The following is a 46,609-nucleotide window of genomic DNA, read 5'->3' as shown; positions in this document are numbered from 1 at the left end:
TAATCGGGTGCACACATCACTTAGAGCGGGCACGTCATGTCGGAATAAGACCGACGCGCCACAACGTCCTCGCTGTGTTTGTTGCCTGCAAGCACTCCACAAGGAAGCCCTACAGGTCTTTTTCAAAGGAACCTCATCCACCGAAGTGGACGGGGTATCAACTTCTGGCGTTGATTTTTGGCACGCTGTTGAGTTCTCAAGGAACGGACGCTTCCTTTGTACTCACCCTCGCGGGTTTTCCTCCGGGCTTTCGTTCTGTTCTTGCGTTTCCGACTCTATCAGAGCCAGTCCCGCTTCGCTTTCCAGGTTCTCGCTTTCGCGTTTCCCTTTCCGGCGATTCCGACTCTATCAGATCCTTTCGGGCCTGACCCCCGGTCAGCGGGGTTTGCCGTCCGGGCTGTTGGGCCCTTTCGACGAGTGAGACAGTAGCGGATTCCTTGCCCCCGAACCTAATCGGCAACTGCGTCCTGGAACGCGGATTCCTCATTCGCAAATACGCATGAAAACAAGACGACGGAGTGCGTCGTTCGTTCGAATGTGTAGTGCGGGATGGCTGTCCGGGGACCGACCGGGGTCGGCGCTCACTTCGGACAACTCGAAGAACCTTACGGATCGGGCACACCTGTGTCAACCCCTGCTGGGCCGCCGCGCGGAGTCCGCGAAACCCACCGCGTCCTCGTCCCCCTCCGTCTACGCTGGACCCATGACTACGCATGCGCTCACGCTCAGCCTTCGCTGGTGGGCCGCCTGACGGCGGCCGACCCTCACGCGAGCACGCGTGCGCTCACGGCCGCCGCTACGGCGGCCGTTTTTGTTTCTCCCCTCCCGGGAGTGACTCGGTCGCCCGACGCGGTGGCACCGACACCACTCACACACAGGGAGAGCGGGACATGAAGAGGATCTTCAGCGGGATCAAGCCCACCGGGCACCTGACGCTGGGCAACTACCTGGGGGCCGTACGGCACTGGGTCGCAGCCGACCAGGAGCCCGAGTCCGCGCTGTTCTGCGTCGTCGACCTGCACGCGCTGACCGTCGAGCACGAGCCGGCGCGCGTACGAAGGCTGAGTCGGCAGGCGGCCACGCTGTTGCTGGCCGCCGGGCTGGATCCCGAGCGCTGCACCCTCTTCGTACAGAGCCACGTCGACGAGCACACGCGGCTGGCGTACCTGCTGGAGTGCACCGCCACCGACGGGGAGCTGCGGCGGATGATCCAGTACAAGGAGAAGGCGGCGAGGGCGCAGGCCTCCGGGGAGGGCGTGCGGCTGTCGCTCCTCACCTATCCCGTGCTGATGGCCGCCGACATCCTGGCGTACGACGCGGAGGAGGTGCCCGTCGGGGAGGACCAGCGGCAGCACGTCGAGCTGACCCGTGACCTGGCGGTGCGGTTCAACCAGCGGTACGGGCACACGTTCACCGTGCCGAGGGCGACGCATCCGGCGGTGGCCGCGCGGGTCATGGACCTGCAGGAGCCGACGTCGAAGATGGGGAAGTCGCACGAGAACACGGCGGGGATCGTCTATCTGCTCGACGAGCCCGGGGTCGTGCGCAAGAAGGTGATGCGGGCGGTCACCGACAGCGGGGACGGCGCGTTGGTCTACGACCGGGAGGCGCGGCCGGGCGTCGCGAACCTGCTGGACATCCTGGCGGCGTGTGCCGGGGGTGATCCGGCCGTGCTCGCCGAGGGGTACAGCGGCTACGGGGCGCTGAAGCGGGACGTCGCCGACGCCGTGGTCGAGGTGCTGCGGCCGGTGCAGGAGCGGCATGCGGAGCTGGCGGGCGATCCGGCGGCGGTGGAGAAGGTGCTGCGGGAGGGCGCGGGGCGGGCCAGGGCCCTGGCGCGGCCGGTGGTGGACCGGGCGTACCGGGCCATCGGCTTGCTGGAGCCGTGACGGGTGGGGGTCCCGCAGGCCGCGGGACCCCCACCGACGGGTCAGGGTGTCTCAGCTGTTCCCGGAGGCGAGCTCGCGGCTGCGGTCGCGGGCCGCTTCGAGGGCTGCGATGAGGGCGGCGCGTACGCCGTGCTTCTCCAGCTCGACGATGGCGTTGATCGTCGTACCGGCCGGGGAGGTGACGGCCTCGCGGAGCTTGACCGGGTGTTCGCCGCTGTCGCGGAGCATTACGGCGGCGCCGATGGCGGCCTGGACGATCAGGTCGTGGGCCTGGGCGCGGGGCAGGCCGAGGAGGATGCCGGCGTCGGTCATCGCCTCGACGAGGAAGTAGAAGTAGGCGGGTCCGGAGCCGGAAAGGGCGGTGGCCGCGTCCTGCTGGGACTCGGGGACGCGCAGGGTCTTGCCGACGCCGCCGAAGATCTCCTCGGTGTGGGCGAGGTGTTCGGCGGTGGCGTGGCTGCCGGCGGAGATGACGGACATGGCCTCGTCGACGAGGGCGGGGGTGTTCGTCATGACGCGGACGACGGGGGTGCCGGGGCTGAGCCGTTCCTCGAAGAAGGCGGTGGGGACGCCGGCGGCGCCGCTGATGACCAGGCGGTCGGCCGGGACGTGCGGGGCGAGTTCGTCGAGGAGCTTCGCCATGTCCTGGGGCTTGACGGTGAGGATGAGGGTGTCGGCGCGCTTGGCGGCCTCGGCGTTGGAGACGGCCTCGACCCCGTAGCGGGCGCGGAGTTCCTCGGCCCGTTCGGCGCGGCGGGCGGTGACGAGGAGCTTCGAGGCGGGCCAGCCGCCGCGGATCATTCCGCTGAGCAGGGCCTCGCCGATCTTGCCGGTACCGAGGACTGCGACTGTCTGGGTCATGCCCGATTCACCTCGCCGAACTGTTCTTGCACGTGAGCTACGTCTACGTCCTCATCCTTGCACCCGGGCGGGGAACGGGGAGGCGCTGTCCGGAGTGCGGTCAGGGGGTGCGGCGGCGGAGGGTGACCGCGCCGAGGGCGAGTACGAGCAGGGCGCAGGCGGCGACGATGCCGGCGTCGCGGACGAAGTCGGCGGTCATGTCGGTGTGGGTGAGGACCTGGGTCATGCCGTCGACGGCGTAGGACATGGGCAGGACGTCGGACAGGCCTTCGAGGACCGGGTGCATGGTGGCGCGGGCGGCGAAGAGTCCGCAGAGGAGGAGCTGGGGGAAGATCACGGCCGGCATGAACTGGACGGCCTGGAACTCGGAGGCCGCGAAGGCCGAGACGAACAGGCCGAGTGCGGTGCCGAGGAGTGCGTCGAGGAGGGCCACGAGGAGGAGCAGCCAGGGGGATCCGACGACGTCGAGGCCGAGGACCCACAGGGCGAGACCGGTGGCGAGGACGGACTGGAGGACGGCGACGGCGCCGAAGGCGAGGGCGTAGCCGGCGATGAGGTCGCCCTTGCCGAGCGGCATGGCGAGGAGGCGCTCCAGGGTTCCGGAGGTGCGTTCGCGCAGGGTGGCGATGGAGGTCACCAGGAACATGGTGATGAGGGGGAAGATCCCGAGGAGTGACGCGCCGATGCTGTCGAAGGTCCTGGGGCTGCCGTCGAAGACGAAGCGCAGCAGGGTGAGCATCAGGACGGGGACCAGGAGCATCAGCGCGATGGAGCGCGGGTCGTGGCGGAGCTGGCGCAGGACGCGGGCGGCGGTGGCGGCGGTGCGGGCGCCGCTCATGGCGGTCGTGGCGGTCATCGGCTCTGCTCCCGGGTGACGGTGGCGGTGGGCGCGGTGCTGGCGTCGGCGGTGTTGGCGTCGTCGGCGGCGGCGTTGGCCTCGTCGACGAGGCGCAGGAAGCCCTCCTCGACGGTGGCGGAGTGGGTACGGGTGCGCAGTGCGTCGGGGGTGTCCCGGGCGAGGATGCGGCCCTCGCGCATGAGGAGCAGGTCGTGGCAGCGCTCGGCCTCGTCCATGACGTGGGAGGAGACGAGGATCGTCGCGCCGCGGGTGGTGGTGATGTCGTGGAAGAGGTTCCACAGGTCGCGGCGCAGGACGGGGTCGAGGCCGACGGTGGGTTCGTCGAGGACCAGGAGCTCGGGGGTGCCGAGCAGGGCGACGGCGAGGGAGACGCGGCTGCGCTGGCCGCCGGAGAGGTTGCCGGCGAGGGCGCCGGCACGACCGGTGAGGTCGACGTCGGTGATGGCGCGGGTGACGGCGGCTGCGCGGCGGTCGGCGGCTGCGCGGCCGGGGTCGAGGATGGCGGCGAAGTAGTCGAGGTTCTGCCGGACGGTGAGGTCGTCGTAGACGCTGGGCGCCTGGGTGACGTAGCCGATGCGGGAGCGGAGCCGGGGGTCGCCGGCGGGGTGGCCGAGGACGTCCAGGGTGCCGGTGACGTGGGCCTGGGTGCCGACGATGGCGCGCATGAGGGTGGACTTTCCGCAGCCGGAGGGGCCGAGGAGGCCGGTGATGCGGCCGCGGGGCACGTCGAAGGCGAGGGAGTCCAGGACGGTGCGGGGGGTGCGGCCGGTGCCGCGGCGGACGGTCAGGTCATGGGCGTGTACAGCGGCGGGGGCTCCCTCGGCCCGATTATTCATCATGTGATGAATAATGCTCCTGGAGGTGCCGGGCGTCAATCACCGGGGTGGAAGCGGGCTACTTCTTGCGCTTGGGGCGGCGGCCGGCCGGGTTCCCCGTACGGGTGCTGCGGCGGCGGGCGTATTCGGCCCGGGCCTGCTCGTACTCGGATCGGCGGAGCTTCTCGCCCGGCGCTTCCCCGAGGCAGCGCAGGAAGTACGCGATGAGGGAGCCGATGAAACCGATCGTCTTCAGGCCCTTGAGGGCGGCCTCGTCGGAGGACGGGGCGGGGCGGCTGCTGTAGGAGCCCCAGGTCTTGACGAAGGCGATGGAGCTGGCGATCGCGAAGAGGACGACGACGGAGATGCTGAGGAAGGGGCCGACGTTGCCGATCTCCAGACCCTCGTAGGAGAGGCGGAGCAGCACGGCGGCGGCGACGGCGGTGGTCAGCGAGCCGACGGCGAGGGCGACGCGGCGCAGGGCGTAGCCGCCGTCGTGGTTCACCCAGGTGGTGCCGAAGAACCGGATCGGCTCGGGCTGCGGGCCGGCGGGCACCGGGGCCTGCGCGGCCGGCTCGGCGGGGGTCTGGTCTCGCTGGTCGTCGCTCACGTCAGCGATTATCCCTCGCCGGGCCGGCCGGACCGGGTGTGTCTCACGTGTCAGACGGGTCCGCGGTCAGCCGCACTGGGTGACGACGTAGCCGTCACTGCCGGTCTTCACGTACGCGTCGGAGACGAACCGGCCGTTGCCGATGCAGTCCCAGATGTCGGTCGTGCCGTACGGGCCGGACACGGTCGTGCCGTCGCACTGGCAGCGGAGCGTGACGGTCGCACCGTAGGGCAGGACGTCGATCACCGAGTAGTTGGTGCCGGGGCCGCTGCGGACGTTCAGCCGGTGGCCGGGAGCGACCGGGTAGGACGGGTAACCGGAGCCGGACGCCAGGCTCTGGACTTGGCTCGAATCGCTCTCCACCGACATGCGAAATCTCCCCCCATGGGCGTTGCCGTGCGCAACTCGCGCAGGGTAGCAGGACCTTGGAGAATCGCACGGGTCATCGACTAGGCTCCGGCGGGGGTGGTCAGCGGTGCAGTCGCTGCGCGGGGATCGGGCGGGCTTTCCGGAGTACGCCGGGCAGTACCGGCTCGAATCGGTGCTCGGCTCCGGGGGGATGGGCGTCGTCCATCTGGCCACGTCCGGCTCGGGGCTGAAACTCGCCGTCAAGATCGTGCACCCCGAGCACGCGGTGGATCCGGAGTTCCGGGCCCGGTTCCGGCAGGAGGTCGCCGCGGCCCGCCGGGTGAGCGGGGCGTTCACCGCGCCCGTCGTGGACGCCGATCCCGATGCCGAACGGCCTTGGATGGCCACGCTGTTCATCGACGCGCCGACGCTCTCCGAACGGGTACGGGAAAAGGTGCTGGACCCCGTCGAACTGGCCCGGCTCGCCGCCGGCCTGGCCGAGGCGCTGCGGGACATCCACCGGGCGGGCGTGGTGCACCGCGACCTGAAGCCCAGCAACGTGCTGATGGCTCCGGACGGGGTGCGGGTCATCGACTTCGGGATCTCCCGGCCCACGGACAGCGACCTGCGGACCGAGACCGGGAAGCTGATCGGCACCCCTCCGTTCATGGCGCCCGAGCAGTTCCAGCGCCCCCGCGAGGTGGGAACGGCCGCCGACGTGTTCGCCCTGGGGGCGGTGCTCGTGCACGCGGCGACGGGGCACGGGCCGTTCGACTCGGACAGCCACTACCTGGTGGCGTACCAGGTGGTGCACAGCGAACCGGATCTGACCGGGCTGCCGCCGCAGCTCGTGCCGCTCGTCGCACGGTGCCTGTCCAAGGATCCGGCGGAGCGGCCCACCGCCGAGGCGCTGATCGCCGAGATGCGGGCGCTCGCGTACCCGACCGGCGAGGACACGCAGGCCTTCATCCCCCGGCCGCGGGAGCCCGTCGAGGCGGAGCAGCTCACCCACCGCAGGGAACGGCCCGCCGCCGTGCCCGGGGCGCAGCCCCGCCCGCAGCCCCGCCGGCGGGCCCGGATGGCGGTCGGGGCCGGGGTCGGGCTGCTGCTCGTGGGCGGCACCGTCGGCGGGTACCTGCAGTTCGGAGCGGCGGCCGGGCCGCCCGAACGGATCGCCGCAAAGACGGGTCCGGCGGCGCAGAAGGGCTTCGCCCCGTGGGCGGTCCCCCTGGGCAAGCCCGCCACCGGCAGCCGGATCGGGGCCTGCTCCTGGCAGGCGGCGGCCCTCTACTGCGCCGGACCGGGCCTCGCCGCGGCCCGGCTCGACCCCGCCGACGGCTCCACGGTGTGGGCGCAGGAGGGGACCGGACCGGCGAAGGGGCCGGCGGCCGTCAGCGCGCCTCTGCACGCGGGCGGACAGGTCCTCGTCGTGGTGCCGGGCAGCGAAACGCTCCAGGCACTGGATCCGGGCACGGGGGCGGAGCGTTGGAGGCACCGGCTCCCGGGCGGGTCGCAGGCCGTGGTCGCGGGCGGGCAGCTCCTGCTGGTGGGGACCGGCGGCAGCGTCACCGCACTGGACCCGGCGACCGGCACACCGCGCTGGACCAGGCAGATCGGCGGGGCCGGATCCGTCTGGTGGGGCGACGGCGGGCCGGAAGGCGGAGCACCCGGGCTGTACGTGGCGACGCCCGAGAGCGACGGCGGGTCCACACAGGTGGCCGCGGTGGACCCGGCGAACGGGACCGTGAGCCGGCACCTGCGGACGGCCGGGCGGCTGCGCCCGGTCGGTACGGCGCAGGGCGGGCTGTACCTGCTGGACCTCGACGCGTCCTCCCGGACCACCGCCGTCGTACGCGCCGACCTGGCGACGGGCACGGTGCACCGGGTACGGCTGGCGGCGCCGCTCTTCGACGCGGAGGCGACGGTGGGCCAGGACGGGACCACCTACCTGTTCGGGACCTCCGGCGCGCTGGTCGCGGTGGGGGCAGCCCAGGAGGTCTGGCGGTCGGAGACGGGCGTGACGGTGGCCTCCCGCCCGGTGTTCGCCGACGGCCGGGTCTGTCTGTCGGCCCCGGACGGACGGCTGCTGGCCGTCGACGCCGCCAGCGGCCGGCCCGCGGGGCAGACCCGGCCGCGGATGGCCGACGGCAAGGCCGCCTACGCCTCGACGCTGCCCGCGCCGGTGGTCGGGGACGGGCGGCTGTTCGGGAGCGCGCCCGACGGGACGGTGTTCGCGGTGGCCGCGGGCGCTCCTGCCGACTGGTGAGACGCGGGCGCCCCCGCACCGGAGGGTGCGGGGGCGCCTTGTGCGTCGGGTCTGCGTCGGGTCTAGCCCAGCAGGGAGACGTCGCGGACCGCGCCCTTGTCGGCGCTGGTGGCCATCGCGGCGTAGGCGCGCAGGGCCGCGGAAACCTTGCGCTCGCGGTCCTTCGGGGCGTAGACGCCGCCGAGGGCCTCGTGGCGGGCCGCGAGGGTGGCCTCGTCGACCAGGACCTCGATGGACCGGTTCGGGATGTCGATGCGGATCCGGTCACCGTCCTCGACGACCGCGATGGTGCCGCCCGAGGCCGCCTCCGGGGAGGCGTGGCCGATGGACAGGCCCGAGGTGCCGCCGGAGAACCGGCCGTCCGTGACCAGGGCGCAGACCTTGCCGAGGCCGCGGCCCTTGAGGAAGGAGGTCGGGTAGAGCATCTCCTGCATGCCGGGGCCGCCGCGCGGGCCCTCGTAGCGGATGACGACGACGTCGCCCGCCTTGATCTCCTTGCGGAGGATCTTGTCGACGGCCTCGTCCTGGGACTCGCAGACCACGGCCGGGCCCTCGAAGGTCCAGATGGACTCGTCGACACCGGCGGTCTTCACGACGCAGCCGTCGACGGCGATGTTGCCGCGCAGAACGGCGAGGCCGCCGTCCTTGGAGTACGCGTGCTGCACGGAGCGGATGCAGCCGCCCTCGGCGTCGAGGTCGAGGGTGTCCCAGCGCTCGGACTGCGAGAAGGCCGTGGCGGAGCGCTGGCAGCCGGGCGCCGCGTGCCACAGCTCCATGGCCACGTCGGTTGCCGTGCCGGAGCGGGGGTCCCAGTCCGCGAGCCAGGTCTCCAGGTTCTCGGAGTGGACCGAGGTGACGTCCTTGTTCAGGAGTCCGCCGCGGTGCAGCTCACCGAGGATGGCGGGCATGCCGCCGGCCCGGTGCACGTCCTCCATGTAGTACGTGCCGCCGGGCGCCACGTTCGGCGCGACCTTGGACAGGCACGGGACCCGGCGGGAGATCTCGTCGATGTCCGTGAGGTCGTAGTCGAGTCCGGCCTCCTGCGCGGCGGCGAGGAGGTGGAGGATCGTGTTCGTGGAGCCGCCCATGGCGATGTCGAGGGCCATGGCGTTCTCGAAGGCCTGGCGGGAGGCGATGGAGCGGGGCAGGACCGAGTAGTCGTCCTGCTCGTAGTGGCGCTTGGTGATCTCGACGATCGTGCGGCCGGCGTCCTCGTACAGGGCGCGGCGGGCGGTGTGCGTCGCGAGGACCGAGCCGTTGCCGGGGAGGGCGAGGCCGATGGCCTCGGCGAGGCAGTTCATCGAGTTGGCGGTGAACATGCCCGAACACGAGCCGCAGGTGGGACAGGCGTTCTCCTCGATGCGCAGGACGTCCTCGTCGGAGACGTTCTCGTTCGAGGCGTCGACCATCGCGTCGATGAGGTCGAGCTTGCGGACGGTGCCGTCGACGAGGGTGGCCTGGCCGGCCTCCATCGGGCCGCCGGAGACGAAGACGACCGGGATGTTGAGGCGCAGGGCGGCCATCAGCATGCCGGGCGTGATCTTGTCGCAGTTGGAGATGCAGATCAGGGCGTCGGCGCAGTGCGCTTCGACCATGTATTCGACCGAGTCCGCGATCAGGTCGCGGGAGGGGAGGGAGTACAGCATGCCCGCGTGGCCCATGGCGATGCCGTCGTCGACCGCGATGGTGTTGAACTCGCGGGGGACGGCGCCGGCGGCGAGGATGGCCTCGGAGACGATGCGGCCGACCGGGGCCAGGTGGGTGTGGCCGGGGACGAACTCCGTGAAGGAGTTGGCGACCGCGATGATCGGCTTCCCGATGTCCGCGCTCGCTACGCCCGACGCGCGCATAAGCGCACGTGCGCCTGCCATGTTGCGGCCGTGGGTGACGGTGCGGGACCTCAGCTCGGGCATGCGGTTTCACTCCCCATGAGTGCGGCTGTACGGTCAGCCGCGACTGCGGATATGGCTCAGATACGAGGCTACGCCCACTGCCCGCGATCCGGACAGCGCGTCCGGATGCCGGGACGGCGGGCTCATTCCTCGGTCAGGTACCGCTGCAGCGTGGGCGCGACGAGGGCCACGATCTTCTCCGGATCGGCGGACGCGAGGGGCTCCACCTGGACCACGTAGCGCAGGATCGCGATGCCCACCATGTGGGAGGCGGCGAGCTCGGCGCGGAAGGTCGGGTCGGGCACGTCGAGGTCGGCGGCCACGCGCTCCAGGACCCGCCGCAGCACCAGGCCCCGCAGCACCTTCGCGGCCGCCTCGTGCGTGAGCGCGGAGCGGATCACGGCGAGCAGCGGGACCCGGGTGACCGGGTTCTCCCAGACGCCCAGGAAGTAGCGGGCCAGGCGCTCGCCGATGCCGTCCGGTCCCTCGCCGATGATCGCGGGGACCACCAGGGCGGGCTCGAGGCTGACCTCGATGGCGGCGGCGAACAGGTCGTCCTTGCTGCCGAAGTAGTGGTGGACCAGCGCCGGGTCGACGCCGGCGACCTTCGCGATGCCGCGGACGGACGTCTTGTCGTACCCGCGCTCCGCGAACACCTCGCGGGCGGCGAGCCGGATGCGCTCCTGGGTGCCGGGGCCGTCGTCGGCCTCGTCCTGCCGGGGGCGGCCGGGGCCGCGGCGGCGGGGCTTGGGGGTGCCGGCGGCGTCGGTCACGGGCGGCGGGCCCCGTCGCGCTCGGCGGTGGCGAGGTGCAAGCGGGTGAAGGCCAGCGCCTCGGCGAGATCGGCCTCGCGCTCGGCGGAGGACATCGCCCGGCGGGTGTTGACCTCGATCACCACGTGCCCGTCGAACGAGGTCCGCGCGAGGCTCTCCAGCAGCTCGGCGCACGGCTGCGTGCCGCGGCCCGGGACCAGGTGCTCGTCCTTGGCCGATCCGTTCCCGTCGGCGAGGTGGATGTGAGCGAGCCGGTCGCCCATCCGGTCGATCATCGCGGCGGCATCGGTGCGGGCCGTCGCGGTGTGCGACAGGTCGACGGTGAAGTGGCGGTAGTCGTCCTTCGTCACGTCCCACTCGGGGGCGTACGCGAGCATCTCGCGGTCGCGGTAGCGCCAGGGGTACATGTTCTCGACGGCGAACCGGACGTCGGTCTCGTCGGCCATCCGCCAGATGCCGGTGACGAAGTCCCGCGCGTACTGGCGCTGCCAGCGGAACGGCGGATGGACGACCACGGTGCTCGCCCCGAGCCGCTCGGCCGCCGCCTGGGCGCGCTGCAGCTTGGTCCACGGGTCGGTGGACCAGACCCGCTGGGTGATCAGAAGGCAGGGCGCGTGCACGGCCAGGATCGGCACCCCGTGGTGGTCCGACAGCCGGCGCAGGGCGTCGACGTCCTGACTGACCGGGTCCGTCCAGACCATGACCTCGACGCCGTCGTAACCGAGGCGCGCGGCGATCTCGAAGGCGGTCGCCGTCGACTCCGGATAGACGGAGGCGGTGGAGAGGGCGACTTTCGCGCTCGGGACACGGACTGGTTCTGCCACGGAGACAGGGTACGGGCCCGGGGGCGGGGGTCGCCGTGACGGGGGACACGGGGGCGGGGGCGGGGGCGGGGGCGGATCGGGGGGTGGGGGGGTGGGGGGTGGGGTCGGGTGGGCGGGAGCCAGTTGATCGGCATCAGGGATGGGTATGGGGGTTTCCCGTCAGTCTCATCGTCTCTCCGGTTCGTGCCGGTCCCTCAAGGGCGCTCCTTCGTCGCGTCGCTACGCGATGGCCTTCGGCCACCCTTGACCGACCGTCCCGCCCCGGAAAGTCGAAGACTGCCGGGAAGCCCCCAAAAGAACGAGCCGGGTGCTTCTTTTCAGGGACGGGGCGGTCGGAGATGCCCGACCCGGTCGGGCGCAAGAGGCACGTCCGACAGACGGGGCCCATCCAGACCGGCCCGCGTCGGTGGGCGCGCCACATCGCTACGCGCTCCTCACCTCTCGGCGTCCGACGACCGTCTTGGGCTGGGCATGAGCCGCCCACGACCTCGGTTCGGCACTCGACATGCGTCCGACGACCGCCTGGGGCTGGGCATGAGCCGCCCACAGCCTCAGCACACTCTCTTTGACTGCGACCGACGGCCGTCAGGGGCTGGTGAGAGGGACTGACGGCTGATTCCTCGGCTGAGCTGAGGTGGGGGCGGGTCAGGGCGAGGACGAGACCATAAACCGGCACCCATAGGCGCCCACTCGCGCTGACCCGAGTACACCTCGGAATAGCCGCTGTCCGACGCCCGGTCGCAACCGAACCTCCGGCACGCGCGTCGAACAGATCATGGGACGCGAATGGCTTTTCTCCCTCATACCCCTGACGATCGGGTCGGTGTTCCTCGCCTTCGGCGTGTACGGCCTGCGCCGTGCCAGCCTGATTCGCCGGAAAGGCGTCACGGCACGGGCTCGGATCGTGCGTCACAAGACCAGCCGGGGCGATGAGGGCGCGACGTACTACCACCCGGTCGCGGCCTGGACGGCCCGGGACGGACGCGCCTGCGAATACGAATCCCAATTTGGCCGCGGATCGGTCGGAGGCGCCTTCCGCGTCGGAGCGAACGTCACGGTCCGATACGACCCCGATCAGCCCGACCGGTTCGCGATCGAGGGCTGGGACACGAAGACGGTCGCCCTGCTGTTCACCGGACTGGGGTCGCTCGTCACGGTGGGCACCGTGACGGTATTGCTCGTCCGGCTCCTCACGCTCTGAACGCCAACGCATCCGTGCCGGACCGAGCTCGTGGGCGGCTTATGCCCAGCCCCAGGAGGGTCGCTGACGCTGAGAGGTGAGGAGCGCGTAGCGATTGGACGCGCTCCCCGATCCGGCCGATGGCTGTGATGGGCCCCGCCTGTCGGTCGTGCCTCTTGCGCCCGACCGGGCCGGGCATCTCTGACCGCCCCGTCCCTGAAAGCTTGGACCGGCCCGTTCTTTTGGGGGCTTCCCGGCAGTCTTCGACTTTCCGGGGCGGGACGGTCGGTCAAGGGTGGCCGAAGGCCATCGCGCAGCGACGCGAGGAACGAGCGCCCTTGAGGGACCGGCCCGAACCGGAGAGACGATGAGACTGACGGGAAACCCCCTACGCGACTGTGATGCCGCCCGAGCAGCTCCCGCCGCCGAAGCCCCCGACCAGCGTCACGACCCCGCCCCCGAAGGCCCCCTCACACCCCCGGCGCCGGCATGTGGTCCAGCCTGCGGAGGATCACGCCCTCGCGGAGGGCCCACGGGCAGATCTCCAGGTCGTCCACGCCGAAGATGTCCATCACGCCCTCCGCCACCAGCGCACCCGCCAGGAGCTGGTTCGCCCGGCCCTCCGAGACGCCCGGGAGGGCCGAGCGCTGGGCCGTGGTCATCGCCGCCAGGCGCGGGACCCACTCCTCCAGGGACTTGCGGCTCAGGTCCCGCTGTACGTACAGGCCCTCCGCCGAGCGGGCCGCGCCCGCGATGCGGGCCAGCTGCTTGAAGGTCTTCGAGGTCGCCACCACGTGGTCCGGCGTACCGAAACGGCTGAACTCCCCGAACGTGCGGGCGATCTCCGCCCGCACATGTCGCCGTAGCGCCCGGATGTCCAGCGCGTCCGGCGGGTCGCCCGGGAGCCAGCCCGAGGTGAGGCGGCCCGCGCCCAGCGGGAGGGAGACGGCCGCGTCCGGGTCCTCGTCGATCCCGTACGCGATCTCCAGCGAGCCGCCGCCGATGTCCAGGACCAGCAGTTTCCCGGCGGACCAGCCGAACCAGCGGCGGGCCGCGAGGAAGGTGAGCCGGGCCTCGTCCTCGCCGCTGAGCACCGGCAGGTCGACGCCGGTCTCCACCCGGATCCGCGCCAGGACCTCGTCCGCGTTCGTGGCCTCGCGTACGGCGCTGGTCGCGAAGGGGAGGACGTCCTCGCACCCCTTGTCCTCCGCGGCCTGCACCGCGTCGCCGATCACCGAGACGAGACGCTCGACGCCCTCGGGAGTGACGGCGCCGTGCTCGTCGAGCAGCTCCGCCAGCCGCATCTCCACCTTGTGCGAGTGCGCCGGCTGCGGGCGCGCGCCGGGGTGCGCGTCCACCACCAGAAGATGGACCGTATTCGAACCCACATCCAGGACACCGAGTCTCATAGGGGGAAACGCTACTGCGAGGAAGACACGGGGGTTGTGTAAGGGGCGCATAGGCTTGGGTTTGTGCCAAATACGAAGAAGGCCAACAAGACCCGGTCGCAGAAGGACACGGGCAAGGACACCGTCAAGGGCAAGGCCAAGGCCAAGGGCGGCAAGGACAAGGTCGTGGTCGTGGCCGACGAGAAGGGGCTCGACTTCCCCCGGGCCTGGGTGGAGTTCCCCGATCCCGCCGACGACGAGCAGGTCTTCCGCTGTGACCTGACCTGGCTGACCTCCCGCTGGACCTGCATCTTCGGCAGCGGCTGCCAGGGCATCCAGGCGGGCCGGGCGGACGACGGCTGCTGCACGCTCGGTGCGCACTTCTCCGACGACGAGGACGAGCAGCGCGTCGCGCAGCACGTGGCCCGGCTGACGCCGGAGCTGTGGCAGTTCCACGACGTCGGCAGCGAGAGCGGGTGGACGCAGCACGACGACGACGGGGAGAAGCAGACCCGCCGCTGGGACGGGGCGTGCATCTTCCTGAACCGGCCGGGGTTCCCCGCCGGGGCCGGCTGCTCGCTCCACATCCTCGCGGTGAAGGAGGGCCGGGAGCCGCTGGAGACCAAACCGGACGTGTGCTGGCAGCTGCCGATCCGCCGGACCTACGACTGGATCGACCGGCCCGACGACACCCGTGTGCTGCAGGTGTCGATCGGTGAGTACGACCGCCGCGGCTGGGGTCCGGGCGGCCACGACCTGCACTGGTGGTGCACGTCGGCCACCTCGGCGCACGGTGCCGGGGAGCCGGTGTACGTGTCGTACCGCCCCGAGCTGATCGAGCTGATGGGCAAGGAGGGGTACGACGCGCTGGTGGAGCTGTGCGAGGCGCGGCTGGCCTCGCTGCTGCCGATGGCCCCGCACCCGGCGGATCCTGCCTGACCGGACGCCCTCTCAGGGGCCCGGTGTCGCGGACGGGACCGGGTCCGGGTCGGGGGAAACCGTTCCGCCTGAGCCCTCCGTCGGGGTGGGCGAGGCGGTCGGGGACGGCGGCGGGATCGTCGGGTCCGTCGGGGACGGGGCCGGCGTGGGCGGCTGCGTCGGGTCCGGCGAGGGCGGCGGGGTCGCGGGCTGCGTCGGGTTCGGGGTGGGCGGTGCGGGCGTCGACGCGGGGCGGCCCCGGCCCTGGATGGAGACCACGGCGCCGCTCGGGTCGACCCCGACCCGGGCCGTCCAGGCGCCGACGGGCTGGGCCTCGGGGTCCACGGCGATCCGTAGGGTGACCGATTCTCCTGGGGCCAGCGTGCCCGCGGTCCGGCTCGCGCGCAGCCAGGGCGCGTCGGACCAGAGCCGCCAGTCCACCGGGGCGCTCCCGGTGGCGGTGAGGGTGAGCAGGGTGACCGCGCCCCGGGCAGAGGCGGCCACGGCGAGTTGGCCCGGCCGGCCGGGATGGTCGGGGGTCGCCGGCGGGCCGGTGCTGATCACTTCGACGGAGACGTCGGAGGCGGTGTCGCTCTGGGCGAAGCCGGGGCCGCCGGTGGTGGTGGCGTTGCCGGCGTTCTCGTAGGCGGTCAGCGGGCGGCCGTCGGTCCGCGCGGTCGGCAGCTCGGACTCGCTGGCGGAGATACGGGTGGAGTCACCGCCGGCGGGCTCGCCCGTGCCGGGGTCACCGCGGTACGCCGCCCACAGCGCCAGGGCCGGGGCGGCGACGACGGTGGCGACCACGGTGGTGGTCACGACCCGGGCGCGCAGCCGGTCACGGCGGGCGGCGCGGTCCCTGGGGTCCATCGGGAAGCCGGTGCGGTCGAAGCGCGGGGCGGGTCCGCGGCCGCGGACCCGGCCGGAGCGGAGCATCGCCGCGTGGACGGCGGTGCGGGGGGCGGGTACGAGGGGGAGGGCGGCGGTGTTGATGCCGCCGGAGCCGGGCCAGGGGCCCGCGGCACCGACGCGTTCGGCGGCACGCCGGCAGCGGGGGCAGTCGTCGACGTGGCGGACGAGCTCGGCGCGCAGGGTGCTGGAGAGCAGGACGTTGCCGTCGCCTTCGTCGCCGGTGAGCCGGGAGACGCTGGGGCAGTTGCCGGTCTCGACGACGGCGAGGGCGGCGCGGGTGCGCTCCACCTCGCAGGCGGCGCCGGAGAGCAGCTCGCGGGCGGCGGCCGGGGGTGTGCCGAGGACGGCGGCGAGTTCGGGGACGCCGAGGCGGTGGCGGACGGCGAGTTCGAGGGCCTCGCGCTGCTCGGGGGTGGTGCCGGCGGCTTCGGGCCAGGCGAGCCGGGCCAGCTCGGTACGGCGATAGGCGCTCACGTCAAGAGGACGGTGGGCTTCCTGGCCGTGGCCCGGTGCCGTGTCGCCGCCCGGCGCACGGTCGCGCTCCGCGTGCTCCGGCGCACGCCGGGTGGAATGCGCTCCCTGTCGCGTGCGCCGTTGCTCCGCCAGCCGGTGCAGGCACCCCCAGCGGGCGAGCGCGTAGAGCCAGGCGCGCCGGTCCCCCTCGTCGGGGCAGCGGCCGGGATGCCGTTCGGCGACGGCGAGGACGTCCCCGAGCACGTCGGTCGCGGTGTCGTGGTCGCACAGGACCGACAGGCAGTACGTGAACAGGCCGTCCAGGTAGGGCTCGTGCCGGAACGGCGGCGGCTGCTCGCCCTCGTGGGGCGTGCGCCCGTGCGCCCGGTGTGCGCCGGTGCGCGGTGAGGAGTGTGCCTGGCTGCTGCTGTTCACCTGGCGACCGTAGGCGGCACGCCGGTGACGCCCTGGAAGCCTTCACCACAATTGGCCCTTACGGGTGAACAGATCGGTGAGGCGCTGACGCGGGCCCTGACGCGCGGGGCAACGCGGCCTCTCCGCCGTCGCGGCCGGCGCCCTGACCACCGTCCCCGACCGCCGTCGCGAGCGGCAGCCCGGTCCTGGCTGTCGGTGGGGGCGGCTACCGTGAGCGGCATGGCTGCCCGCACTGCTCGTTCATCCGCCAAGGACCGGCCGTCCTACCGCTGTACCGACTGCGGCTGGACGACCGCGAAGTGGCTCGGCCGCTGTCCCGAGTGCCAGGCCTGGGGCACCGTCGAGGAGATGGGCGCGCCCGCCGTGCGGACCACCGCCGCCGGCCGGGTCTCGACGGCCGCCGTTCCGATCGCGCAGGTCGACGGCCGGACGGCGACCGCCCGCAGCACCGGCGTCGACGAGCTGGACCGGGTCCTCGGCGGCGGGCTCGTGCCCGGCGCCGTCGTGCTGCTCGCCGGTGAGCCCGGCGTCGGGAAGTCCACGCTGCTGCTGGACGTCGCGGCCAAGGCGGCCAGCGACGAGCACCGCACGCTGTACGTCACGGGCGAGGAGTCGGCGAGCCAGGTGCGGCTGCGCGCCGACCGGATCAACGCCCTCAGCGATCACCTCTATCTGGCCGCCGAGACCGATCTGTCCGCCGTGCTCGGGCACCTCGACGCCGTGAAGCCCTCCCTGCTGGTCCTGGACTCCGTACAAACCGTCGCCTCCCCCGAGATCGACGGCGCGCCCGGCGGCATGGCCCAGGTCCGGGAGGTGGCCGGGGCGCTGATCCGGGCCTCCAAGGAGCGCGGGATGGCCACCCTCCTCGTCGGCCACGTGACCAAGGACGGGGCCATCGCCGGGCCCCGCCTGCTGGAGCACCTCGTCGACGTGGTGCTGAGCTTCGAGGGTGACCGGCACGCCCGGCTGCGGCTGGTGCGCGGCATCAAGAACCGGTACGGGGCCACCGACGAGGTCGGCTGCTTCGAGCTGCACGACGAGGGGATCACCGGGCTCGCCGACCCGAGCGGGCTGTTCCTGACCCGGCGCGCCGAGGCCGTTCCCGGCACCTGCCTGACCGTGACCCTGGAGGGAAAGCGTCCGCTGGTCGCCGAGGTGCAGGCGCTGACCGTGGACTCGCAGATCCCCTCCCCCCGGCGGACGACCTCGGGCCTGGAGACCTCGCGCGTCTCGATGATGCTCGCGGTGCTGGAGCAGCGCGGCCGGATCACCGCGCTCGGCAAGCGCGACATCTACAGCGCCACCGTGGGCGGCGTGAAGCTCACCGAGCCGGCCGCCGACCTGGCGATCGCGCTCGCGCTGGCCTCCGCCGCCAGTGACGTCCCGCTGCCGAAGAACCTCGTGGCGATCGGCGAGGTCGGTCTGGCCGGCGAGGTGCGGCGGGTGACCGGCGTGCAGCGGCGGCTCGCGGAGGCGCACCGGCTGGGGTTCACGCACGCGCTGGTCCCGGCGGATCCGGGCAAGGTGCCGGCCGGGATGAAGGTCATCGAGGTGGCCGACATGGGCGACGCGCTACGGGTGTTGCCGCGCGGCCGGTCCCGTACGCCGGCCAGGGAGCGGTCCGCGGAGTAACACGCCCGGGGGCTGAGCCGGGGAGACGGCGGGGACGGGCCGGCGGCGACCCGGGGACTCCCCCGGCGGGACGATCCCCTGGTCAGGGGGTCCGTACGGGGCCCTGCCGGGCCGTACCTGGCCAAGCCACGGCGGGGCCGCGGCGCGCGCCGGTAGACTTCGGGATGGTCCGCCCGGCCGTACGCACGTCCTCGTGCCCGCGGCGCTGGGCGGCGCAACCCGCGACCGGAGGAGTGCAGTGGCAGCCAAGGACGGGGCAGCAGCATCCGGCAAGTCGGGCGCCAGCTCCAAGCAGGAGGCCATGATGCGCGCCTCGCTGAGCGCGGTCGCACCAGGTCAGCCGCTGCGTGACGGCTTGGAACGGATCGTCCGCGGCAACACCGGAGGGCTCCTCGTCCTCGGTATGGACAAGAGCGTCGAGGCGATGTGCACCGGCGGCTTCGTCCTGGACGTGGAGTTCACCGCGACCCGGCTGCGCGAGCTGTGCAAGCTCGACGGCGCGCTCATCCTCGACAAGGACATCACCAAGATCTTGCGGGCCGGTGTGCAGCTGGTGCCGGACGCGTCGATCCCGACGGAGGAGACGGGCACGCGGCACCGAACGGCCGACCGCGTCTCCAAGCAGTGCGGCTTCCCGGTGGTGTCGGTGTCGCAGTCGATGCGGCTGATCGCGCTGTACGTGGACGGGGAGCGGCGGGTCCTGGAGGAGTCCGGGGCGATCCTGTCGCGGGCGAACCAGGCACTGGCCACGCTGGAGCGGTACAAGCTGCGCCTCGACGAGGTCGCGGGCACGCTGTCGGCGCTGGAGATCGAGGACCTGGTCACCGTCCGCGACGTGACGGCGGTCGCCCAGCGGCTGGAAATGGTCCGCCGGATCGCGACCGAGATCGCCGAGTACGTGGTCGAACTGGGCACGGACGGGCGACTGCTGTCGTTGCAGCTGGACGAGCTGACGGTCGGGATCGAGCAGGAGCGGGAGCTGGTCATCCGGGACTACGTGCCGGAGCCGACGGCGAAGCGTTCCCGCACGGTGGACGAGGCGCTGGCGGAGCTGGACGCGCTGACGCACCCGGAGCTGCTGGAGCTGGCGATCGTGGCGCGGGCGCTGGGGTACACGGGCTCGCCCGAGACCCTGGACTCGGCCGTGTCGCCGCGCGGGTACCGGCTGCTGGCGAAGGTGCCGAGGCTGCCGGGCGCGATCATCGAGCGGCTCGTGGAGCACTTCGGCGGGCTGCAGAAGCTGCTCGCCGCGAGCGTCGACGACCTGCAGACGGTCGACGGGGTGGGCGAGGCCCGTGCGCGCAGCGTCCGCGAGGGCCTGTCCCGCCTGGCCGAGTCGTCCATCCTGGAGCGCTACGTCTGACGTTCGCCCGCCCCGCCGCCGGGTCGTGCGGCGGGACACCCCCTAGTCCTGCTTGAGGACGAACGAGGTGCGGGCGACCGGCATGCCCGGGGCCTTGACCTCGACCACGTAGGTGTCCGGAGCCGCTGCCCCCGCCGGAGGCGTCTGGCACTGGTCGGCCGCGCTGAACCGGCGGTCCCAGTCCAGCGACTGCTTCGTCTCGCCCTGCGCCGGGAGCCGGAAGAAGGCGTTGCCCGCGCCCGCCGGGCAGTCCGCCGAGGACCACACCGCCTTGCTGCTGCTCGCCTGAAGGATGGTCAGGACCGCCCGCTTCGGGCCGAGGTCGACCTTGCAGGTCGTTCCGGAGGTGTTGCGGGCGACCAGCTCGAGGCGGGGCTTCTCGTTCGCCTCGTACTCGTTCTTTGCGCTCTTGACCTCCCACTGCAGCGCACCCGGCGCGCAGGTGGGGAGCGGGGAGTCCGCCGGGACCTGGGCCGGGCCGCCCGCGGCGCCGCCGGAGCCCGAGCCGCCGTTCGAGCCCGTGCCGCCGCCCGGTTCGCCGTTCTTGCCCGCGCCGCCCGTGGAGTCGCCCTCGGAGCCGGTGCTGCCACCGCCGCCCGACTCCGGGCGCCCGCCCGGGGCCGCGCTGATCGCGGGCCCGGTGCCGGCCGGGCCGGGGGTGATCGAGCCGACGGGATCGGGGCGGCCCTGGCCCTTTCCGTTCGTACTCGTCCTCCCCCCACCGGAACTGACGGTCCATACGGCGAGGAGCGCGAGGAGCGCGACAACAGAAGCCAGCACAGCCCTCCGTCGCCAGTAGATGGAGGAGGGGAGCGGCCCGACCGGATTGCGCAGAGATCCCACGGACGGAACTTTACGAGAGTTCGCGGCCCGATCGGTGCCCCACATGCCGCGCAGCGGGCTCGATTTGCCGATGATCATCCTGCGGGCGCAATCACGGGCGCCGGGATCCGGCCAAACGGCTGACGTGGAGATTGGGCCGCTTTGAGTACGTTCGGTAACCATGGGCACTCTCCGGTCTCTACCGCGGCGGCACCCAGCCCGTGGCATTGCCCGCAGGTACGGTCACCGCCGCCGCGCGGGCGGGCGGCAAGGCGGCCGTCGTCCGGTGCACCGGTCCCGGTCCGGCGCGCCGAGGGAGGCGAAACGTGCCAGGATGCCGTCTGCCATGACTGCATCTCCCGTTTCCTCCACGGCCGTATCCGCCGACTCCTGCCACGCGCTGCACTCCCCTGTCATCGCCTGGTTCGACGAGCACGCCCGCGACCTGCCCTGGCGCCGCCCCGAGGCCGGCCCCTGGGGGGTCATGGTCAGCGAGTTCATGCTCCAGCAGACGCCCGTCAGCCGGGTGCTGCCGGTCTACGAGCAGTGGCTCGCCCGGTGGCCCCGCCCCGCGGACCTGGCCGCCGAGGCCCCCGGCGAGGCCGTGCGGGCCTGGGGCCGGCTCGGTTACCCGCGCCGCGCGCTGCGCCTGCACGGGGCGGCCGTGGCGATAACGGAACGGCACGGGGGCGACGTACCGCGGGACCACGCCCAGTTGCTCTCCCTGCCCGGCATCGGCGAGTACACGGCGGCGGCCGTGGCCTCCTTCGCGTACGGGCAGCGGCACGCCGTCCTCGACACGAACGTCCGGCGGGTCTTCGCGCGCACCGCGACCGGGGTCGAGTACCCGCCGAACGCGACGACCGCCGCCGAGCGGCGCCTCGCCCGGGCCCTGCTGCCCGAGGACGAGGAGACCGCGGCCCGCTGGGCGGCCGCCTCGATGGAGCTCGGGGCGCTGGTGTGCACGGCCAAGAGCCCCGACTGCGCGCGCTGCCCGGTGGCCGGGCTGTGCGCGTGGCGCCTCGCCGGGAAGCCGGCGCACGAGGGTCCGCCACGACGCGGGCAGACGTACGCCGGGACCGACCGGCAGGTGCGCGGCAAGCTCCTCGCCGTGCTCCGCGAGGCGGCGGGCGCCGTTCCGCAGGCCGTGCTCGACACGGTCTGGGACGAGCCGGTGCAGCGGGCCCGGGCGCTGGACGGGCTGGTGTCCGACGGGCTGGTGGAACCCCTGGACGGAGGTCTCTACCGGCTGCCGCAGGCCGTCCCGCAGACCCGGTAGAAGCTGACGCGGACATTCCGCTTCCTGCCGGGAAACCGCAGCTCACGGGGGTTGTTACACAACCTATGGGTGTCCGTGCGTCCACCGAAGGCTGGCTCGCACAGGGCCGTGACAACCCCTCCGTACCTTCGGATCCGTAAGGCAGCGGATGAGCGGTGGACGGCAGCGGAGGCGGTCAGAGATGGCGCACGGCGAGGTACTCGAATTCGAGGAGTACGTACGCACCCGGCAGGACGCGCTGCTGCGCAGTGCCCGGCGCCTGGTCCCGGACCCCACCGACGCCCAGGACCTCCTGCAGACCGCACTCGTGCGCACCTACGGCCGCTGGGACGGCATCGCCGACAAGTCCCTGGCCGACGCCTACCTGCGCCGGGTCATGATCAACACCCGTACCGAGTGGTGGCGCGCCCGCAAACTCGACGAGGTCCCCACCGAGCAGCTCCCCGACGCCTCGGTCGAGGACGGCTCCGACCAGCGCGCCGACCGCGCCCTCCTCATGGACATCCTCAAGGTTCTCGCGCCCAAGCAGCGCAGCGTGGTCGTGCTGCGACACTGGGAGCAGATGAGCACCGAGGAAACGGCCGCGGCGCTCGGGATGTCGGCGGGAACCGTGAAGAGCACCCTGCACCGCGCACTGGCCCGCCTCCGTCAGGAGCTGGAGAGCCGGGACCTGGACATGCGCGCTCTGGAGCGCGGGGACCACACCATGCGGTACGAGGGGCGTGAGCGGTGCGCGGCCTGAACGGCCAAGGTTTGTCCGGAGGTTCTCTGGTGCTGATGTCGGCGGGGACGGTCGTCCTCGTCGGCACTGCCGTGTTCGCGGTCGGTTGCGCCACCGGCGGCACCGGCCTGCGCGACGGCGGGCCGGCCCGCACCGACGCCATGGCCAAGAGCGTGCCCTCGGGGCCGGCCTCCGAGGACTCCTCCCCGGGCTCGGCCACCCCGTCGGGCCCGCCGCTGAAGAAGGTCGACCCCGTCGCACTGCTCATGAAGGACCCCAAGGTCAGCGCCGAGGTCAAACGGGACCTCAAGCCCTGCTCGGGCAAGGAGTACCCCGTGGACGTGAGCTACGGGAAGGTCACCGGCAGCTCCGTCGGGGACATCGTCGTCAACGTCCTGTCCTGCGCCGACGCACTGGGGCGCGGAAGTTACGTGTACCGGGCCGACGGCGCGACGTACGAGAATGTGTTCTCGGACGAACAGCCACCCGTCTACGCGGAGATCGACCGGGGCGACCTGGTGGTCACGAAGCAGGTGTACGGAAAGAGCGACGCGCTCGCCTATCCGACCGGCGAGGACGTGATCACGTACCGCTGGAACGGGGAGAAGTTCACCGAGCAGGACCGAGTTCACTCGGAGTACAGCAACGTGGTCGACGGCGGTGTCCAGCCCGCCCCGGCCACGAGTCAGAAGCACTGAGCACAGAAGAACCGAGGCGAGGCTCCCGCATGGCCGAGACCCATGTCCTGTTCGTGGAGGACGACGACGTCATCCGTGAGGCCACGACCCTGGCGCTGGAACGCGACGGGTTCGTGGTCACGGCCATGCCCGACGGCCTGTCCGGGCTGGAGTCCTTCCGCGCGAACCGGCCCGACATCGCCCTGCTGGACGTGATGGTCCCGGGCATGGACGGCGTGAGCCTGTGCCGCCGCATCCGCGACGAGTCCACCGTCCCGGTGATCATGCTGTCGGCGCGCGCCGACTCCATCGACGTGGTGCTGGGCCTGGAGGCGGGCGCCGACGACTACGTCACCAAGCCCTTCGACGGGTCCGTGCTCGTCGCCCGGATCCGCGCCGTGCTGCGCCGCTTCGACCACTCGGGCGGCCCGCAGAACGGCGGCCCGGGCGCGGCCGACAACGGATCGGACGCCGAGCGCGGGGTGCTGTCCTTCGGCGACCTGGAGGTGGACACCGAGGGCATGGAGGTCCGCCGGGCGGGCGCCGCCGTGGCGCTGACGCCGACCGAGATGCGGCTGCTGCTGGAGTTCTCCTCGGCGCCCGGCACCGTCCTGTCGCGCGACCGCCTGCTGGAGCGGGTCTGGGACTACGACTGGGGCGGCGACACCCGCGTCGTCGACGTCCACGTCCAGCGCCTGCGCACCAAGATCGGCCAGGACCGGATCGAAACGGTCCGGGGCTTCGGATACAAGCTCAAGGCATGAGACGGTTCACCCTCCGTACGGGGATCCGCTGGAAGATCACCGTCGCCATCGCCTCCGTGGGCGCCCTCGTCACGATCGCGCTGAGCCTGGTGGTGCACAGCGCTGCCCGTGTGTCGATGCTGGAGAGCGCCCGCGGGGTGCAGCTGGACCGCGTGCAGTTCATCTCCCGCAACGCCGAGGCCGGGCGCAAGCCGCCCATGGGGGCCAAGCTCAACGACCCCGAACTGCCCGCCGAGCTGCGGCACAAGGTGCAGTCGGGGCGGCGCGGGACCTATATCCAGGAACGGCCGCGCGGGGTGCCCGAGGTGTGGGCCGCCGTGCCGCTCGGGAACGGGCAGGTGCTGTCGCTGCACACACCGCTGCGCGAGAGTGCCGATCTGATCCCCGACCTGGACCGGGCCCTGGTCATCGGCGGGCTGTCCGCCGTGATCGCCGGCTCGGCGCTCGGCGTGCTCATCGGCGGGCAGATCTCACGCCGGCTGCGCAAGGCCGCGGCCGCCGCGCAGCGGGTGGCGCACGGTGATCCCGACGTACGCGTACGGGACGCGGTCGGTGGCGTCGTCCGGGACGAGACGGACGACCTCGCGCGGGCCGTGGACGCCATGGCCGATGCCCTCCAGCAGCGGCTGGAGGCCGAGCGGCGGGTGACCGCGGACATCGCGCACGAACTGCGGACTCCGGTGACGGGCCTGCTCACGGCAGCGGAACTGCTGCCTCCGGGGCGGCCGACCGAGCTGGTGCGGGACCGGGCGCAGGCCTTGCGTGCGCTGGTCGAGGACGTGCTGGAGGTGGCGCGGCTGGACAGCGCGTCGGAGCGGGCCGAGCTCCAGGAGGTGGCGCTGGGCGAGTTCGTGAGCCGGCGGGTGACCTCGCTGATGCCGGAGGCGACCGTACGGATCGTCGCGGACGAGATCGTCAGCACCGACCCGCGGCGCCTGGAGCGGATCCTGGGGAACCTGCTGGCCAATGCGGCGCGGTACGGGCAGCCGCCGGTCCAGGTCGACGTCGAGGGCCGGGTCGTACGGGTCCGGGACCACGGGCCGGGCTTCCCGGAGGCCCTGCTGCGCGAGGGGCCGAGCCGCTTCCGCACCGGGTCGACGGACCGCGCGGGCGTGGGGCACGGGCTGGGGCTGACCATCGCGGAGGGTCAGGCGCGGGTGCTGGGCGCCCGGCTGACCTTCCGCAACGTGGCCTCCCCGGGCGGCGTGGAGCGCGCGGGCGCGGCGGCCGGCGCGGTGGCGGTGCTGTGGCTTCCGGAACACGCGCCGACGGCGACGGGCAGCTTCCCGATCCTCAAGCTGCCGCAGGGGTGAACCGGGGCGGGTCGGGCGGGACGGGTACCGGGCCGTACCCGCACACGGGTGCGTGACTTAGCATCCGTGGCATGACCGACGGTACGAATCCCCCGAGCCACCCGCAGCCCGAGCCCGCTCCCGGGAGCGGCGGATACGGGTTCCCGCCGGGACCGCCCGCGCAGGGCGAGTACGGCCACCCGACCGCAGCCGGCAGCTACGGCTATCCGCAGAGCGGGCAGCCGAACCCGTACCAGCAGCAGGACGCGGCCGGCAGCTACGGCTACCCGCCGGCCCACCAGGGTTACCCGGGTGGACCCGGCCAGTCGGACATACCCGGCGCGTCGCAGCAGCCGAACTGGGAGGCCATGGCCGACCGTTCGGCGGCCGAGCGGCGCAGGAAGCGGCTGTGGATGCTGGGCGGCGGGGTGACCGTACTGGCACTGCTGGCCGGTGGTGGAACGTTCTTCCTGATGGGCGACGGCGGTGACGAGGGGGGCCAGCCGGACGCCCAGCCCACACAGTCCGGCTCGCCCGAACCGGGCGAGTCCTCGCCGGCGGCCTACACCGCCACCGTCGCGGGCGACGACACCCTGCTGCGCGACAGCTACGGCAAGATGGGCATCAGGCTGGGCCCCGACCTCAAGATCGGCACGCTGGGCAAGCGGTTCCAGGTCATCGGCAAGGGCAACGGGAACTCGTGGGGGCAGTCGGCCGAGCCGGTCGTGGACGTGACCAAGAGCTTCACCGTCACGGCCCGCGTCTACAACTCCGCCCCCAAGGGTTCGCGGATCGTCATGAGCCAGGGCGACGGGGAGTCCTTCTCCTTCGAGCTCGGCGTGAACGAGGTGAACGGCAAGCAGGCCTGGATCTTCCGCGTGCAGACGGGCGACAAGGGCGCCGCGGCCACCACCCGGACCGTCACCGCGGAGGGGCTCGGCATGGTGAAGACCCCCACGCTGCTGATGGCCACCTATGACGCCGAGAAGAAGGCCATCGCCCTCTACGTGGACGGCAAGAAGGCCGGCGAGACCCCGGTGCCGCCCATCTGGCAGGCCCCCGGTCCGCTCCAGCTCGGCCGGTCCAAGCACCACAACATCTGGACCGGTCCGTGGCAGGGCGCGCTGCACAACATCAAGACCTACGGCATGGCCTTCACGGAGGAGCAGGCCGCCGGGTACAAGGAGGGGAAGCTCGACCCATCGCCGAAGCCGACCCATGCCTGGCTGCTCACCTGATCGGTGAGCAGGGCGGGTCGGCCGGTACGACGTGCGCCGCGGGGGCGGCGGTCGGGACGGGTCAGACGCTGACGCCGTTGGTGCGCAGGAAGGCCACCGGGTTGACGGCGGAGCCGTAGTTCGGGGTGGTGCGGATCTCGAAGTGCAGGTGCGGGCCGCTGGAGTTGCCGGTGTTGCCGGACAGGGCGATCCGCTGCGAGGCCTTGAGCTTCTGGCCGATCTTGACCTGGATCTTCGACAGGTGCGCGTACTGCGAGTACGTGTTGTTCGCGTGCTTGATCACGATGGCGTTGCCGTACGCGGGGCCGTCACCGCCGCCGTTCGGGCCGGCCTTGACGACGACGCCGGCGGCCGCGGCCTTGACCGGGGTGCCGACCGCGACGGCGAAGTCCTGGCCGGAGTGCTTGTGGGACCACATGGTGCCGCCCTTGCCGAAGGTGGCGGACAGCGTGTACTTCTCCAGCGGCTTGTCCCACAGGCCGGTCTTGGAGGCGCCCGCGGCACCCGCGGCGCCGGCCGCCTTGGCGGTGACGGCGGTCTGCGGGGCGTCTGCGAACGCGGCGGTCGTGCCCGCCCCGAGGGCCAGCACCGCACCGAGAGCGGTGGTGCCGACAGCGATACGGGTACGACGGGTGTAGACGCGCTTCGCGAACATGTGCAGACCTCCGGGGCCGGGGACGAGGGGGGTTTCACGCCTGTCAGAGGCATGAAGTGACCCGGCACGATGAAGCGCGTGCCGGGCTGGCTCATCTTTGGTAACCCGAGCCCCCGTACTTCCCCAAACCTCCCCATTACTACCCGAACTCGTAGCGAGGTCCGGGCTCTCCGGCCTGTTGACGGCGGTTTTCCTGGGACTAAGGTCCCCTCCCGGGGCCCTTTGGATCTACGAATACGCGTAGTACGTCCGATTTGTTCTGTGCGGCTTGTCACCGGCGCCGGGACCATCGACCCACCGAACCGGGACCATCGGCGGGCAACCGCCACTACGCTCCGGCTCGTGGACGCATCGGTGGTGGGGATCCGGCTGGCCTCGGGGGTCGTGACACCCCTCGTCAGGAAACTCTTCCGGACCGAAGGAGCGGGAGCGGGCCTGGTGGACCGGCCGCACCGCATCTCTTCCTACCTCGCGTGGCGGGAGAAACGCGAACTCGACGCCGCGGACCTGCGCGGGCTCGCCGACCACCTGGTGAAGGAGGCCTTACGGGCCCCCGGGGAGCGGCCCCTGCCCCCGGGCGAGGAGGCGGGCGTCGCGGCCGCCCTCGCCGCCACCCTGCACGCGCTGGGCGACCTCACCCTCTCCGACGTGGAGGCCGTCCGCCTCGGGCCGCAGGCCTTCGCCCGCACGCTCCGGGCCGCCGCCCCGGATCCCGGGCTCTCCCGGGACGCCGGGCTCTTCCACGCACGGCTGGTGGACCTGGCCTGCCTGCACATCCTGAACTTCTTCACCCAGCGCTCCACCTTCGTGGCCGCGACCCTGGTCGAGCAGAGCCGGCTGCACGCCGAGACCATCGCCAAGGTGGACGAGCTGCTGACCCGCGTCCCCCGCCAGGACGGCCGCGACACCGCCTTCGAGGAGCGGTACCTGGACTACCTGGCCCGGCGCCACAGCACCCTCACCATCTTCGGCCTCGACCTGGCCCCGGGCTCCTCCCGCTGGCCGCTGGACACCGCGTACGTGAGCCTGGAGGTCTCCACCGCCCCCGTAACCGGGATGGACGCCGGCTCCGGGGCGGGCACCGGGGCCGAGGCGCTTCCCGCCCCCTACTCCCTGCCCGCCGACCGGCTGCTCGCCGAGCACCCCCGCGTCCTGCTGCGCGGCGAGGCCGGATCCGGCAAGACCACCCTCATCCAGTGGCTGGCCGTCTCCGCCGCCCGGACCCCGGGGGCGGGGATCATCCCGTTCGTCCTGCCGCTGCGCACCCTGACCCGGCACGGCGAGCGGCTGCCCGCGCCCCGCGACTTCCTCGCGGGCTGCCCGCTGGCCGGGGAGGCCCCGGGAGGCTGGGAGGGCCGGGTGCTGCGCGACGGGCGCGCCCTGCTGCTGGTCGACGGCATCGACGAGATCCCGGAGGCCGAGCGGGACCGCGCCCGGGACTGGCTGGCCGACCTGATCGCCGCCTGCCCGGGCAACCGCTGGCTGGTGACCTCCCGCCCCACGGCGGTCCGGCAGGACTGGCTGGCCGCCGTGGACTTCTCCGAGGTGACCCTGACCCCGATGAACCCGGCGAACGTACGGGCCTTCATCGAGCACTGGCACGCGGCCGCGGACCACACCCCGCCGGAGTACCGGGAGCAGCTGCTGGACTCCGTCGCCAAGAAGCCGGACCTGGCCAGGCTGGCCACCAATCCGCTGCTGTGCGGCATGATCTGCGCCCTGCACCGCGAACGCCGCGGCTTCCTGCCCTCGGGCCGCAAGGAGCTGTACGCGGCCTCCCTGTCCATGCTGCTCCACCGCCGCGACCGCGAGCGCGGCCTGCGGCTGCCGGACCTGGCCGAGGAACCCCAGCTCCAGCTGCTCCAGCGGCTCGCGTACTGGCTGATCCGCAACGGCCGCACGGAAATGGACCGCTCCCGGGCCGAGGCACTGATCGAGGACGCGCTGCCCGCCGTACCGGCCGCCGGCGTCCTGGGCGGCGCACCGGCCGTGTTCGCGCACTTCCTGGAACGCACCGGCCTGCTGCGGGCCCCGACGGAGAACAGCGTCGAGTTCGTCCACCGCACCTTCCAGGACTTCCTGGGGGCCCGGGCGGCCCTGGACGAGGGCGGCCTCGGCGAGCTGACCGGCCACGCGGAGGACGACCAGTGGGAGGACGTCATCCGCATGGCGGTGGCCCAGGGCCGCCCCCGCGACCGCGCCGAGATCATCCAGTCCCTGCTGGCCCGGAAATCCCAGCGGTCGGTCCTGCTCGCCCTGGCCTGCCTGGGGTACGCGGCCGAGCTGGCTCCCGCACTGCGCCGGGAGGTCCAGTGGCAGGCAGGCCGGCTGATCCCGCCCACCGGGGTGGGCACGGCGCGCGAGCTGGGGCGGATCGGACCGCTGATCCTGGAACTGCTCCCCCAGCCCGAACAGGTCCCCTCCGGTCCGGCGGCCCTGTACACGGTCCAGGCCGCGGGTGGGGTGGTGTCGGAGCTCGCGGTCCCCTTCCTCGCCGGCTTCGCCCAACACCCCGCCTACGAGGTCCGCGCGGAGCTGGCCAGACTCTGGCCTCGCTTCGAAACGCGCCGCTACGCCGCCGAAGTCATCTCCCGGCTTCCCCCGGCCCAGAACGTAACGGTCGTGTCGGACGCGGAGCTGGCCGCCCTGGCGGAGTTCTCGCCCCGATCGGACCTGAACGTGGTCGGTGAGGTGACGGGCGAGGCCCTCACCGCCTATCTGGGCGCGGTCCGGGCCGAGTACCTCGCCCTGCGCGGCAACGGCCTGCTCACCGACCTCGACTTCCTGCGGGGCCAGGACGCGCTGCTCTCCATCGAGATCTCCCACTGCTCCGGAATCCAGGACCTGGAGGGGTTGAGGGGGCTGCCGGTCCGGACGGCCGTGCTCGACCTGCGCGGCGGCCTCCTGCCCATCGGCCCCGTCCTCGCCGGCTGGACCTCGCTGCGCCACCTGGTGCTCCGCGGCGCCCACGCCAACTGGTCGCTGGACGGGTTCGCCCCTCGCGTGGAGCTGGACAGTGTGAACGTCTACTCGGTGACGCCCGACGCCGCCGGACCCGTCGGCCTGTCCCGCCACCGTCGTCTCCGGTCGGTCTCCCTCGGGGAGCACTGGGCGCCGCGCCACCCGGACGAGTGGCAGGAGCTCGCCCTGCTCACGCAGCTCACCGAGCTGGCCGTACCGGCATCGGCCCTCGACCTCGTCCCCGAGGGGCTGTGCCTGCCCTCGGTGGAACAACTCCACGTACCCCCGGGCGCGGGCGCGGGCCCGGTGCTCGCCCGTCGGATTCCCACGGCCTTCCCCGGCCTGCAGATGCTGTCCGGGAAGTTCGACGAGTCGACCGTCCACGCCCTGCCCCCGCACATCAGGGTGACCCCTTCGTAGGGAGCGCCTGCGGAAAAGGGGCGGCCCCGGGACTTCTCAGTCCCGGGGCCGCCCCTTTGGTGCTCGTCGCGCTTACGCGCCCTTCGACAGGTCCGGGCCGGAACCCGTGGCCTCGATGGGGGGAAGGTCCGGCAGGGCCGCCTTCTCCTCGCCGCGGAAGGTGAACTTGGCTTCCTCGCCCTCACCCTCCTTGCCGACGACCACGATGTGACCGGGACGCAGCTCGCCGAAGAGGATCTTCTCCGACAGGATGTCCTCGATCTCGCGCTGGATGGTCCGGCGCAGCGGCCGGGCACCCATGATCGGGTCGTAGCCGCGCTTGGCGAGCAGGAGCTTCGCGTCACCGCTCAGCTCGATGCCCATGTCGCGGTCCTTCAGGCGCTCGTCAACCTTGGCGATCATGAGGTCGACGATCTGGATGATGTCTTCCTCGGTGAGCTGGTGGAAGACGACCGTGTCGTCGACACGGTTGAGGAACTCGGGCCGGAAGTGCTGCTTGAGCTCTTCGTTGACCTTCGCCTTCATCCGGTCGTATCCGGTCTTGGTGTCGCCCTGGGCCGCGAAGCCCAGGTTGAAGCCCTTGGAGATGTCCCGGGTACCCAGGTTGGTCGTCATGATGATGACCGTGTTCTTGAAGTCCACGACCCGGCCCTGGGAGTCGGTCAGACGACCGTCCTCCAGGATCTGGAGAAGGGAATTGAAGATATCCGGGTGGGCCTTCTCGACCTCGTCGAAGAGGACGACGGAGAACGGCTTCCGGCGCACCTTCTCGGTGAGCTGGCCGCCCTCTTCGTAGCCCACGTAGCCGGGGGGCGAACCGAAGAGACGGGAAACCGTGTGCTTCTCGCTGAACTCCGACATGTCGAGGGAGATCAGCGCGTCCTCGTCGCCGAAGAGGAATTCGGCGAGCGTCTTGGAGAGCTCGGTCTTACCGACACCGGACGGACCGGCGAAGATGAACGAGCCACCCGGGCGCTTCGGGTCCTTCAGACCCGCACGGGTACGGCGGATCGCCTGGGAGAGCGCCTTGATGGCGTCCTTCTGCCCGATGACCCGACGGTGGAGCTCGTCCTCCATGCGGAGCAGTCGCGAGGACTCCTCCTCGGTGAGCTTGAAGACGGGAATGCCGGTCGCGGTCGCGAGGACTTCGGCGATGAGCTCGCCGTCGACCTCGGCGACGACGTCCATGTCGCCGGCCTTCCATTCCTTCTCGCGCTTGGTCTTCGCCGCCAGCAGCTGCTTCTCCTTGTCACGGAGAGAGGCCGCCTTCTCGAAGTCCTGGGAGTCGATGGCCGACTCCTTGTCGCGTCGCACGCCCGCGATCTTCTCGTCGAACTCGCGGAGGTCCGGCGGCGCGGTCATCCGGCGGATGCGCATCCTGGAGCCGGCCTCGTCGATCAGGTCGATCGCCTTGTCCGGGAGGAAGCGGTCCGAAATGTACCGGTCCGCCAGCGTCGCCGCCTGGACGAGGGCCTCGTCCGTGATGGAGACGCGGTGGTGGGCCTCGTAGCGGTCGCGCAGGCCCTTGAGAATCTCGATCGTGTGGGGGAGGGAAGGCTCCGCCACCTGGATCGGCTGGAAGCGGCGCTCGAGGGCCGCGTCCTTCTCGAGGTGCTTGCGGTACTCGTCCAGCGTCGTGGCACCGATGGTCTGGAGCTCACCACGGGCCAGCATGGGCTTGAGGATGCTGGCGGCGTCGATCGCGCCCTCGGCGGCGCCCGCACCCACGAGGGTGTGGAGCTCGTCGATGAACAGGATGATGTCGCCGCGGGTGCGGATCTCCTTGAGCACCTTCTTCAGGCGCTCCTCGAAGTCACCGCGGTAGCGGGAACCCGCGACCAGGGCGCCGAGGTCAAGCGTGTAGAGGTGCTTGTCCTTCAGCGTCTCGGGAACCTCGCCCTTGACGATCGCCTGGGCCAGGCCCTCGACGACGGCGGTCTTGCCGACGCCGGGCTCGCCGATGAGGACCGGGTTGTTCTTCGTACGGCGGGACAGCACCTGCATGACCCGCTCGATCTCCTTCTCGCGCCCGATGACCGGGTCGAGCTTGGATTCGCGGGCCGCCTGGGTGAGGTTGCGGCCGAACTGGTCCAGGACGAGCGAGGTCGAGGGCGTGCCCTCGGCCGGGCCGCCGGCCGTGGCCGACTCCTTGCCTCCGCCGGTGTAGCCGGAGAGCAGCTGGATGACCTGCTGCCGGACTCGGTTGAGATCGGCGCCCAGCTTCACGAGGACCTGGGCGGCGACGCCCTCGCCCTCGCGGATCAGGCCGAGCAGGATGTGCTCGGTGCCGATGTAGTTGTGGCCGAGCTGGAGGGCCTCTCGGAGCGAAAGCTCCAGGACCTTCTTCGCCCGCGGGGTGAAGGGGATGTGGCCGGACGGGGCCTGCTGCCCCTGACCGATGATCTCCTCAACCTGCTGGCGAACAGCCTCGAGCGAAATCCCGAGGCTCTCCAGGGCCTTAGCGGCGACACCCTCACCCTCGTGGATCAAGCCCAGGAGGATGTGCTCGGTGCCGATGTAGTTGTGGTTGAGCATCCGGGCTTCTTCCTGAGCCAGGACGACAACCCGCCGCGCGCGGTCGGTGAACCTCTCGAACATCGTTTATCGCTCCTCAGAGCGGTCGGGCAGTTCGGGGTCGGTCCCCGCCCTGTCCTTCCGCATGCTAGTCCCGCGGGGCGGGACAGCTCATTCCAACTGCCGACATCCGTCCGCGGCTCACCCCTGCATCAGCGGGAAAGCCGGCTTGAAGAGCCGACAACTGCTCCAACTCGATGGTGCGAGACGATGTTCCCGCAGGCCAGGCAGATACCCGTCATGCGTGTACGCCGACGGCGAACGGAAGCCCGTCAAATCAGCGTGTCGCCCCGATCCACTAGGAATGTCTTACCCGTAAGGACTGACACTCCATGCCGGTGGCACCGGTTCCCTCAGCTAAGGGCGAACACGGTTGCGTCCCGAATGTGGGACTCCGGGCTCCATGGACGTTTACGTTCCGCATGGTGATGCATGCGTTCTGTCACATTGAGCGTAACCCCGAGGCGTTTCGGAAGTTGCTCCGGACATGGCCGTAACCCTCCCGCCGACCGCCCCGCCGACCGCCCCGCCGACCGTGCCGCTGCCCCGCACGGCGCCCGAGGAGGACGCGTGCGCCTCCTGGTACCGAAGGGTGCTCGGCTGGACCGTCACGGGCGGGCCGCCGGCCCAGCTCGCGACCGGGATCCGGTTCGACGTGCTGGAGCTCCCCTCCGACGCCGGGGCGGCGGTGCTGCGCAGGCCGGTCGCCACGGGCCCGGTGGCGCTGATGGGGCGCCGGATGCGGTTCCTGGTGGCCGCGGGCAGCGCAGAGGAGCTGGACGGGCTGCTCGACTGGCTGGAATGGGGCGGGGTCGCCCTCGATCTGACCGCCCTGGGTACGGGTGGCCGGATCACCGCCCCGGCTCCCCCGGGGCCACCCCCGCAAGAAAGCCCTCGGGGGGCCGCCGTCTGGCTGCGACCCCCCGAGCAGGGGTGTGAGGCACTGCTGCCGGCCCTGCCCGGTCCCGGGCGGGCCGCCGGACCCGCTCACGGGCCCGACCTCGTACGCCTGGTGGCCGCGGCGGCGACGGAATGCCACCGGGCGCGCCTGGGGCGGCGTACGGACGGGGTCCGTCAGCCCTTGGCCTTCTCGTAGGCCTCGCGGATCTCGGCCGGGACGCGACCGCGATCGTTCACGTTGTAGTTGTTCTCCTTGGCCCACGCGCGGATCTCCGCGGTGTCCGGGTGGCCGGTCGCCACCGAGCCGCGGCCCTTGGCGCGGGCGGCGGTGGCACGGCCACCGGTGCGGCGACCGCCCTTGGTGTACGGGTCGAGCAGACCGCGGAGCTTTTCAGCGTTGGCGGTGGTGAGGTCGATCTCGTAGGTCTTGCCATCCAGAGCGAACGTCACCGTCTCGTCCGCCTCGCCACCGTCGAGGTCGTCGACAAGAAGGACCTGAACCTTCTGTGCCACCGGGATTTCCTTTCATCGAAAAGCAGTACGCGGAAAGGAAACCGCTTTTGCCTGGAAAACACAAACCCCCAGGGAGAGGTTCGAGACCGCAACAGGGCGGGAAACGTGCGCGATTCGGACATAGGCCACAGGTGCGCGGAGCGCCGGAAAAGCTGAGGCCATCGATCAGAGGTGCAGAAGCATCCGACTGTTGCCCAAGGTGTTCGGCTTCACTCGTTCGAGACCGAGGAACTCGGCGACACCCTCGTCATAGGAACGCAGGAGCTCCATGTAGACATCGGTCTTGACCGGGGTCTCGCCGATCTCGACGAAGCCGTGCTTCGCGAAGAACTCGACTTCGAAGGTGAGGCAGAAAACCCGGCTCACTCCGAGGGTGCGGGCGGTGTGCAACAACTGCTCCAGCACCCGATGACCGACTCCACCGCCCTTCAAGTCGCGGTCGACGGCGAGAGTGCGGACTTCGGCAAGGTCTTCCCACATCACGTGGAGAGCGCCGCAGCCGACCACCTGGCCGTCGGAGTCGCGTTCCGCGACCCAGAACTCCTGGATGTCCTCGTAAAGGACGACCGGGGCTTTGTCGAGCAGGATCCGCTGCTGCACGTACTGGTCGAGGAGGCGGCGCAGCGCGGGAACATCACCGGTGCGGGCACGGCGGATCGTCACTGTTTCTGCATGTGCAGTGGAAAACTCTCCCATGGCTGCGGACGCTATCGCCCCGGCTCCTGCGGGCGCTCGGCGGAGTCCCCTTCGGCGACCGGCGGAGCGGGTGGTTCGGGGGCGGCGTCGGCGCCGGACTCGTCGCCGTGCTGGACGACGCGCACTGCGTCACGGAGGGCTTCGCGCTGTTCGGCGGACATCATGCCGAAGAAGGCCACGAGGGCGGCCGCGGGGTTGTCGCTCGTCGACCAGGCTTCGTTCATCAGCGCGGCCGAGTAGGCGGCGCGGGTGGAGACCGCCGTATATCGATAGGCGCGGCCTTCGGCTTCCCGGCGGACCCAGCCCTTCTGATGAAGATTGTCCATAACGGTCATGACCGTGGTGTACGCGATGGACCGTTCCTGCTGGAGGTCTTCCAGTACTTCCCGAACGGTGACCGGGCGGTTCCACTGCCACACCCGTGTCATGACGGCGTCTTCGAGTTCTCCCAGGGGGCGAGGCACACCAGCACGATAGTGCGGCTTGTGCTGAATTGCCCGACTATTCGCTCGGCAACGCGCAACAAAGTCGGGCGCGCGGCCGGTGAAGCCGCACGCCCTCGGGGGTTACTTCTGCTGCTGGGCGGCCTCGGCCCGGGCGATCACGGCGTCGACCGCCGCGTCCTCCTTGGCCTTGTTGGCGCCGCCCTGGCTCTTCACGATCGTCACGACGAGAGCGATGAAGAACGCGGCCATCACGAAGGGGGGCACGAGCGCGGAGACGTAGTCCATGCCCCACAGCGTAGCTACCCGGCGGCCCGTCCGGCCGCCGGGGGCGGGGCGGGCTTGCGGCGCGGCGGGAAGACCTCGCCCGGCGTCGGAATCGGCCGCTCGGGGCGCGGCGGCTCCTCGGGGTGCGGCGCCGGGCGCGGCGGCTGCCCGTCCTTCTCCTTCCCGCCGGCCAGGGCCAGCAGCCGGGTCCGGGGGGCGGGAGCGGTCGACAGCCGCCGGCGCACGGAGCGCTCCGCCACGACCCGGACCCGGTCCAGCAGCGCGGCGGCGACCGGATTGGCGCGGAGCGCGCGCAGGGCGGCGAGGTCGTCCGGCTCCGGTTCGTACCCGGCGGCCAGGGCGTCCTGCAGCAGCTCCAGGTAGCCGGAGAGGCTGCCGGGCAGGGCACTGCGGTAGCGGGCGAGGTCCGCGAGGAGGAACGCTCTGAGCCGGCCCGCCTCCTGGACCGCGTCGTCCACCGACTGCGCGAGGCGCAGGCAGTCCTGGACCTCCCCGGCCGCCAGGGGGGCCGAGGAGGACTGAAGGGCGTGGGCGAGGAGACGCCTGAGCAGGTGCAGCTCAGCGGCGCTGAACGCCATGCCGCCGCGGGATCCGTAGGGCGTGGGCATGGGCCGAAGATACGCGCTAATCGGACAAAATCCCCTGATCGCGGGCGCGGCGCGGCGGGCGGGTCCCTCAGCCGGTCCCTTTGACCGCACGCAGGAAGTCGGCCCAGGCGGCCTGGGTGGTGGCGAGCACGAGGTGGGCGGGGTCGGTGCGGTCGGCGACCTTGACGAGGGCGCCGGGGGCGGTGGCGACGTAGACGCAGGCGTCGCCCTCACTGCAGAACGAGGACTTCCGCCACGCGGGCTGAGTGGTCATGGTGTCTCCTCCGGGCGCGGTGGCCGGTCATTGCCTGAAGGGACGGTAACGCCGTGGCCGGTCCGCGCCGGTGAGTTTCCCGGAATTCGGTGTTTCGCCGCTTCCCTCCCGGGTGGGGTGCCGGCGCCGCGGCGGGCCGCTCCCCGCCCCGCCCCGCCCCGGCGCCGTTTGTTGCGGGAAGGGGCGGGGTGGCGCAGGCTCCGCGCGGCGGGGCCCGGCTCGGTCAGATGCGGGACACGAAGGCCGCGACGGCTTCGCGGACGTCGGACTCCGTCCAGGACAGGCCCGGCTCCGTGACCTCCAGCTCGGTCACCGCGAGACCCGGCGGCCCCTCCGCTGACCAGCGGCGGAAGAGCACCGTGCCCGTCTCCTCCGCCAGCCGCAGGCCCGCCTCCGTCAGCCGGTCCGCCTCGTACGGCAGCCACACCTGGAACTGGTGCGTGTGCGGCTCCTCCGGGTTGATCCGGGCCCACGGGACCCCCGACTGCGCGAACCCCGCGCGCAGCGCCCCGGCCACCACCCGCGCCTGGGCCACGTACGACGGCAGCCGGGGCAGTTCCCGTTCCAGCCCGGCCAGCGCGGACAGGGCCTGCGGGAACTGCCGGAAGATCTGGCCGCCGTAGCGGTGCCGCCAGACCCGGGTCTCCTCCACGAACTCGCGCGGCCCCGCCAGCGCCGCCCCGCTCAGGCCGCCGAGCGACTTGTAGAACGAGACGTAGACCGAGTCCGCCAGCCCCGCGATCTCCGGCAGCGTGCGGCCGAAGTGGACGGTGGACTCCCACAGCCGGGCCCCGTCGAAGTGGACGACCGCGTCCCGCTCGCGGGCCGCCGCCGTCAGCGCCTCCAGCTCCTCCCAGCTGGGCAGCAGGAAGCCCGCGTCCCGCAGGGGGAGCTCCACCATCAGCGTGCCGAAGGGCTCCCGGAGCGTTTCGACCTCCGCCGCCGACGGCTGGCGCGCCTCCGTCGTCGGGTGCACCACCCGCAGGCCGGAGACGGCCGACAGCGCGTCCCCCTCCCACCGCTCCGGATGGCTCATCGGGTGCAGGGCCACCACCGGGTTCCCGGTCCGGCCCGCCCAGCACCGCAGCGCGATCTGCTGCGCCATCGTCCCGCTGGGGAAGAACGCCGCGTCCTGCGTGCCCAGCAGCTCCGCGACCTCGCGCTCCAGGGCGGTGACGACCCCGTCGCCGTAGACGTCGGCCGGCGCGTCCATGTCGTACGGGGCCTCGGCGAGCGGGCCGAGCAGCTCCCCCACGGTGGGCTCCAGCAGGCTGCGGGACAGGGTCCGCCCCGCCCCGCGCCAGGCCGCGACCAGCCGTTTCGTACGTTCCGTGTCCTCGCTGTTGTCACTCATGAGGACAGATCCTCGCCCCCTCACCGCCGACGGGCCAACAGCCCCAGGAGCTAGCATGGCGGCGTATCGTCCGGTACCCCCCGCGGACTGGAACGGAAGGGCCCTCCCCGCGTGAATCCATCACAGCAGCCACGCCCTGCCCGGCTCGCCGTCGGCGTCGTCGGAGCCGGCCGCGTCGGTCCCGCCCTGGCCTGCGCGCTCCAGCAGGCCGGACACCGGCCCGTCGCCGTCTCCGGAGTCTCCGACACCTCCGTGCGCCGGGCCGCCCGGATGCTGCCCGATGTGCCGCTCGTGCCGCCCGCGCAGGTCCTGGAGCTGGCCGACCTGGTGCTCCTGACCGTCCCCGACGACGCGCTGCCGTCCCTGGTGGAGGGCCTCGCCGAGACCGGCGCGGTCCGCCCCGGACAGCTCCTCGTGCACACCTCCGGCCGGTACGGGACCGCCGTGCTCGACCCCGCGCGCCGCGCGGGCGCCCTTCCGCTGGCCCTGCACCCGGCGATGACCTTCACCGGCACCGAGGTCGACGTGCAGCGGCTCGCGGGCTGCTCCTTCGGCGTCACCGCCCCCGAGGAGCTGCGGCTGGCCGCCGAGGCCCTGGTCATCGAGATGGGCGGGGAGCCCGAGTGGATCGCGGAGGAGAACCGTCCGCTCTACCACGCGGCCCTCGCCCTCGGCGCGAACCACCTGGTCACGCTGGTCGCCCAGTCGATGGAGCTGCTGGCCAAGGCCGGGGTGGAGCACCCCGACCGGATGCTCGGCCCGCTGCTCGGCGCGGCCCTCGACAACGCCCTGCGCTCCGGCGACGGCGCCCTGACCGGGCCGGTGGCCCGGGGCGACGCCGGGACGGTCGCCGCGCACGTCTCGGAGCTGCGCCGGCACGCGCCCGGCGCGGTCGCCGGGTACCTGGCGATGGCCCGCGCCACCGCGGACCGGGCCCTCGCGCACGGTCTGCTCAAGCCCGAACTCGCCGAGGACCTGCTCGGCGTGCTCGCCGACACGGAGTCCGAGGGGGGCGACCGGTGACCGACCTGCTGCTGCACACCGCCGAGGAGCTGCACACGCTGTCGCGCACCGGCCGCCGGGCCGTGGTGATGACCATGGGCGCCCTCCACGAGGGCCACGCCACTTTGATCCGCACGGCCCGCGAGCAGGCCGGGCCGGGCGGCCAGGTCGTCGTCACCGTCTTCGTCAACCCCCTGCAGTTCGGGGCGGGCGAGGACCTCGACCGCTATCCCCGCACCCTCGACGCCGACTTGGCGGTCGCCGAAGCGGCGGGCGCCGACGCGGTGTTCGCCCCGGCGGTCGACGAGGTCTACCCGGGCGGCGACCCGCGGGTGCGGATCAGCGCCGGCCCCATGGGCGAGAGCCTCGAAGGGGCCACCCGCCCCGGGCACTTCGACGGCATGCTGACCGTCGTCGCCAAGCTGCTCCACCTCACCCGCCCCGACCTGGCCCTCTTCGGCCAGAAGGACGCGCAGCAACTGGCCCTGATCCGGCGGATGGTGACCGACCTGAACTTCCCCGTCGAGGTGGTCGGCGTACCGACCGTCCGCGAGGAGGACGGGCTCGCGCTGTCGTCCCGCAACCGCTACCTCTCCGCCGCCGAGCGGAACACCGCCCTGGCCCTGTCCCGCGCCCTGTTCGCCGGACGCGACCGGCTCGCCGCGCAGGCGGCGCTGCGCGCCCGCGCCGAGGCCTCCCCGGCCAGCGACGAGCGGGCCACCGCCCTGGCCAGGCTGGGCGAGATCCGGGCCTCCGCCGACGCGCACGCCGTCTCCGCGGCGGGCGCCGGGCTGCCGGACGCCGTACGGGCCGCCGCGCTGCACGTCCTGGAGGAGGCGGGCCGCCACGAGCCGCCGCTCGTGCTGGACTACCTGGCGCTGGTGGACCCGCTGGACTTCACCGAGACCGGTCAGGACTTCACCGGGCAGGCCGTGCTGGCCGTCGCCGCGAAGGTGGGCGCGACCCGGCTGATCGACAACATCCCATTGGAATTCGGAGCACACTCGTGAGCACCCCAGGCAGAGGCCCCGCAGGCAGCGGCGGCGGCACGAGCACCGGCATACGGCTGCACGCGCCCGCCCCCGGCTGGTCCCTCGACGCCGACGTCGTGGTCGTCGGTTCCGGCGTGGCGGGACTGACCGCCGCGCTGCGCTGCGCCGCCGGGGGCCGCCGTACCGTCGTGGTCACCAAGGCCCGGCTCGACGACGGCTCCACCCGCTGGGCCCAGGGCGGTATCGCCGCGGCCCTCGGCGAGGGCGACACCCCGGAACAGCACCTCGACGACACCCTGGTCGCGGGTGCGGGCCTGTGCGACGAGGAGGCCGTACGGCTGCTCGTCACCGAGGGCCCGGACGCGGTGCGGCGGCTGATGGCCACCGGCGCGGTCTTCGACACCTCCACCGAGACCGGCGAGATAGAACTGACCCGCGAGGGCGGCCACCACCGCCGCCGGATCGCGCACGCGGGCGGCGACGCCACCGGCGCCGAGATCTCGCGGGCGCTCGTCGAGGCCGTCCACGCCGCGGGCATCGAAACCGTGGAGAACGCCCTCGTCCTGGACCTGCTCCAGGACGCCCGGGGCCGTACGGCCGGTGTCACCCTGCACGTCATGGGCGAGGGCCAGCACGACGGGGTCGGCGCCGTCCACGCGCCCGCCGTGATCCTCGCGACCGGCGGCATGGGACAGGTCTTCTCCGCGACCACCAACCCGTCGGTGTCCACCGGGGACGGCGTGGCGCTCGCGCTGCGGGCCGGTGCGGAGGTCTCCGACCTCGAGTTCGTGCAGTTCCACCCGACGGTGCTCTTCCTCGGCCCGGACGCCGAGGGGCAGCAGCCGCTGGTGTCGGAGGCGGTCCGCGGCGAGGGCGCGTACCTCGTCGACGCGGACGGCGTGCGCTTCATGCAGGGGCAGCACGAGCTCGCCGAGCTGGCGCCGCGCGACATCGTCGCCAAGGGCATCATGCGCCGCATGCAGGAGCAGGGCGCGCAGCACATGTACCTGGACGCCCGGCACTTCGGCGCGCAGATGTGGGAGCAGCGCTTCCCGACGATCCTGGCCGCGTGCCGCTCGCACGGAATCGACCCGGTGACCGAGCCCATCCCGGTGGCGCCCGCCGCGCACTACGCGTCCGGCGGCGTACGGACCGATCTGCACGGGCGGACCACCGTTCCCGGCCTGTACGCCTGCGGCGAGGTCGCCTGCACCGGTGTGCACGGCGCGAACCGGCTGGCCTCCAACTCCCTGCTGGAGGGCCTGGTCTTCGCCGAGCGGATCGCCGAGGACATCGTCGCCGAGCGGGCCGCCGGCAGCGGCCCGGGCATACCGGTCCCCGCGACCGGCCCGCTGCAGCCCGCCGGGGCCCGGTTCGAGATCCAGCGGATCATGACGGACGGCGCGGGCGTGCTCCGCTCCGCCGCGTCGCTGGACGCGGCCGCCGAGGCCCTCGAAGCGCTGTACGCCACCGCCCTGAACGACCTCGAAGCGCACGGCAAGACCGCCGAGCCGGGCGTGGACACCTGGGAGGCCACGAACCTGCTGTGCGTGGCGCGGGTCCTGGTCGCCGCGGCGCAGCGGCGCGTGGAGACCCGCGGCTGCCACTGGCGCGAGGACCACCCCGAGCGGGACGATGCCCACTGGCGCCGCCATCTCGTCGTCCGGCTCTCGGCGACCGAGAAGCGCGCCCTGGTCGTCGTACCCACCGACTCCGCGGACTTCCCGTCCGTGCACCCCCTGAGCACCCCGAGCCTGGAGCAGTGACCGTGAGCACCCCCGAACTTCCCCTGATCGACCAGAACGACGGCGGCTGCGGCGACGACTGCGCCTGCGGCGACGGCGAGGAGAGCGGCCTGGACCCGGCGCTGGCCCAGCTGCTGGCCGACGCGGGTCTGGACCCGATCGAGGTCGAGGACATCGCGCACATGGCGCTGTCCGAGGACCTGGACGGCGGCGTGGACGTGACGACCGTCGCGACCGTGCCGGAGGATGCCGAGGCCGTCGCGGACTTCGTCGCGCGCGAGGACGGCGTCGTGGCCGGTCTGCGGATCGCCGAGGCCGTGTTCTCCGTGGTGTGCACCGAGGCCTTCGAGGTGGAGCGGCACGCGGAGGACGGCGACACCGTCACGGCCGGGCAGCTGCTGCTGTCCGTGCGTTCGCGCACCCGTGACCTGCTCACGGCCGAGCGCAGCGCGCTGAACATCATGTGCCGGCTGTCGGGCATCGCGACCGCCACCCGCCGCTGGGCGGACGTGCTGGAGGGCACCGCGGCCAAGGTCCGCGACACCCGCAAGACCACGCCGGGCCTGCGCGCGCTGGAGAAGTACGCGGTGCGCTGCGGCGGCGGCGTCAACCACCGGATGTCGCTCTCGGACGCGGCGCTGGTCAAGGACAACCACGTGGTGGCGGCGGGCGGTGTCGCGCAGGCGTTCAAGGCCGTGCGCGAGGCCTTCCCGGAGGTCCCGATCGAGGTCGAGGTCGACACGCTGGAGCAGATCGGCGAGGTCCTGGAGGCGGGCGCCGACCTGATCCTGCTGGACAACTTCACGGTCGAGCAGACCGCGCAGGCCGTGGCCCTGGTGGCCGGCCGCGCGGTGCTGGAGTCCTCGGGCCGCCTCACCCTGGACACCGCCCGGGCGTACGCGGAGACGGGCGTGGACTACCTGGCCGTCGGCGCGCTGACCCACTCCTCGCCGATCCTGGACATCGGGCTCGATCTGCGCGAGGCGGTGTAACCCGTGCTCCTCACCATCGACGTAGGCAACACCCACACGGTCCTGGGCCTGTTCGACGGTGACGAGATCGTCGAGCACTGGCGCATCTCGACCGACCCGCGGCGCACGGCCGACGAGATGGCCGTGCTCATGCAGGGCCTGATGGGCATGCACCCGATGCTCGGCAGCGAGCTGGGCGACGGGATCCACGGCATCGCGATCTGCTCGACGGTGCCGTCGGTCCTGCACGAGCTGCGCGAGGTCACCCGGCGCTACTACGGCGACGTGCCGGCGGTGCTGGTGGAGCCCGGCATCAAGACGGGCGTGCCGATCCTCATGGACAACCCGAAGGAGGTCGGCGCGGACCGCATCATCAACGCGGTCGCGGCGGTCGAGCTCTACGGGGGCCCGGCGATCGTGGTCGACTTCGGTACGGCGACCACCTTCGACGCGGTGTCCGCGAAGGGCGAGTACGTGGGCGGGGTGATCTCCCCAGGCATCGAGATCTCGATGGAGGCGCTCGGCGTACGGGGTGCCCAGCTGCGGAAGATCGAGCTGGCCCGGCCGCGCAACGTGATCGGCAAGTCCACGGTCGAGGCGATGCAGTCGGGCGTGGTCTACGGCTTCGCGGGGCAGGTCGACGGGGTCGTGGCCCGGATGGCGAAGGAGCTTGCCGGACCGCACGGCGACCCGGACGACGTCCGGGTCATCGCCACCGGCGGGCTGGCTCCGATGGTGCTGGGCGAGTCCTCGGTGATCGACGACCACGAGCCGTGGCTGACGCTGATCGGGCTCCGGCTGGTGTACCAGCGCAACGCGCCGAATTTCGAGTAGGGCGCAAGGGTCCCGGGCCGGGCCCGTCGGGTTCGGCCCGGGACCGGGCCGGCGGCCAGGCCCGTGGCCGGGCCCGTGGACCGCGCCGGGTCAGCACGCCCGCGGGCGGACGAGTATCCGGCGCAGGGCCGCGCGCCAGGGGTGGCGGCCCGAGCTGCCCTCCACGACGGCGCGGGCCTGCTCGTACGAGCGCAGGGAGCGGAGCACGGCGACGTCGTCGCGCCCGGGCGGCGGGGGCATCGGGACGCCCTGCTGGGAGGCCCGGTAGGTGTCGAAGAGGTACTGCTCGATGGCGGTCATGTCCCAAGCCTCACCCCGTCGGCGGCATCGCGCACGACAGTTGACGTTCCCCGTCAATCGACCCGCTCGAAAGCGCCCGCGCGGCACTGATGATCACTCGTCCGGCCGCCGCGCCGGGCCGCCCGCGGCCACTCGTGCGGCGGCTCCGGGCGGCCCGCCCCGGCGCCCCCGACCTGCGCGAACCGACAGAATGGCCCGATGAGCGTCACCATCGACATCGCCGGCCTGCCCACCGAGCGGATCACTTTCGCGCCCTCCCCGCTCGCGGAGCTCTGCATGTCCCTGCACGCGCTCTCGCAACCCGCGCACCACCCCGGGCTGACCGCCTGGACCACCGCCACCGCCGCCTCGCTCGATCCGTGCCTCGCGGACCGGCTGCTGGAGGCCGACTTCATGTGGCGCAGCTCCTTCTCCGACATCTTCATGCCCTTCGCCGGAATCACCGGCGGCACCGGGCAGCCGGCCGCGACGCTGGCCGAGGAGCTGGACGTACTCGACCGGCTGGACGACGAGCGGTTCGTGCGGGCCGCCATGGAGCAATGCTGGCTGGCGCTCTACAACGACGGGGGCCCGGCCTCCTCGCCGCTGGCGAACCCGGCGGCCCGGGCCAAGGCGCTGGAGACGGCCGCCGCCCGCGGCCCGCGCCAGCTGGACTTCTCCGTGCGGCTGCTGGACGACACGGCCGCCGTACGGGTGTGGATGCGGCGCCTGCTGGAGGACTGCGAGGAGGCCTTCTTCGCCGAGACGTGGAAGCGCATCGAGCCCGGTCAGAGCGCCGACGCCCGGCACAAGGCCGAGGTGCTGCGCCGCAAGGGGCTGCCGACCGCGCTGAAGGAGGTCTCGGCGGCGCTGAGCGTCGACGGGGGCGGCACCACCATCACCGCCGACAAGATGGTCCACGGGTCGACGACGGCGACCGATCCCCGAATAGGCGCCGGCCTGGTCTTCGTGCCGACCAACTTCGGCTGGCCGCACCTCTTGGTGCTGCACGCCCCGGGCTGGCGGCCGGTGGTCCACTATCCGCTCGGCACCCCCGAACTGGCCTCCGCGCCGGGCTCGGTGGAGCTGCTCCAGCGGCGGATGGAGGCGCTGGCGCATCCCATGCGGATGCTGCTGTGCCGGAGTCTGGCCCGGGCCCCGTTCACGACGAGCGAGCTGGCGACCGTGTACGGGATCACCGCGCCGGAGGTGTCGCGGCACCTGGCCGTCCTGAGGAAGGCGGGTCTGATGCACACACGGCGTCAGGGCCGGTACGCCCAGCACCAGTTGGACCTGCCGGCGGTCGCACGCATCGGATCGGACTTCATCGAGGGCATCCTCCGCTAGGGCGAACGGGCTGCCGTTTGGCTGGAATCATGCGGCGCGGATGCACCGATATACGGAATTCATAAACCGGAATCAGCGAAAACTCTGGCGATGGTGGCCACTTGCTGTCTAACGTGCGTCCACCGATCCCCCACGTAACGCGCACCACTTCTGCTTACCCGCTCCACCACGCTCCGCCTTGCTGTGCCCTGCTCCGCCCTGCCCTGCCCTGCTCGCCGTTTGTCGTGGAAGGACCTTCATGCCCTCACGCCGTATAGCCGCAGCAACCGCCGCCCTGGCAGCCGCGGCCCTCGTCTCGCCTCTGCTGCTGGCCGGACCGGCCGGTGCCACCGGGAGCCCGCAGAGCGACGCCGCCCGGGGTGACGCGCTCGCCAGGAAGCTGGTCCAGGAAGCGACCGGCAAGGGCGCCTACAACCACCTCAAGGTCCTGCAGTCGCTCGCCGACTACAACAACGGCAACCGCGCGGCCGGTTCCAAGGGACACGAGCAGTCGGCCAAGTACATCGAGGCCGTGATGAAGGCGGCCGGTTACAAGGTCACCAGGAACGAGTTCGACTTCGTCTTCGTCGAGACCATCGAGGAGAAGCTGACGGTGGGCGGCGCGAACGAGCGCGACGTGCCGATCCACCTGATGACCTACACGGCGAACAGCCCGGAGGGCGGTGTGACCGCCCCGGTCGCCGTCGCCCCGGTCGACGCGGACGGGACGAACGGCTGCGAGGCCGGCGACTTCGCCTCCGGCACCTTCACCGGCAAGATCGCCCTGATCAAGCGCGGCGGCTGCACCTTCGCGGTGAAGCAGGAGAACGCGGCGGCGGCCGGCGCGGTCGGCGCGATCATCTACAACAACACCGCGGGCGCCCTGAACGGCACCATCGGCGACCCGGCCGCGGGCAAGGTCCCGACCGGTGGCATCACGCAGGAGGACGGCGAGAAGCTCGCCGCGGAGGCCGCCGCCGGCCCGGTCGAGGTCACCCTCGACATCCGGGAGCTGCGCGAGAACCGCAAGACCTTCAACGTCATCGCCGAGACCAAGGGCGGCGACGAGGACAACACCGTCTTCCTCGGCTCGCACCTCGACTCGGTCGCGGCCGGCCCCGGCATCAACGACAACGGCTCCGGATCGGCCGGCATCCTCCAGGTCGCACAGCGCCTCGCGAGCAGCCAGACGAAGATCAAGAACAAGGTCAAGTTCGCCTGGTGGTCGGCCGAGGAGTTCGGCCTGCTCGGCTCCGAGGCGTACGTCGCCGGGCTGACGGACGCGCAGAAGAAGCAGATCAAGCTCTACCTGAACTTCGACATGATCGCCTCGCCGAACGCCGCGTACTTCGTCTACGACGGCGACGACTCGGACGCCACCGGCTCGGGCCCCGGCCCGGCGGGCTCCGCCCAGCTGGAGAAGGGGATCAACGACTTCCTCGACTCGAAGAAGATCCCCCACGAGGGCACGGACTTCTCGGGCCGCTCGGACTACGGCCCGTTCATCGAGGTCGGCATCCCGTCCGGCGGCACCTTCACGGGCGCCGAGGGCATCAAGACCCCGGAGCAGGCCGCGAAGTTCGGCGG

Annotated in this window: 42 protein-coding genes (1 of these 42 running past the window's edge); 21 read left to right on the top strand and 21 right to left on the bottom strand. The window is 72.2% G+C overall.

Annotated features, from left to right (window positions below):
* Positions 1 to 890 precede the first annotated feature (890 nt).
* Positions 891 to 1,889: a tryptophan--tRNA ligase gene (gene trpS, locus ACGFZK_RS18055; RefSeq protein ID WP_393849834.1), complete on the top strand. Its 999-nt coding sequence runs from the start codon at positions 891 to 893 to the stop codon at positions 1,887 to 1,889.
* A gap of 51 nt (positions 1,890 to 1,940) precedes the next feature.
* Here trpS and proC read toward each other — a convergent pair whose 3' ends face one another.
* From proC to ACGFZK_RS18030, 5 genes are all read right to left on the bottom strand, one after another.
* Positions 1,941 to 2,750, bottom strand: a complete 810-nt coding sequence (gene proC, locus ACGFZK_RS18050) for a pyrroline-5-carboxylate reductase (RefSeq protein ID WP_393849833.1) — start codon at positions 2,748 to 2,750, stop codon at positions 1,941 to 1,943.
* Between the two features lie 100 nt (positions 2,751 to 2,850).
* Positions 2,851 to 3,606: an ABC transporter permease gene (locus tag ACGFZK_RS18045; RefSeq protein WP_393849832.1), complete on the bottom strand. Its 756-nt coding sequence runs from the start codon at positions 3,604 to 3,606 to the stop codon at positions 2,851 to 2,853.
* Positions 3,603 to 4,448, bottom strand: coding sequence for an ABC transporter ATP-binding protein (locus ACGFZK_RS18040; RefSeq protein WP_393849831.1), 846 nt, complete (start codon positions 4,446 to 4,448; stop codon positions 3,603 to 3,605). Before ACGFZK_RS18040 ends, ACGFZK_RS18045 begins: the two co-directional genes overlap by 4 nt.
* Before the next feature lie 55 nt (positions 4,449 to 4,503).
* Positions 4,504 to 5,034, bottom strand: coding sequence for a hypothetical protein (locus ACGFZK_RS18035; protein WP_393849830.1), 531 nt, complete (start codon positions 5,032 to 5,034; stop codon positions 4,504 to 4,506).
* A 66-nt stretch (positions 5,035 to 5,100) separates the two neighbouring features.
* Complete coding sequence (locus tag ACGFZK_RS18030) at positions 5,101 to 5,403, bottom strand: SH3 domain-containing protein (RefSeq protein ID WP_393849829.1); 303 nt, start codon at positions 5,401 to 5,403, stop codon at positions 5,101 to 5,103.
* A 106-nt stretch (positions 5,404 to 5,509) separates the two neighbouring features.
* Between ACGFZK_RS18030 and ACGFZK_RS18025 the strand changes: the two genes are divergently transcribed.
* Positions 5,510 to 7,648 (top strand): serine/threonine-protein kinase, encoded by a 2,139-nt coding sequence (locus ACGFZK_RS18025; protein ID WP_393849828.1) that lies wholly within the window; start codon positions 5,510 to 5,512, stop codon positions 7,646 to 7,648.
* Between the two features lie 62 nt (positions 7,649 to 7,710).
* Here ACGFZK_RS18025 and ilvD read toward each other — a convergent pair whose 3' ends face one another.
* From ilvD to ACGFZK_RS18010, 3 genes are all read right to left on the bottom strand, one after another.
* The gene (gene ilvD, locus ACGFZK_RS18020; RefSeq protein ID WP_393849827.1) at positions 7,711 to 9,561 is read right to left on the bottom strand and encodes a dihydroxy-acid dehydratase; all 1,851 of its coding nucleotides are present in this window, start codon (positions 9,559 to 9,561) and stop codon (positions 7,711 to 7,713) included.
* Between the two features lie 122 nt (positions 9,562 to 9,683).
* Entirely contained in the window at positions 9,684 to 10,313 is a 630-nt protein-coding gene (locus tag ACGFZK_RS18015; protein WP_393849826.1) for a TetR family transcriptional regulator, read from the bottom strand.
* Positions 10,310 to 11,137, bottom strand: a complete 828-nt coding sequence (locus ACGFZK_RS18010; RefSeq protein WP_393849825.1) for a sugar phosphate isomerase/epimerase family protein — start codon at positions 11,135 to 11,137, stop codon at positions 10,310 to 10,312. The genes ACGFZK_RS18015 and ACGFZK_RS18010 overlap by 4 nt, the downstream gene beginning before the upstream one ends.
* Before the next feature lie 775 nt (positions 11,138 to 11,912).
* On the opposite strand from ACGFZK_RS18010, the gene ACGFZK_RS18005 reads away from it, so the two are divergent.
* Complete coding sequence (locus ACGFZK_RS18005; RefSeq protein ID WP_393849824.1) at positions 11,913 to 12,338, top strand: DUF3592 domain-containing protein; 426 nt, start codon at positions 11,913 to 11,915, stop codon at positions 12,336 to 12,338.
* A gap of 449 nt (positions 12,339 to 12,787) precedes the next feature.
* On the opposite strand, the gene ACGFZK_RS18000 is transcribed toward ACGFZK_RS18005, so the two are convergent.
* A complete protein-coding gene (locus ACGFZK_RS18000) occupies positions 12,788 to 13,726 on the bottom strand; it encodes a Ppx/GppA family phosphatase (protein WP_393849823.1) in 939 nt (312 codons plus the stop codon).
* 165 nt (positions 13,727 to 13,891) lie between these two features.
* Here ACGFZK_RS18000 and ACGFZK_RS17995 point away from each other — a divergent pair, with 165 nt between their 5' ends.
* Positions 13,892 to 14,644 carry a hypothetical protein gene (locus ACGFZK_RS17995; protein ID WP_393849844.1) on the top strand — a complete coding sequence of 251 codons (753 nt, stop codon included), beginning with the start codon at positions 13,892 to 13,894 and terminating at the stop codon, positions 14,642 to 14,644.
* A 12-nt stretch (positions 14,645 to 14,656) separates the two neighbouring features.
* Here the strand turns inward: ACGFZK_RS17995 and ACGFZK_RS17990 are convergent, their stop codons facing one another.
* Positions 14,657 to 16,420: a hypothetical protein gene (locus ACGFZK_RS17990; protein ID WP_393849822.1), complete on the bottom strand. Its 1,764-nt coding sequence runs from the start codon at positions 16,418 to 16,420 to the stop codon at positions 14,657 to 14,659.
* Positions 16,421 to 16,639: 219 nt separating this feature from the next.
* On the opposite strand from ACGFZK_RS17990, the gene radA reads away from it, so the two are divergent.
* Positions 16,640 to 18,052, top strand: coding sequence for a DNA repair protein RadA (gene radA / locus ACGFZK_RS17985; protein ID WP_393849821.1), 1,413 nt, complete (start codon positions 16,640 to 16,642; stop codon positions 18,050 to 18,052).
* A 238-nt stretch (positions 18,053 to 18,290) separates the two neighbouring features.
* A complete protein-coding gene (gene disA / locus ACGFZK_RS17980) occupies positions 18,291 to 19,415 on the top strand; it encodes a DNA integrity scanning diadenylate cyclase DisA (RefSeq protein WP_393849820.1) in 1,125 nt (374 codons plus the stop codon).
* A 42-nt stretch (positions 19,416 to 19,457) separates the two neighbouring features.
* Here the strand turns inward: disA and ACGFZK_RS17975 are convergent, their stop codons facing one another.
* Positions 19,458 to 20,195 (bottom strand): hypothetical protein, encoded by a 738-nt coding sequence (locus tag ACGFZK_RS17975; RefSeq protein ID WP_393849819.1) that lies wholly within the window; start codon positions 20,193 to 20,195, stop codon positions 19,458 to 19,460.
* Positions 20,196 to 20,583: 388 nt separating this feature from the next.
* Between ACGFZK_RS17975 and ACGFZK_RS17970 the strand changes: the two genes are divergently transcribed.
* The 6 genes from ACGFZK_RS17970 (at position 20,584) to ACGFZK_RS17945 (ending at position 26,208) form a co-directional block, all read left to right on the top strand.
* On the top strand, positions 20,584 to 21,516 hold the full coding sequence (locus tag ACGFZK_RS17970; protein WP_393849818.1) for an A/G-specific adenine glycosylase: 933 nt from the start codon (positions 20,584 to 20,586) through the stop codon (positions 21,514 to 21,516).
* Positions 21,517 to 21,697: 181 nt separating this feature from the next.
* Positions 21,698 to 22,258 (top strand): SigE family RNA polymerase sigma factor, encoded by a 561-nt coding sequence (locus ACGFZK_RS17965; protein WP_267723034.1) that lies wholly within the window; start codon positions 21,698 to 21,700, stop codon positions 22,256 to 22,258.
* 35 nt (positions 22,259 to 22,293) lie between these two features.
* Entirely contained in the window at positions 22,294 to 22,935 is a 642-nt protein-coding gene (locus tag ACGFZK_RS17960; RefSeq protein ID WP_393849817.1) for a hypothetical protein, read from the top strand.
* A gap of 29 nt (positions 22,936 to 22,964) precedes the next feature.
* Positions 22,965 to 23,678, top strand: coding sequence for a two-component system response regulator CseB (cseB, locus tag ACGFZK_RS17955; RefSeq protein ID WP_393849816.1), 714 nt, complete (start codon positions 22,965 to 22,967; stop codon positions 23,676 to 23,678).
* Positions 23,675 to 24,991 (top strand): two-component system sensor histidine kinase CseC, encoded by a 1,317-nt coding sequence (gene cseC / locus ACGFZK_RS17950; protein WP_393849815.1) that lies wholly within the window; start codon positions 23,675 to 23,677, stop codon positions 24,989 to 24,991. The genes cseB and cseC overlap by 4 nt, the downstream gene beginning before the upstream one ends.
* 71 nt (positions 24,992 to 25,062) lie before the next feature.
* Complete coding sequence (locus ACGFZK_RS17945) at positions 25,063 to 26,208, top strand: LamG-like jellyroll fold domain-containing protein (RefSeq protein WP_393849814.1); 1,146 nt, start codon at positions 25,063 to 25,065, stop codon at positions 26,206 to 26,208.
* A gap of 61 nt (positions 26,209 to 26,269) precedes the next feature.
* Here the strand turns inward: ACGFZK_RS17945 and ACGFZK_RS17940 are convergent, their stop codons facing one another.
* Positions 26,270 to 26,863 carry a M23 family metallopeptidase gene (locus tag ACGFZK_RS17940; protein WP_393849813.1) on the bottom strand — a complete coding sequence of 198 codons (594 nt, stop codon included), beginning with the start codon at positions 26,861 to 26,863 and terminating at the stop codon, positions 26,270 to 26,272.
* Positions 26,864 to 27,205: 342 nt separating this feature from the next.
* On the opposite strand from ACGFZK_RS17940, the gene ACGFZK_RS17935 reads away from it, so the two are divergent.
* The gene (locus tag ACGFZK_RS17935) at positions 27,206 to 30,244 is read left to right on the top strand and encodes an NACHT domain-containing protein (RefSeq protein ID WP_393849812.1); all 3,039 of its coding nucleotides are present in this window, start codon (positions 27,206 to 27,208) and stop codon (positions 30,242 to 30,244) included.
* 72 nt (positions 30,245 to 30,316) lie between these two features.
* On the opposite strand, the gene ACGFZK_RS17930 is transcribed toward ACGFZK_RS17935, so the two are convergent.
* Positions 30,317 to 32,842, bottom strand: a complete 2,526-nt coding sequence (locus ACGFZK_RS17930) for an ATP-dependent Clp protease ATP-binding subunit (protein ID WP_393849811.1) — start codon at positions 32,840 to 32,842, stop codon at positions 30,317 to 30,319.
* A gap of 463 nt (positions 32,843 to 33,305) precedes the next feature.
* Between ACGFZK_RS17930 and ACGFZK_RS17925 the strand changes: the two genes are divergently transcribed.
* The gene (locus ACGFZK_RS17925; protein WP_393849810.1) at positions 33,306 to 33,914 is read left to right on the top strand and encodes an SCO3374 family protein; all 609 of its coding nucleotides are present in this window, start codon (positions 33,306 to 33,308) and stop codon (positions 33,912 to 33,914) included.
* Here ACGFZK_RS17925 and ACGFZK_RS17920 read toward each other — a convergent pair.
* From ACGFZK_RS17920 to ACGFZK_RS17890, 7 genes are all read right to left on the bottom strand, one after another.
* The gene (locus ACGFZK_RS17920; RefSeq protein ID WP_053175663.1) at positions 33,893 to 34,231 is read right to left on the bottom strand and encodes an Lsr2 family protein; all 339 of its coding nucleotides are present in this window, start codon (positions 34,229 to 34,231) and stop codon (positions 33,893 to 33,895) included. The two genes, ACGFZK_RS17925 and ACGFZK_RS17920, sit on opposite strands and share 22 nt — an antisense overlap.
* A 165-nt stretch (positions 34,232 to 34,396) precedes the next feature.
* A complete protein-coding gene (locus ACGFZK_RS17915; RefSeq protein ID WP_393849809.1) occupies positions 34,397 to 34,927 on the bottom strand; it encodes an amino-acid N-acetyltransferase in 531 nt (176 codons plus the stop codon).
* An 11-nt stretch (positions 34,928 to 34,938) separates the two neighbouring features.
* Positions 34,939 to 35,391, bottom strand: a complete 453-nt coding sequence (locus ACGFZK_RS17910) for a BlaI/MecI/CopY family transcriptional regulator (protein WP_393849808.1) — start codon at positions 35,389 to 35,391, stop codon at positions 34,939 to 34,941.
* A gap of 102 nt (positions 35,392 to 35,493) precedes the next feature.
* Positions 35,494 to 35,658 (bottom strand): hypothetical protein, encoded by a 165-nt coding sequence (locus ACGFZK_RS17905; protein WP_393849807.1) that lies wholly within the window; start codon positions 35,656 to 35,658, stop codon positions 35,494 to 35,496.
* Positions 35,659 to 35,672: 14 nt separating this feature from the next.
* Positions 35,673 to 36,236 (bottom strand): hypothetical protein, encoded by a 564-nt coding sequence (locus tag ACGFZK_RS17900; RefSeq protein ID WP_393849843.1) that lies wholly within the window; start codon positions 36,234 to 36,236, stop codon positions 35,673 to 35,675.
* 97 nt (positions 36,237 to 36,333) lie between these two features.
* The gene (locus ACGFZK_RS17895) at positions 36,334 to 36,519 is read right to left on the bottom strand and encodes a DUF397 domain-containing protein (RefSeq protein ID WP_393849806.1); all 186 of its coding nucleotides are present in this window, start codon (positions 36,517 to 36,519) and stop codon (positions 36,334 to 36,336) included.
* Positions 36,520 to 36,742: 223 nt separating this feature from the next.
* On the bottom strand, positions 36,743 to 37,873 hold the full coding sequence (locus ACGFZK_RS17890) for a threonine aldolase family protein (RefSeq protein ID WP_393849805.1): 1,131 nt from the start codon (positions 37,871 to 37,873) through the stop codon (positions 36,743 to 36,745).
* Positions 37,874 to 37,984: 111 nt separating this feature from the next.
* Here ACGFZK_RS17890 and ACGFZK_RS17885 point away from each other — a divergent pair, with 111 nt between their 5' ends.
* Genes ACGFZK_RS17885 through ACGFZK_RS17865 form a run of 5 tightly spaced genes read left to right on the top strand, consistent with a single transcriptional unit; the run spans position 37,985 to position 43,417 of the window.
* On the top strand, positions 37,985 to 38,896 hold the full coding sequence (locus tag ACGFZK_RS17885; RefSeq protein ID WP_393849804.1) for a Rossmann-like and DUF2520 domain-containing protein: 912 nt from the start codon (positions 37,985 to 37,987) through the stop codon (positions 38,894 to 38,896).
* Positions 38,893 to 39,885, top strand: coding sequence for a pantoate--beta-alanine ligase (gene panC, locus ACGFZK_RS17880; protein ID WP_393849803.1), 993 nt, complete (start codon positions 38,893 to 38,895; stop codon positions 39,883 to 39,885). Before ACGFZK_RS17885 ends, panC begins: the two co-directional genes overlap by 4 nt.
* On the top strand, positions 39,882 to 41,633 hold the full coding sequence (locus ACGFZK_RS17875; RefSeq protein ID WP_393849802.1) for an L-aspartate oxidase: 1,752 nt from the start codon (positions 39,882 to 39,884) through the stop codon (positions 41,631 to 41,633). The genes panC and ACGFZK_RS17875 overlap by 4 nt, the downstream gene beginning before the upstream one ends.
* A gap of 2 nt (positions 41,634 to 41,635) precedes the next feature.
* Complete coding sequence (gene nadC / locus ACGFZK_RS17870) at positions 41,636 to 42,604, top strand: carboxylating nicotinate-nucleotide diphosphorylase (protein WP_393849801.1); 969 nt, start codon at positions 41,636 to 41,638, stop codon at positions 42,602 to 42,604.
* 3 nt (positions 42,605 to 42,607) lie between these two features.
* Entirely contained in the window at positions 42,608 to 43,417 is an 810-nt protein-coding gene (locus ACGFZK_RS17865; RefSeq protein WP_393849800.1) for a type III pantothenate kinase, read from the top strand.
* A 90-nt stretch (positions 43,418 to 43,507) separates the two neighbouring features.
* Here the strand turns inward: ACGFZK_RS17865 and ACGFZK_RS17860 are convergent, their stop codons facing one another.
* The gene (locus ACGFZK_RS17860) at positions 43,508 to 43,717 is read right to left on the bottom strand and encodes a hypothetical protein (RefSeq protein WP_393849799.1); all 210 of its coding nucleotides are present in this window, start codon (positions 43,715 to 43,717) and stop codon (positions 43,508 to 43,510) included.
* Between the two features lie 198 nt (positions 43,718 to 43,915).
* Between ACGFZK_RS17860 and ACGFZK_RS17855 the strand changes: the two genes are divergently transcribed.
* Positions 43,916 to 45,043 carry a DUF5937 family protein gene (locus ACGFZK_RS17855; protein ID WP_393849798.1) on the top strand — a complete coding sequence of 376 codons (1,128 nt, stop codon included), beginning with the start codon at positions 43,916 to 43,918 and terminating at the stop codon, positions 45,041 to 45,043.
* Between the two features lie 238 nt (positions 45,044 to 45,281).
* Positions 45,282 to 46,609 carry the 5' portion of a M28 family metallopeptidase gene (locus tag ACGFZK_RS17850; RefSeq protein WP_393849797.1) on the top strand. Its footprint extends 223 nt past the window's final position, so 1,328 of the gene's 1,551 nt are visible here — the first part of the coding sequence; it begins with the start codon at positions 45,282 to 45,284; its stop codon lies off the right edge, out of view.

The sequence above is a fragment of the Streptomyces sp. NPDC048257 genome (assembly GCF_043201855.1).
In the GTDB taxonomy this organism is placed as follows: domain Bacteria; phylum Actinomycetota; class Actinomycetes; order Streptomycetales; family Streptomycetaceae; genus Streptomyces.
The sequence above is the reverse complement of the archived record's forward strand: the minus strand, read 5'-3'. Positions and strand labels throughout refer to the sequence as shown.

Excerpts from the sequence above, each read along its gene's own strand:
- trpS (WP_393849834.1), top strand. The coding sequence starts at position 891 with ATGAAGAGGATCTTCAGCGGGATCAAGCCCACCGGGCACCTGACGCTG.
- proC (WP_393849833.1), bottom strand. The coding sequence starts at position 2,750 with ATGACCCAGACAGTCGCAGTCCTCGGTACCGGCAAGATCGGCGAGGCC.
- ACGFZK_RS18045 (WP_393849832.1), bottom strand. The coding sequence starts at position 3,606 with ATGACCGCCACGACCGCCATGAGCGGCGCCCGCACCGCCGCCACCGCC.
- ACGFZK_RS18040 (WP_393849831.1), bottom strand. The coding sequence starts at position 4,448 with ATGATGAATAATCGGGCCGAGGGAGCCCCCGCCGCTGTACACGCCCAT.
- ACGFZK_RS18030 (WP_393849829.1), bottom strand. The coding sequence starts at position 5,403 with ATGTCGGTGGAGAGCGATTCGAGCCAAGTCCAGAGCCTGGCGTCCGGC.
- ilvD (WP_393849827.1), bottom strand. The coding sequence starts at position 9,561 with ATGCCCGAGCTGAGGTCCCGCACCGTCACCCACGGCCGCAACATGGCA.
- ACGFZK_RS18005 (WP_393849824.1), top strand. The coding sequence starts at position 11,913 with ATGGGACGCGAATGGCTTTTCTCCCTCATACCCCTGACGATCGGGTCG.
- ACGFZK_RS18000 (WP_393849823.1), bottom strand. The coding sequence starts at position 13,726 with ATGAGACTCGGTGTCCTGGATGTGGGTTCGAATACGGTCCATCTTCTG.
- radA (WP_393849821.1), top strand. The coding sequence starts at position 16,640 with ATGGCTGCCCGCACTGCTCGTTCATCCGCCAAGGACCGGCCGTCCTAC.
- ACGFZK_RS17970 (WP_393849818.1), top strand. The coding sequence starts at position 20,584 with ATGACTGCATCTCCCGTTTCCTCCACGGCCGTATCCGCCGACTCCTGC.
- ACGFZK_RS17965 (WP_267723034.1), top strand. The coding sequence starts at position 21,698 with ATGGCGCACGGCGAGGTACTCGAATTCGAGGAGTACGTACGCACCCGG.
- ACGFZK_RS17960 (WP_393849817.1), top strand. The coding sequence starts at position 22,294 with ATGTCGGCGGGGACGGTCGTCCTCGTCGGCACTGCCGTGTTCGCGGTC.
- cseB (WP_393849816.1), top strand. The coding sequence starts at position 22,965 with ATGGCCGAGACCCATGTCCTGTTCGTGGAGGACGACGACGTCATCCGT.
- cseC (WP_393849815.1), top strand. The coding sequence starts at position 23,675 with ATGAGACGGTTCACCCTCCGTACGGGGATCCGCTGGAAGATCACCGTC.
- ACGFZK_RS17945 (WP_393849814.1), top strand. The coding sequence starts at position 25,063 with ATGACCGACGGTACGAATCCCCCGAGCCACCCGCAGCCCGAGCCCGCT.
- ACGFZK_RS17940 (WP_393849813.1), bottom strand. The coding sequence starts at position 26,863 with ATGTTCGCGAAGCGCGTCTACACCCGTCGTACCCGTATCGCTGTCGGC.
- ACGFZK_RS17930 (WP_393849811.1), bottom strand. The coding sequence starts at position 32,842 with ATGTTCGAGAGGTTCACCGACCGCGCGCGGCGGGTTGTCGTCCTGGCT.
- ACGFZK_RS17925 (WP_393849810.1), top strand. The coding sequence starts at position 33,306 with ATGGCCGTAACCCTCCCGCCGACCGCCCCGCCGACCGCCCCGCCGACC.
- ACGFZK_RS17915 (WP_393849809.1), bottom strand. The coding sequence starts at position 34,927 with ATGGGAGAGTTTTCCACTGCACATGCAGAAACAGTGACGATCCGCCGT.
- ACGFZK_RS17905 (WP_393849807.1), bottom strand. The coding sequence starts at position 35,658 with ATGGACTACGTCTCCGCGCTCGTGCCCCCCTTCGTGATGGCCGCGTTC.
- ACGFZK_RS17900 (WP_393849843.1), bottom strand. The coding sequence starts at position 36,236 with ATGGCGTTCAGCGCCGCTGAGCTGCACCTGCTCAGGCGTCTCCTCGCC.
- ACGFZK_RS17895 (WP_393849806.1), bottom strand. The coding sequence starts at position 36,519 with ATGACCACTCAGCCCGCGTGGCGGAAGTCCTCGTTCTGCAGTGAGGGC.
- ACGFZK_RS17890 (WP_393849805.1), bottom strand. The coding sequence starts at position 37,873 with ATGAGTGACAACAGCGAGGACACGGAACGTACGAAACGGCTGGTCGCG.
- ACGFZK_RS17860 (WP_393849799.1), bottom strand. The coding sequence starts at position 43,717 with ATGACCGCCATCGAGCAGTACCTCTTCGACACCTACCGGGCCTCCCAG.
- ACGFZK_RS17855 (WP_393849798.1), top strand. The coding sequence starts at position 43,916 with ATGAGCGTCACCATCGACATCGCCGGCCTGCCCACCGAGCGGATCACT.